Raw genomic sequence first — 57,671 nt, 5'->3', positions numbered from 1 at the left:
ATTTTATGTTCAAAATCACGTTTAGCGGTTGAAGCGATTTTCTTGGCTTCCGCTTTTTTCTTTGCATCTTCTTCATTTAGAGCATGTGAAATGGTTTTAAGAGGCGTTTTTACGTCCTGTACTGATTTCTCAGGTTGAGTTGTTTTAGCATGATCCATCAGCAAAGCATTAAATTGTTCAGGTGGAATATGGTCAGGCATGGTCGAAGAAGGGATGTAAATTGAACGATTTTCGGCGAATGATTGAGAGCCTAGGAGTGTTAGTGTCGAAAATAATAATGTTTTCATGTTATATAATTCAGTATATAAGTAAATGAAAAATCCCCACAAGGTTTGCAGGGATTTAAAAATTAACGTGATGACTTGAAGGTGGACGTAAAACTTTGAGCTTCACGTTTTGCATCTGGGTCACTCGGCATTGGGTATGGTGCAGCAGCTCGAACAGCAGCCTCAATACTGGCTTTCATATCAGGATCACTAGAGTTCACAATCACTGACCGAACTGAACCACTTTCCGTAAGGGTAACGCGAGCAGTCGCCGTTTTACCTGCAGAGTCAGAAGGCGTATCCCACGCACGACGAATTTTATTTTCAAAATCACGTTTAGCAGTTGAGGCAATTTTCTTCGCTTCAGCCTTTTTCTGCGCAGCTTCTTCAGCGGCTTTGCGCGCAGATGATGCTTTGGCTTCCTCAGCTGCACGTTCACGCGCTTCGGCATCGGCTTTAGCCTTTGCATCTGCCTTGGCTTTTGCATCGGCATCTGCTTTACGTTTTGCAGCTTCTGCATTGGCCTTGGCTTTCGCATCAGCATCTGCTTTACGTTTTGCAGCTTCCGCATTGGCCTTAGCTTTGGCATCAGCATCTGCTTTACGTTTTGCAGCTTCCGCATTGGCTTTAGCTTTTGCATCGGCGTCTGCTTTACGTTTTGCAGCTTCTGCATTGGCCTTAGCTTTTGCATCAGCATCTGCTTTACGTTTTGCAGCTTCCGCATTGGCTTTAGCTTTCGCGTCTGCATCTGCTTTACGTTTTGCAGCATCCGCATTGGCCTTGGCTTTTGCATCTGCATTGGCTTTTGCCGTTGCTGCAGCTTTGGCTTTGTCAGCTTCTGCTTTTCTTAAAGCATCGGCACGGATTTTTTCAGCCTTGGCTTTGGCATCAGCATCGGCTTTACGTTTAGCGGCTTCAGCATTGGCTTTGGCTATCGCATCGGATTTGGCTTTAGCTGCATCCGCTTTGGCTTCTTGTTGTGCTTTTAGTTTTGCAGCTTCAGCAGCTTTAGCTTGTTCTTGAGCACGTTTTGCATTGTCCGCAGCTTTTTGTTCAGCAAGCTGCTGTGCTTTTGCCGCAGCGAGTGCCTGTTGAGCAGCAATCTGTGGATCTGCCTTAGGTGGTTCTGCTGGCTTAGGTGGTGCAGCCGTTGGAATCTCGGGTGCCGGTTCAACGCTAGGTTCTGCTGTTTGCGTGATTTGTTCAGCTACATTTTCATGCGCGGTTTCATCAAACTCAGTGACTTCACGTGTTACAGGTTTTAAATCTTCCGGTTTTACCAAAACAGTGGTTATTTTTTTAGGGGGCTCAGGTGGTTTACTCATGCCAAGATAAAGTAAGCCAACCACAGCGACGATATGCACACCTAGTGTGAAACCAATCGCAACGGCTTTTTGTTTAAAAGGCGGCTTGTTGAAATCTTTCATAAATTATTTTAATGGCTCAGTCAGTAAACCTACTTGTGTTAAACCTGCATCTTGAAGGGCAGACATGAGTTTCATGACTTCACCATAAGGACGAGATTCACTGCCGTTAATCAGGACACTCATTTGCTTTTTCTGTTCGCTCGCTTCATTTTGCGAGGCCGTTAAAACAGATTTAAGTTCATCGAGTGTGAGTACATCATCTTGATGATTTTTATCTTCGAGAGTGATCGTGCCATCTGCTTTCAGTGTAACAATCGCTCTACTATCTTCCGCTTGCATAGGCGTGCCATTTGCCTGTGGTAAGTCGACTTTGACACCTGTGGTGATCATAGGTGCAGTGACCATGAAAATCACCAAAAGAACTAACATGACATCAATATATGGTACGACGTTCATGTCACTTTTTAATGGTTTTTTGATGCGCTCAAAGCGTCCAGAACGTTGAATAGCCATTAGTCATTGTCCTGAGTTGAACCTACAGACTGGCGTTGTAATAACGCAACCATTTCTTCGGCAAAAAGAGCACGATCGTTATAAACGGCTTCACCTTTGGCTGTAAAATGGTTAAATGCTAGTACAGCAGGAATTGCCGCAAAAAGACCAATGGCCGTTGCAATCAATGCCTCTGCAATACCAGGAGCAACCGTAGCAAGGGTGACTTGGTCAACATCTGCTAAACCAATAAAAGCGTTCATAATGCCCCAAACGGTACCGAATAAACCAACATAGGGTGCAACCGATCCAATACTCGCAAGCGCGCCTAAACCATTTTCTAAATGTCCTTGGTCACGGCTTAAACCCACACGAAGAATACGTTCTGTACCTTCAATGGATTGTTCTGCGCTGGCATTACGCTTTTTAAGTTTGAAAAACTCGCCTAAACCTTGATAGAAAACATCTTCAAGGCCAACACGTTTCGAGTTGAGTTGAGCATTATTGTATAAAGTGTTGAGTTCGGCGCCAGACCAAAAGATTTTTTGGAAATGTTCATCATCGGCCTGCGCTTTTTTATAACTCATGTGTAACTTGGCAATCAGATACCAACTGAATAACGAAGCTAAGAGCAGCAGGAGCATTACCAGTTGTACGACAGGACTTGCTTGTAAGATGAGGTCTGAAACTTTGAGTGTTGATTCTAGTTGAGTTGCCATAGTTACTACATGTGCCAAATAATTTTTTTAATCTTGTTCCAATTCTTTCAGAATCAGTTCACGTATTTCATCAGGAAGGCGACGGGGTTTCATCTCTGCACTGATACATGCCAATTCTACCTCACCTGATGCCAGCATAATATCACCACGATAAATATTTTGTTGCAACACAAATGACGTAGCCTTACACGAAACTACACTTGCTGTAACAGTAATCAGGTCATCCATTAATATAGGACGTGAATATTTCACATTAATTTTATGAACGACAAAGTTGTAATCTTTTTGATGCCAATAATGGTCTACACCTGAAGCGCGCAGCCATTCTGTGCGGGTACGTTCCATAAAGCGAATATGATTTGCGTGGTAAACAATGCCACCTGCATCTGTATCTTCAATATATACACGAATGTTGAATTCGAATTTATTCGCCATGAGAGTGTTCCGTCTTTATAAAATCTGAAAAATATTGTTCTGCACTTCAGCATAGAATTAGAGCATTTAAAAATGGCGATAATTCAATGATTCGTCAAGTGCTTCAATGACGGGCAGTTTAGCACCGTGAGTCATCAGTCCAATGGCACAAGGTTTCAACTCACGTAAATCTTTAACTTTCGTAGTTGTCATTATTGGTTAAAAAAGAGACTACTTTTAATTTGTTTGTTCATCTAATTTAAATTTTGCATCGACAAAATCCTGTAGATGAGCTGCTAAATATCCCGCAATATGAAAGTGAGTTTCTTCCATTTTCTTTTTCTGTTGCTTTGGGAGTAATGCCTTTAAAGATTCATACATATACGTTAAGCAGCAAAAGCCAAGGCCAATAACTAACATAAGTAAAAGTTTATTAGCTAGATCTATCCAGAAAAACACATAAACGAGTATGACTAAAGCAAAGAATGAGAGGCTGAAATAAAATGTATTAATTTTTGCTGGCTTAAAGTTTTCCTTGACCAAAGCTTGTACGTCGTCGTGATAGTACGTCCCAATAAAAATGAGGGCAGAAGTATAGTTGAAGCTCAGGTTTTTTATATGATATGCAGAAGGCGATTGTTTAATAGTTAAGATATTATCTTCACTTACTTCTATGGTTTCTTTGCTAAGAATGTTTTCACATTCGACAGTGATAAAATAATTGTATTCGGTGTGGAATAAGCTTTCAAAATCACTCATTTGTTTAGGGCTAAATGAACTGATGGGTTGTTCTCTGGGAATGTTTTCAATGGCACTGTCTAATGGAAGGTTTTGAATGTATTCGCTATTAATTTTGTTAATTATTCTATTCTCAAGATTTATCATTTTAGTCTATTGTTTGTAGTGGCTTGAATTTATTTTAAAAATTTAAATAAACATGCAGGGAGCATTTAACTCCCTGAAGTCGTTCAGTGAATTATCGTTTACTTATCTTTCGGCTCTGGTGGTGTCATCCCAAACTGTAAATACGCCATATTGGTGGCAATACGTCCACGTGCAGTACGCATGACATAGCCTTGCTGAATGAGGTAAGGCTCGATCACATCTTCTAGCGTCCCTGAGTCTTCTGCCATAGCAGCAGCTAAAGCTTCTACGCCTGCAGGGCCACCATCAAAACGCTCTAGTAGCATTGATAAATAACGGCGGTCTAGCGTATCTAAACCATCTTTATCGACATTCAGCATGTCCAAAGCACGTTGAGCCATCTCTTGGGTTACTTCACCCGTACCTTTAACTTGCGCATAATCACGGACTCGGCGTAATAAACGGTTTGCAATACGAGGTGTCCCACGAGCACGGCGTGCAACTTCCTGTGCGCCTTCGGCAGTCATGGGTACATCCATCAAGTTTGCAGATCGAGTCACAATATGCGTTAAGTCTTTGACAGAATAAAACTCTAAGCGTTGTACGATACCAAAACGGTCACGTAAAGGAGAGGTCAGTAGGCCTGCACGAGTCGTCGCTGCAACAAGAGTGAAGGGTGGTAAATCCAGTTTGATCGAACGGGCAGCAGGGCCTTCACCAATCATGATGTCGAGTTGGTAATCCTCCATCGCTGGATAGAGAATTTCCTCGATGACCGGTGAAAGACGATGGATCTCATCAATAAATAAAACATCACCTTCTTCGAGGTTGGTTAGCATCGCAGCCAAATCGCCTGCACGCTCAAGGACTGGGCCTGATGTCGATTTTAAGTTGCCGCCCATTTCACGCGCAATAATATTGGCTAGTGTGGTTTTTCCTAAACCCGGTGGGCCAAAAATTAAGGTGTGATCGAGTGCTTCTTCACGGCCACGCGCAGCACCGATAAAGATTTCCATTTGTTCACGGACGACAGGTTGCCCGATGTAGTCATCAAGGGATGTTGGGCGGATGGCGCGGTCGAAGTGGTCTTCGGGTTTTTCTGAACCACTGATAAGACGGTCTTGCATATAATTAAATCAATCTCTGGCTGAACTTTCGAGGCACAGCCTCAAGTTGTGATTTGTGTTTAAGTGCCATTGTGTAGGCATTGCTTTACTTTTGAAAGATCAAAAGTAACAAAAATCTTGTGTTGGATTGAGGATATATCCTTATATCCCAATCCAACATGGCGACATCCATGTCGCCTTCGTGTATCCAATTTAGGTGTATTGGTATGTCTATTTGAATTATTTATTCATCGACTTAAGTGCTGCACGGATAATGTCGCTGGCTTCAGTAAAGTCACCTTTGGCAGCATTCACTAATTTTTGTGCTTCAATTGGTTTGTAACCTAATGATTGCAATGCCGCCTCAGCTTCGGCAACTGCAGAGTTGCCTGTAAATTGAATTTGTTCAACAGTTGAATTGGTTGGTGCAGTGCCTGAAGCCATGGCTTTAAAGCGATCACGAAGCTCAATCATGAGGCGTTCAGCGGTCTTTTTACCCACACCCGGAACTTTGACTAAAGTGTTTACATCTTCATGTTCAACCGTGTGAATCAGCATTTCAACACTTAATGTTGATAAAATGCCCAGTGCCATTTTAGGGCCTACGCCGTTAACTTTTAACAGTGTGCGGAAGATCAGTTTTTCTTGAGCATTGCTAAATCCATACAGCAGTTGTGCATCTTCACGTACAGCCAGATGTGTCCACAAGGTAATTTTTTGACCTTTCTGTAGTTGGCAAAATGTTGAAAGTGGGGTGTCAATTTCATAGCCCACACCATTTACATTGAGTAATACCGTTGGTGCTTCCAATGCCAGCACTTCGCCAATTAAACATCCGATCATGTCATTTATTCACTTTATTTCAGTTTAGTCTGAGCTATTTGCTCAATTTCAATTTGTTGCGAGATTAGCGTGAAGGCCAGCGAATTACTAGCCTTCACATTTTTTCAGCTTTAAAAGAAACCAACTTTATTGCCTTGAAGTTCCTGTGCAAGGTTATAAGCCTGATGGTCTGAAAATTTAGAGATAATATCCAATACTTGCATGATGTTTTCATAATGCAACGGCCCAAAATGTGCCCCCGAACGGTGGAGAATGGACATCAGTCGCTGTTCTTTAAAACTCAAGGTTTTATTTGGCGTAGTTAGAGGAATAAATGCATCTAAAATATTTTGTAGACTTTGATGCGCAATAATCTCTAAGCCGGCTTTTTGTGGATGTTCAAAAATTTTATCGCGAGCTAATTCTTTTGCTCGGTTAATTCCACGCTCAATATCTTCACTGCAATATTGCAATAAACTGCCTTTGAGTTGACCTGACAAAATATCATGATGATGACGGGCAAAGGCAGTCGTGACTTCTTCGACTAGACGTTTCATCACACGACCTCGTAATGCGGCAATTTTTTGTTGCCAAGTGGTATCAGTCATAGCCAATTCGGCAGGTATGCCATAGTCACCGACCAAATCAAGGAAAATGGGCTCAACTTCGTTATAGTTCAACATGTTGAGGATAATGCCATCTTCAAGGTCAATTAAGGCATAACAAATATCATCTGCGGCTTCAAGCAAATAAGTCAAAGGATGACGACAGTAGTGATATTCGCCCAGTTGAATTAAACCCAATTGTTCTGCAATTTGCTGCAAGATTTCTTTTTCTGCTTGATAACAACCAAACTTTGCTCGTTGGCTTGCAGGTTTATTGCCTTGCGATGCAATAGTTTTGGATAGCCACGGGTATTTTAAATATGCACCTAAAGTTGCATAGGTTAAACGCATACCACCATCATTCGGGTGATAGTCAATTTTAGTCAGTAAACGTAAGCCTTGTGCATTACCTTCAAACTGACGCACATCGGCTTCTTCTTCAGGGCTTAAGTCCTGTAAAAAGTTGGTATGCGATGCGTCATCAAACCATTCTCGAATGGCATATTCGCCTGCATGGCCAAAAGGTGGATTACCAATATCGTGTGCCAAGCACGCAGCTTGAATAATTGCACCGACATCGGCAGGTGAAATCCACATCGGGAGTTCATCTTTAATTTTTTCAGCCGCCAGCATCCCCAATGAACGTCCAATACAAGACACTTCTAAAGAGTGCGTCAGGCGAGTATGAATGCCATCGTGTTGGGTTAATGGATGGACTTGGGTCTTGCGATTAAGCTGTCGAAAACTCTGCGAAAATATAATGCGGTCATAGTCTTTATGAAAAGGGCTACGTGCCTGTTCAGAACTGTGTTTATTGCTACCAATACGAACTGTAGAAAGAAGTTCAAGCCAACGCATTTGAGTCATTTATCATTATTCATTTATTACTTGAATTGAATAATGCCAAACTTAGTTGAAAATCACTAGTCTGGGGCGACACAACTTGTCTTAAAAGATGTATGAGTGATTTGCCTTAATGAAATGCAAAACAAAACAGAAATTTAAAAATGGGCTGTTAGTATAGATGGGCAAATTTTACCTTTTATCCCATTTTTTAATTTTCAATGAGAATAATTTAAATGTATAGAAAGCAATTTCTTCCTACTTTGACTGCACTAAGTTTGGGCGTGACATTTTTTTGTCAGGTTGTACAAGTTTCAATACAGAAAAAAATATAACGAAAGTGCAGCCAAACCAAAATGTTGCTGCATCAGAAAATAGCATGATGCATCATTTAGAAACATTTGAAGAAATTGCGGAACAAAATGGTGGCAATCGTGCAGTAGGTACAGCAGGTGGATTGGCTTCTGCACAATATATTCTTGAACAAGCCAAGAAAGCAGGCTTGCACGCGCAAATGTTGCCATTTGAAAATCGAGAAAAGACCGTTGGGCAAAATATTGTGATTGAGATTGAAGGGCAATTCAAAGATACCGCTGTGATTGTCGGCGCGCACTATGATTCGGTGAAAATGGGGCCTGGGATTAATGATAATGCTTCAGGCGTTGCAGTATTGTTAGCATTATTACAAGACTATGCGAAGCAAAAGGTAAAACCTAAACACACACTATATCTTGCCTTTTGGGATTCGGAAGAGGTTGGTATTGCAGGTTCACAAGCTTTTGTGAAATCACTCAGTGAGAAACAGCTTCAAGGCATTCAAGCCTATATCAATGTTGATATGGTGGGAACAAAGAATCCGAATATCATGATTGCCGATGGTGACCATTCATCAATTGGAGAAATGGCGGCACAGTTTAAAGCCAATGGACTTGCACAAAGTGATTATCAGCCAATTTTAGACAGCATGAGTCAATTACCTAAGCACCCGCAGGATGCTGCATTAGAACAAAGTATGCGTCAATATTTTAAAACCAATAATATGCAGATTAAAGATGATGTAACGACTTTAACAGCAAGCGATACTTTGCCATTTTTAGGGAAAGTTCCCGTTACTTCACTAATTTTATTTAATGAGCAAATGAAAGGTGATGAACTCGAATTTGCACCGTGCTACCACAAGGCTTGCGATACGATTGATGGTGTAGATGTAAACTCACTGAACTTAGTCCTTAATGTAATTCAACATCTATTGTCAGATTTGAATAAATAAAATGTTTCAATTTCAAATGTGAATTGATTTTAGTCTTTTATGAATTTCAGGTTTAAATCTCACACATTTAGACCTGAAATTCATTTTCAAATATGGTTTTAAAGCTTGATTAAAAAGTGAGTTGTTGTTGAAAAATAAAACATTTTTCTAGTTTGAATATTATTCTTAGGATGAAATGAAAAAATCAGATAATTTTGTGTTAATCTGTGCGACTAAATTCAATTTTATTATTTAAAAATAAAAGCATTGTTGCCTAAACTTCCCGATATAAGCACTACAATTTCACTTTCACATCTAGCTGATTTAACTAATACACAGTAGAATATGCGCTCTCTCAAGTCACATTGTGGCATGGTCTTTTCGATCATCCCGTGGAGCCAAAATCAGCATGTTTATCGTTGCCGGTGCACCTGCACATTCTTCATTTAAGAAAACTCAACTATTATCACGTTTAACGTCAATTAGTTCTGTTCAATCAATTGAAAGTCAATGGGTTTACCTTTTTGACCAAGCGCTCAACGAGCAACAACAGCAATCCGCTTTACAGCTTCTCAACGATGGTCAATCTTTTGAATTGCGCCAAGCAGCAAGTGACGAAGTCCAAATTTTAGTGACGCCACGTGTTGGAACCATCTCTCCGTGGTCGTCTAAGGCAACAGACATTTTTGCCAACTGTAATACACCGGTTCATCGCCTTGAACGCGGTGTTTTGTTTACTTTGAAGGGCGTAAATGCTGTTTCTGATGAAGTAAAACTAGCATTACATGATCGCATGACAGAAAGCGTTTTCAATGCTATTGAAGATGCTGCGGCACTTTTCTCTGAAACTGAACCAAAGCCTTTAAACTCAATTGATATTTTGGGTCAAGGTAAAGAAGCGTTGGTGAAAGCTAACTCTGAATTTGGTTTTGCGCTTTCTGATGAAGAAATCGATTATTTAACCGATGCATTCACAAAAATGGGTCGCAACCCGCATGACATCGAATTGATGATGTTTGCTCAAGCGAACTCAGAGCATTGCCGTCACAAAATCTTCGGTTCTGAATGGACAATTGATGGTGAAGTTCAACCATTATCATTGTTCCAAATGATTAAAAACACCTATAAAGAATCACCTACAGATGTATTGTCGGCATATAAAGACAACGCTTCTGTAATTGTGGGTTTTGACACACAACGCTTCTATCCAAAGCAAGATGCTGAAACAGGTCACCATGTTTATAAGTATAAGAGCCAAGCTGCTCACATTCTTATGAAAGTGGAAACCCATAACCATCCGACAGCAATTGCACCATTTGCTGGTGCAGCAACAGGTTCGGGCGGTGAAATCCGTGACGAAGGCGCAACAGGTCGTGGTGGTAAGCCAAAAGCTGGTTTAACAGGTTTTACCGTATCTAACTTGAATATTCCAGGCTTTGAACAGCCTTGGGAAGAAAACTACGGCAAACCATCTCGTATGGCATCTCCACTTCAAATTATGATTGAAGGCCCATTGGGCGGTGCAGCCTTTAACAACGAATTTGGTCGTCCTGCTTTAAATGGTTACTTCCGTACATTTGAACAAAATGTAAATGGCGACGTAAAAGGCTTCCATAAGCCAATTATGATTGCCGGCGGTTACGGTAACATCCGTCCTGATCATGTAGAAAAAGATGCAATCCAACCGGGCGATCTTTTAATCGTACTTGGCGGTCCTGCAATGTTGATCGGTCTAGGCGGTGGCGCAGCATCTTCTGTGGACAGCGGTAAGTTAGGTGAAAACCTAGACTTCGCATCTGTACAGCGTGAAAACCCAGAAATGGAACGCCGTTGCCAAGAAGTGATTGATGCTTGCTGGCGCATGGAAGATCATAACCCAATCGTGTCTGTACATGACGTAGGCGCGGGCGGTATCTCAAATGCAATGCCTGAACTTGTGAACGATCACGAGTTAGGTGCGGTACTTGATCTGCGTAAAATTCCATCGCTTGAAAAAGGCATGTCTCCGATGGAGATCTGGTCGAATGAAGCGCAAGAACGTTATGTTTTGGCGATCCGTCCATCATCTTTAGAACTCTTTGAATCACTGTGTGCACGTGAGCGTTGTCCGTTTGCGGTATTGGGTGAAGCGACTGAAGCGCGCCATTTAACCGTTGAAGATCCATTATTCGGCAACAAAGCTGTGGATATGCCAATGCAAGTGATGCTTGGCGGTACACCACGCATGAGCCGTTCATACGAAACCATTGAACGTAAAGGCGATGACTTCACTGCTGAAACAGTAACAGATTTGAAAGATGCGATTTACCGCGTTCTTAAGAATCCAACTGTTGCATCTAAATCGTTCTTGATCACGATTGGTGACCGTTCGATTACAGGTATGGTTGCACGTGATCAGTTCGTCGGTAAGTGGCAAGTGCCTGTAGCGGATGCTGCAGTAACAACAACTAGCCTTGTTGGTTATACAGGTGAAGCGATGGCAATGGGTGAGCGTCCACCAGTTGCGTTGTTGAATCCTGCTGCTTCTGCACGTTTATCTGTAGCAGAATCAATTTCAAACATTATGTCTGCAAAAATCGACCAGATCAGTGACATTAAATTGTCTGCAAACTGGATGGCTGCTGCAGGTCAACAAGGTGAAGACCAAGCGCTATTCGAAGGTGTTAAAGCCATCGGTATGGAAATGTGTCCTGCACTAGGTATTGCAATTCCAGTAGGTAAAGACTCATTGTCTATGCGTACCACTTGGAATGACGAAGGCATCGATAAATCTGTAACTTCTCCAATGTCAGGCGTGATCACTGCATTTGCACCTGTGACTGATGTTCGCAAAACACTTACACCTGAATTGAAAAATATCGAGTCTGTACTGGTACGTATTGATTTGTCTAAAGGTCAATTCCGCCTTGGCGGTTCGATCCTTGCTCAGGTTTATAAAGCAATTGGTTCTGTAACACCTGACGTAGACAGCTTCGATGACTTCAAAGCATTCTTTGCATTGGTTCAAGACTGGAACAACCGTGGTCTAATCAAGGCTTACCATGACATCGGTGATGGCGGTCTATTGGCAACTGTTGCAGAAATGATGTTCGCTTCACGCCTAGGTGTAGCACTTGAAGATCAATCTGTTGAATCATTATTTGCAGAAGAAATTGGTGCAGTATTGCAAATTTCGAAAGCAGATTGGGCAACACTTGAAGCTGAAGTTGCAGCATCTAGCTTAAAAGATGCGATTGCAGTGGTTGGTACAGTGAACAGTACAGATCAATTGTCTGTAAATGGTCTTGTATTTGAGCGTGCAGACTTGCAACAAGCATGGACTGAAGTGTCTTATCAAATCCAACGTCTGCGTGACAACGTAGAAACTGCGGATCAAGAATATGCGTTAATCGCTAACAAATCACATGCAGGTTTAATTGCAAAACCAACATTTGATTTGAACGAGCCTATCGAAGCACCGTACATCAATGAACGCCGTCCAAACATGGTGATTCTGCGTGAACAGGGTGTAAACGGTCATGTAGAAATGGCTGCTGCATTCGATAAAGTCGGCTTCAACACTGTAGACGTACACATGAGCGACTTGCTTGCTGGCCGTATCAGTCTTGATGACTTTGAAGGTTTAGTTGCATGTGGCGGTTTCTCTTACGGTGACGTATTGGGTGCAGGCGGCGGTTGGGCTAAATCTGTATTGTTTAACCCGAAACTTCGTGACCAATTTGAGAAATTCTTCAACCGTGATGAAACTTTCTCTCTAGGTATTTGTAACGGCTGTCAAATGCTGTCTCAGCTTGCACCATTAATTCCGGGTGCAGAAGCTTGGCCTCGTTTCCACCGCAATACTTCAGAGATGTTTGAAGCACGTGCTGTCAACGTACGCGTTGAAAAATCGAACTCTGTATTGTTAGAAGGTATGGAAGGTTCGATTCTTCCTATCGCTGTAGCACATGGTGAAGGCCGTGTAGTTGCTAGCGCGGAAAACATTGCAGCATTGAATGCAGGCGATCAAGTGATCTTGCGTTATGTAGACAGCCAAGGCAACCCAACGCAGCATTACCCAATGAACCCGAATGGTTCGCCAGAAGCGATTTCAGGTGTAACGTCTAAAGACGGTCGTGCAACGATTATGATGCCGCACCCTGAACGTAACTTCCGTGCGATTCAGCATTCTTGGAAACCAGAAGATTGGGATCAAGACGGTGCTTGGTTACGTATGTTCCGTAATGCACGTAAATTTATTGGTTAATCTTAGATAGATGAATAATAGAAAAGAGCCGCCTTCGGGTGGCTTTTTTTATGGTTGAAATTTACCAAAAGATATATTAATTATTGTGAATGCTTGTTTTTACACATATAATCGCTTTCGATTTTTAACCACCTACGGGTGGTTTTTTGTTGGTTTTTAAATTTTATTTCTCCCGCTGAACTTGGTTTAGATTTTGCTTTTATATTTGTGGAATCATGCTAGTGTGTATTTTATGCACAATAACTATGCAAGATAAAAGATAGCAAGATAAAAGAAAGATGGATAACTAAACGAGTTCAGTATCAACACTCATGATGAGGTGATGACATGATTAAAACAGTGGAATATTCGGCAGTGGATAAGTCTGCGTTGCGTAGAAAGGGCTGGAAGCTTTTTGGTGGAGTGGTGTGTTTGCAGTTGGTGTTTTTAGTTTTGGGTTATGTTTTACAGATGTAATATTTGAACAATTGAAACCGCCGTGAGGCGGTTTTTTATGTAAACTAATGCATAATTAAAAAACTGCAAAAATTAATAATGAGCTTTAAACAATTTGTATTATTAAAAGATATAAAAATATTTTTACTTTTAGGCTTTATGTTTCCGTAAACATTGTTAAGTGGGTGCTTTCCTATTTTAAAAACGAAGCATCCGAAAATTAATATAACTGTTATCAATGAGCAAAATGAAAAGTTGGACGATGCAGAAGTATTTTTAAATCTTACAACATGGCAAGGCAAGTCTTTTACTGAATCTACATTAAAAAAAACACAGGACGGAATTGCTACATTTTCTGCAGAGAAAAGTTTGCAATTTATTCATATATTTCCAGCAAAATATAGTTGGTCGATTTGCGTTTATAAAAATGGATATAGTCAAAATAGTTTTGTGCCAAAAAGTTCAAATAATCGAACACAAAATTTAGTATTGTTGTTAGATAAAGCTGAATTAGGTGTAGAAAAAAAACAACATTGTTGGAAAGAAAAATCCTAAAATATTGAATTAATAAAACCACCCGAAGGTGGTTTTTGATTAAATAGCCAATTGGATCTGCTTTAACACCGCCTTCAACGTATTTTCATAATCAAAAGCAGCATTAGTACTGTCTTGGTATCGCCAAGCGACATAACCATCTGGACGAACTAAGACAGCGCCTGATTCATGGATTTCAGATTTCGCATTCCATGTCCCATAAACGTCACGATATTCACGTGATCCAATTTGAATCACATCTAAATAAGGTAGATTCAACGATTCAGCAGCAGATTTCCAACCTTTGCCTGAAAGACCTGTCAGTAGGGTGAAACGACCATGCCCTGTAATATCTAACGTTGATTGCTTATCGCCTTTGGCATCAATAATCCAAGTATGTGGAACTTTAGCCCCCGGACGCGTGGTTGCTTGCAAGTAAAGCTGTTGATCTTTGGCAAAGATCTCAGGTTCAGATTCAGCAATCATGGCATTGGATGTATAGCGCTGATTCAACTCTACACCTTGGGCATTAAACTCAAAGTTTTTAATTTCTAAGGCTTGATATAGCTTTTGACGAATTTCTGCAGCTTGTTCATCTTCCGCAAAAATACGTTGCATCATTTGAGCTTGAGTTGTGATGCCTTGGTCAAAGCCAAATACCTCTTTGAGATGCTTATAGTCAAAGCGAGATTGATTGGCACGCGCCACGATTTGCTTGCCGACAGGCGCACGCTCAGTGGTATAAGATTCAAGTAGAGCTGGAGCAGCCCAACCTTTGATGGCATACGCCAATTTCCAACCGAGGTTAAAGGCATCTTGCATACAGGTATTTGAACCTAAGCCACTTGATGGTGGATGACGATGCACCGCATCACCGCCGCAGAATACACGACCTTTCGAGTATTCAGTTGCCCATGTTTGGTTCACATACCAATAAGACAGTTTTTGAATCTCGACATTTTCAATTTCAGCACCGACAAAGGCATTTAAACGACCACGCAATTGCTCTTCGGTGACTTGTGGTTCACCTTTGGAAATATCAAAGCCCCAACCCATAATCCATTCATTCCACGGTGTAATGGCACGGAGTAAGCCCATGCCCAGATCACCAAAGCTGGCTTCAGGATTGGCAATCCATTGCAAAATGGCAGGGCGGTGTTGCACATATTTGGAAAGATCAGCTTTAAACGTGACATAGACTGTACCTGCGCGAGACATCACCCCTTCAAGTGGTAAATCAAGCTGTTCAAGGACTTTGAATTTTGCCCCATCCATACCGACCAAATATTTGGCACGTAAGCTGAATTCAGTATTTGTAATACGATTTAAAAAGGTTGCTGTTACACCATGCTCATCTTGCACATGGGACAAATATTCAGTATTAAAATTATAAATTGCACCACGTTCAGCCGCATTTTTTACCAACAAAGCTTCCATTTTCGGCTGAATGAGATCGACCAATGGACAAGGACTGCCTTTAATATAATCGCCATGACGTTCATCGCCCGTTCCCCAAGCACTCATGCGGACTATTAGCTAACCAATTAAATTGGGTAAAAAGCTGAACCTGTATGCCGTAATTTGCCAAGGCCAAACCTAAAGTAGAACCTGCAGGCCCTGTGCCAATAATCAGAACATCGGTATCGAATTGCTGTGTCATACAAAACTCCATGTGTATGTGAAGCGCAAACTTGGAATAGTCCGCAGTCTAGGCAAATGGTTTTCCGAGTAGAATGGATATTCATATAAACTATAGATCTATTGGTATTTTGACTGCATGACACAGGTGATGTAGTGAGTGTGTGGAGTGAAGTGAATGGAATTACGACATTTACGTTATTTTGTGACGGTGGCGAAAGAACAGAGTTTCACTAAGGCAGCGGAAAAACTATTTACAGCACAACCATCACTCAGTCAGCAAATTAAAGATTTAGAGCAGGAGGTTGGGGTGCAATTATTTGAACGTTCTGCTCGTAAAGTCTTACTGACCGACGAAGGGCAGGCTTTTCTCAAATATGCCGAGCAAGCAATTCAAAATGCCAAACAAGCTGTAGCTGCAGCTCGCCACGTGGCGCAAGCTAAAAATAACCAAATACATATTGGCTTTTTAAATGTCGCAGAATTGAAAATTATGCCTAGTATTTTGGCGTAATTAAAACAACATATCCCAGATTTAAAAATTCATTTACATAGCTTGACGTGTACAGAGCAAATCCAAAAACTCAAAAATACTGAATTGGATATTAGTTTTACTCGTTATCACTTAAGTCATGACGACTTCACCAATATTCAGGTTTTAAGTGAGCAGATCTATCTAGTCGGTGCAGCGCATCTGCATCCATCAGATCGAATCTTAAAACTTCAAGAGTTAAAAAATCACACCATTATTATGTGTGAACAAAATGCTTCTCCTGTTTTTTACGATACCTTAAATGCCTTGATTCCTTTTGATCAGCAACAACATGATCACATGCTGTGGGTGACCAATGTCATGCAGCATTTAAATTTGATTAATATGGGCATGGGCCTGAGTTTTGTGCCCGAATATTTACTCAAATTTTTAAATGATTCGGTCAAAGTCATTCAAACAGATGTGGAATTACCGAAACTAGGTTTATATGCAACCTATCCGAATGCATCGAATAATGTGGCATTAAAAATGATTTGCAGTGCTTTAAATAATGTGACTGCACAATAGCGTCTGGAATAACCAATGTTAAAACTGATTTATTATGTACCTGAGTCTCACCTAGAGTCGACTAAACTGGCTGTTTTTGAAGCTGGAGCAGGCGGTATCGGAAACTATGAACACTGTGCTTGGCAAGTGTTAGGGACGGGGCAATTTAAACCTGTAAAAGGCGCAAATCCTTTTATTGGTGAGTTGAATCAGCTTGAATCTATCCCTGAATGGCGAGTGGAAACCATCGTGCCTGAAGATAAAGCGAGTGAAGTCGCAAGGGCTTTAAAAGCAAGTCATCCTTATGAAGAGCCAGCATTTGAGTTTATTCAAATGGTGGATGTGAGTTTTTAATTCACAATAAAAGTCCCCTCTCCTTTTAAAGGAGAGGGTTAGGGAGAGGATTTATCAGATTATGCCCCCTCATCCTCTTGCGGAACATGCTCCTCATCCCGAAGAGAGAAGGGACTTACCGATTATTTAAAGTTATGCAGCTAATTGTGGTTGTGACCATTCATTTGAAAGCAATTTATATCTTCTGAATAAACAGCTCACGGTCAAAACGATACTGCGGGAAGAACACACCATCTTTAGCACGTTCACCTGCACCAATCACCATCACTGGGTATTGCTGGGCATTTAATCCTAAAATCTTCTTCACCAAAGGTTCATCAAAACCTTCCATCATACAACTGTCAAAACCATAGGCACGTAAAGCCAAAACTAAGTTTTCACAAGCCAATGCTGTGGTTTTGCTCGCCCAAAGTTTTGCATCTGCTTCATTAAAAGCTGTTACAGGCAATTGTTTATCCAGTGTACGTGCAACTTTGAAAGCAACTTTCTTAAAGTTACCTAGGGCGTTGAAGTAACCAGTTTTATAGTTATAAGGAATAAACTTGTAATACTTCTGTACCGCTGCAGGTGCTTCAGGAAATGGAAATTCCGAAATATTCCGTTTTGCCATTTCATCTACACGGTCGGTACGCGCGACACAGACAATCAATTCAGCAGCAGTTTTTGCAGCTAGTTGCCCTAAGCAAGCTTTCACCAATTGTTTTTTCTTTGCAGGGTTCTGAACGACATAGAATGTCCACGGTTGTAAATTCGATGAATTCGGTGCAAGCAAGGCGAGGTCTAAGCATTCATCTAAAACGTCGTTTGGAATGGCCTTGTCGGTAAACTTACGTACAGAACGACGGCTTTGTACAACTTTTTTAAAATTCTCGATATCGATGCCTTCAGGCGCAGGCTCGTAGTAGCGTTTCTTTTCAGGTTTAGTTTCAGTTTGTGATACTGCAGTCATGTGGAAACATCCAGTTTTTTAATTTAGAAAATAGATTGGGGCTGAGATGAAAAAAACCACCCAAATATGAGTGGTTTTTTAGTTCCATTAAAACATTAATTGAACTGAGAGAAGTCAGGTTTGCGTTTTTGCATAAAGGCGGCAACAGCTTCCATCATTTCTGGAGAGCCTACTCGATCCATGAAAATTTCAGCTTCATGGTCAATCCATGCCACGATTTCATCTACATTATGTTTCATTAATGCTTTTGATTGAACCAAAGATGCTAGTGGAAGTGCAGATAACTGTGCTGCTTTTTTCGCAGCTGTCGCATAAGCATCTTCTTCAATGCTATTGACCAAATTTGCTGAAAGCGCTGTCGCACTGTCAAACTTCTGAGCAGTTAACAGTAATTCCGCCGCTTTATGGTAGCCGGCTTGTTGAACCAATAGCTTGCTCGATGCACCTTCAGGCGATAGACCAAGGCTCACAAACGGAATTTGGAATAGGGCAGTATTGTCGCTGTAGACAAGATCGCAATGAAGCAGAATCGTAACACCAATCCCAATGGCAACGCCGCGAACCGCAGCAATCAGCGGCTTAGAAAATTGAGCAGCAGATTTTAATAAAATGAACGGTGCGCCTTCTGAAGCTGGAGCTTGTCCTTTTTGAGCAGCAGATTTCATAAAATCTTGCATGTCATTGCCCGCACTGAAGTCCGCATCTTGACCACGGAGTACAATTACACGCACTGAAGTATCCTGATCAGCTTCATCTAATGCTTTTGCAATCCACAGATATAATTCTGTATACAGCGCGTTCTTCGCCTGAGGTCGGTTAATGGCTAAGGTCAGTACGCCATTGTCCAAATTCGCATTCAAATGTTCATGGGGTTGTTGAATACAGCTCAGTGTCATCGTACTATCCTTGCGTAAAAGTTTCGTTTTGATTTTATGCTCGACATTATGTCGCATATTTCAGCCTGTGGCACAACTGCTCAGTTCATAAAAAGTTTGATTTGATATGAAATATACATTTGATTATTTGGTTTTCATTGGGCGTTTTCAGCCGTTCCATTTAGCGCATTTGCAAACCATTAAAATAGCTTTGCAACAGAGTCATTATGTGCTTTTGGCGCTTGGTTCGGCGCAAAATGAACGTAATATCAAAAATCCATTTTTAGCGTCAGAACGTGAGCAGATGATCCTGTCAAATTTTTCAGAGCAAGATCAGAAGCGAATCAAGTTTGTGCATGTGATAGATGTATATAACGATGAAAAATGGCAAAAGTTAGTCAAATCTTTGGTGAATGAGGTGGTTGAAACGAATGCAAAAGTCGGTTTGATTGGACATTTTAAAGATGATTCTTCTTATTATTTAAAATTCTTCCCCGAATGGGAAATGGTTGAGCTGGATAGTCTAGAAGGGGCGATCTCTGCGACACCGGTACGCGAGGCGTATTATCGTGGTGAAATTCAGCATTATGCTTTTCCTCAAGGTACCGTCGAATTTTTGCAAAAATTTCAACAGACAGACATTTATAAACAACTTCAACACAAATTTATGACTCAGGATAAAACAAATCTGCTATAAAAAAACGCTAAAATTTCTAGCACTACAATGGAGCAAAAAAATAAACGTTGTAGTGATTTTAGGCTGTGTTTTATTCAGGAGAAAAACATGAATTTGCGTCACGGAACGTTAGCAAAATATATGGGAGCCTTCGCTTTATGCTGCGTATTGCCCCTACATGCTGCTGAATGGACGCTAACCCCTAATAGTCAGGTCACTTTTGGTATTAAATCTGTGGGGCTGTCTATTGTAGAAGGGCGCTTTAATAAGGTTCAGTCGAACCTTAAGTTTGATCCTGAAATTCCACATAAAGGTTCAGCTCATTTGGTGTTAGATGTAGATAGCATCAGTTTTAGTAACCCAAGCTTAAAGGGATTAATCTTGGGAAGTGAATATTTTGATGCTGCTGAATTTAAGCAAGTGAAGTTCGTCAGTAAACAAATCGAACCCGTGGCTTATGCGAAATATATGATTCGAGGGGATCTGACCATTCGTGGTATCACTAAACCTGTGATCTTCGATACTACACTTACCCCTAGTCCGCAAAATCCAAAAGTGTTGGATGTTCAATCTTTAGCAACCATTAAGCGTAGTGATTTTGGTATGCGTAAAGCACTCGGTGGAGTTGGTGAGCAAGTACTGATTCAGCTCAAAGGCCAATGGCGGCTTGAATAACCGCAGTCTTACAGGGTTTAACACATATGATCTTTGGCATGTTGCAGCACAACAGCAGTCAATTTTTGTAATTGAACAGATTGTTGGTTCCAATGATGCCAATACAAAGCTAGATCAATACTGAGTTCTGTTGAAAGCTCTATCAATTTTCCCGCTGCTAATAAGTCTTTACTTTGATAGTCGGGTAACCATCCATAGCCCAAGCCCATCGTAATGGCATCAAAAAATGCCGTTGAAGAGGGAATGAAATGATGTGGATATTGTGAAGGGTTGAGTCCGAAATTCTTCTGAATCGATTGTGTATGTAAGTCATCTTTCTCATTAAAAATCAGTGCAGGCGCAGCCCTTAACGCATTTCGCGTCACACCTTGACCGAACCATCTTTGGATAAAATCAGGGGTTGCTACAAAGCGATAATGCATTTCTCCCAGATATTCTGCGACGCAGCCCTTCATGGCTTCTGATTCTGTTGTGACACAGGCATTGACCAAACCGGCTTCTAATAAATGATGTGTTTGTGACTGATTATCGACCTGAAAATGAATCACGATTTTTTCTTCAATTAAGAGATCTTTGAGTAGCGGAAGCAACCATGTCGCAAGTGAGTCAGCATTGGTCGCAATATTGACTTGATAGAAAGCATTCGCCGTTTGTCCTGTTAGATTTTGCAGAAAATTATGTTCTAGTAATTTGCTGTGTTGTAAATAATGTAATAATGATTGGCCCGCGAGTGTTGGGCGGCAGGGTCGTTCACGTACAATGAGTACATGACCTAATTTCTTTTCTAAGGTTTGCAGCCTGAGCGTGACCGCAGATGCCGTAATGTTTAAACGCAGTGCCGCTTGTTCAAAGCTTCCTGTTTCAGCAACTGCAAGAAAAGCTTCGCTATGTTTGCTTTGTAACATGAGTCACCTATGAGCATTAGAAATTTCACAAACTAAGAAAAACTTAGTTATATTGATATTTATTTATAAATACTTATTTTTAGCAATTAGCTTGGATAATAGCAACATTCATTTAAAGCTTTGAAAGTGTAGTTAAAAATGTTGCACAGTTATATGCAAGGGCTCGCAATTGGATTTAGCCTAATTATCGCGATTGGTGCGCAAAATGCGTTTATTCTCAAGCAGGGGTTAAAAAAGCAGTATGTCTTTTGGCTCTGCGCTATTTGTGCTGCTTCTGATTCGATACTCATCTTACTAGGTGTGCTCGGATTCTCCCAATTGGTTGAAAGTCATCCGGAAATTGTCAATGGAGCTAAATATTTGGGCGCAACTTTTTTAGCAGTTTATGGAGCACAGCATTTTCTGCAAGCCTTCAAAACTTCGAGCAGTTTAGCGCCCAGTGAGAAGAATGAAACCAAACTATTGAAGTTGGTACTAATCTGCTTGGCTTTAACATGGTTAAATCCACATGTATATCTTGATACGGTTGTGCTGATTGGGTCTATTTCCACGAAGTTTGAATCGACCGCAGTATATTTTGCGATTGGGGCAATTACAGCTTCATGGGTATTTTTCTTTGTCCTCGGTTTTGGTGCGCGCTATTTATTACCGCTTTTCCAAAGTGCAAAGGCATGGAAAGTTTTAGACTTTATTATTGGCGTTGTGATGTGGGGAATTGCAGCCTCATTATTGCTCTAGTTAGAAGCTTCTTATTAAGTTTGAGCCCATTCCTAAAGGAGCGGGCTCAAATCATTACTGTTATGCTGCTTGTAGTGCTTTTAAATCTTCTAAGACTTGTTCTGCATGGCCTGCAGCTTTGACTTTGCGATATTCTTTTACCAGCTTGCCATGATGGAAAATAAAGGTTGAACGTTCGATGCCCATAACCTTTTTGCCATACATATTTTTTTCTTTAATCACGTCAAAATGCTGACATAGCACTTCTTCTTTATCACTGATTAAATCAATGCTTAGATTTTGCTTTTCAGTGAAGTTTTGATGGGCTTTAACCGAGTCACGAGAAATGCCGTAGATTGGGGTATTAAGCGCATCAAACTGATCTTTTAAGCATGAAAACCCAATGGCTTGCGTCGTACATCCTGGTGTTGAATCTTTAGGATAGAAGTAGACGATCAGCCAGTCATTGTTGACTTCTGCAAGGTTGACTTCACCTGAGGTGGTTGGGAAGGTTTGATTTGGTAAGCTAATTTCAGTCATGAAGATTTCCTTTTTCATGTCTTATCCCTAAACGGGCTTAAACAAAGTATGTGAAATATGACCATCATACAGAATTTACTTTGAACTTAAAGCAGTAAAAAAGCCTGCAATTGCAGGCTTTTTTGAGACGAAAAATTATTTTTTCGCTTGAGCTGATTTCATTGCTTCTTCAGTTAAGGTTTTTAATTTACCTGTTAACTGAGGACCGAAACATGCTTGAAGGTCTTTATTTTGTTTTTGAACAAAAGCGAGTGTTGCAGGGCTTTTCTTCTGGTTGATTGTGCTTTGGATTTCCCATTTTTGAGCATTGGTTAAACGACCATCTGCTTCAACAGCACAAGTACAGTATTTGCTAACTTCAGCGGCAGTTAGTTTTTTACCTTTGCCAGTTTCTTCTTTACAAACATTAATTAACGAAGATTTTACGTTAGTGCTCTTATATGCTTGTTGAAGCTTGTCGTTGTCAGCGTGTGCAACTGAAGCAAACAATGCAGCCGCAGAGAAAGCAGCAGAAAGAATAATGTTTGATTTTAAATTTTTCATAAACCCTACCTTGTTATTTCGGTATGTAACGTGTCGGATCTTCAACACCTGCGTCAACGAAACCTTGTTTACGAAGACGGCAGCTATCGCATTTACCGCAAGCACGACCTTGGTCATCTGCTTGATAGCAAGACACCGTTTGACTGTAGTCTACGCCATGTTCTATACCTAAGCGAATGATATTTGCTTTGGATAAATGTAACAGAGGTGTTTCAAATTTAAGTGGTTTTCCTTCAACGCCAACTTTAGTTGCAAGGCGAGCCATGTTGGCAAATGCTTCGATAAACTCTGGACGACAGTCTGGATAGCCTGAGTAATCAACTGCATTAATACCAATGACAATCGCTTCTGCACCAAAAACTTCCGCCGCAGCTAAAGCATATGACAAGAAAATCGTGTTACGCGCTGGTACATAAGTTACAGGAATACCGGCTTGTTCATGATCAGGAACTTCAATGCTATGGTCAGTTAACGCAGAGCCGCCTAAGTTACCTAAGTCGATATTAATGACACGATGTTCTACACCAGCCTGCTTAGTTAACTCACGAGCAGCATCTAGTTCTGTCGTAGAACGTTGACCATACATAAAACTTAAGGCGATACACTCATAACGTGCTTGAGCCCAAGCTAAACAAGTGGTTGAGTCTAAGCCGCCAGACAATAAAACTATGGCACGAGGGCGCATATGCATTACTCCAAATAATTCTTTAAAACTTAACGACCAGTTTCATCGTTCCAAAGCAACTTATGTAATTGCAATTGGAAGCAAACAGGGAGATGGTCTTCTAAAATCCATTGTGCTAAATCACGTGCAAGCTGAGGCAAACGAACAGCACCTTTTTCAACGGCAAAGGCCGGAGAGAACCAAATGGTGCTAACTTTTTCATTTAGCTTATAGCGCTCAACTTGCTGTTTTGACCATTCATAGTCTTCACGATTACAAATCACAAATTTGATCTGATCATGCGCTGTTAAATGGTCGAAGTTGCTAAGCAAGTTTCGTGCAACTTCACCCGATGTCGGGGTTTTTAAATCCATAACCTTTGAAACACGTGGGTCAACTTTAGACACATCTAAAGCACCACTGGTTTCTAAAGAGACTTCGCAGCCTAAATCGGCCAGACGAGTCATGAGGGGAAGGGCGTTCGGTTGAGCAAGCGGCTCACCACCCGTCACGCAAATATAAGGAGTTTTAAAATCTAAAGTGGTTTGAATAATTTCTTCTAATGATTGGCGTTCACCGCCTTCAAACGAATAGGTTGTATCACAATAAGTGCAACGTAAAGGACAGCCTGTTAAGCGGATAAAGACCGTAGGCAAACCTGCGGTATTGGCTTCACCTTGCAATGAATAAAAAATCTCCGTAATACGTAAACCCGCAGACGGATCAGAAACAGGAATAGCGGAAGATCGAAGGGTACTCATAACAAAATTAACCAGATATAAAAAAACAAAAAATCTCTACGATCATTGCTAACCGTAGAGACGAGGAGCGATAGAGGCTCCACGGAACACGAATGCTCCGCTGAAATAAAGACTTAGTCTTCGCGTAATAAGTCGTTCAAGCTTGTTTTCGCACGAGTTTTCGCGTCAACTTTTTTCACGATTACTGCAGCGTAGAGGCTGTATTTACCGCATTTAGACGGCAAGCTACCAGAAACCACAACAGAACCAGCAGGAACACGGCCGTAATGGATTTCGCCAGTTTCACGGTCATAAATCTTAGTTGATTGACCAATGAATACGCCCATTGAAATCACAGAACCTTCTTCTACGATCACACCTTCAACGATCTCAGAACGCGCGCCGATAAAGCAATTGTCTTCAATGATTGTTGGGTTCGCTTGAAGTGGTTCAAGAACACCACCAATACCAACGCCACCAGATAAGTGAACATTTTTACCAATTTGAGCACATGAACCAACGGTTGCCCATGTATCAACCATAGTACCTTCGTCAACATATGCACCAATATTGACATATGAAGGCATCAATACAACATTTTTTGCTTGGAAAGAACCTTTACGTGCTACAGCAGGTGGTACTACACGTACACCAGCAGCTTTAAATTGTTCTTCAGTCCAGTCAGAGAACTTAGTATCAACTTTGTCATAGAAGCGTAAGTCACAAGCTTCCATTGGTTTGTTGTCGTTCAATTTGAATGAAAGCAAAACGGCTTTTTTCACCCATTGATGAACAATCCATTCACCATCAATTTTTTCAGCAACACGTAATGTACCGTTATCTAGGCCAGCGATCACTTCTTCTACTGCTGCACGTACTTCAGCAGGACAGTCAGCTGCAGTGAAATTAGCACGGTCTTCAAATGCTTGTTCAATGATTGTTGAAAGCTGAGACATGTTCTTCCATCCAGAAAAAAATTTTCCAAGATTTTACACTATATCGAGTTAAAAATAGATGGTAAATCGGTCTAGGATCGGAATTAATTATTAAGCAAGCACTAAAACCAAGAAATTAAGAGTGATGAATTTAGCATTTTCATAAGGTTTGTATAAAAAATACGCAAAATATACAGAATTGTTCCTTAACATCATTATTATATTTAAAAAAATGAAACAAAAACTCTTTATTAATCAATATTAAAATCTAAATGTATCAAAAGTTAACAAAAAATCAGTAAATTTGCATAAATGTTGAGCTGTGTTTCCTTTTAACATGTGCCATATAAGAAGTCTGTAAAATCTGAATAACAGTTTATTTTGAGGAGAAACACATGAAATCATTACGTTTATTAACAGTAGCTGCTCTACTTACTGCTGCAGGTACTGCAATTGCAGATACCTCTGTAGTTCATGATGGTTATGCATTTGATCAAAACCAACTTATCCCAACTGGCGCTCGTCTAGAAGTGGGTACGACTGGTTATGGTGGTGCGTTACTTTGGACTGCGAACCCATACGTCGGCCTTGCATTAGGTTATAACGGTGGTGATATTTCATGGTCTGATGATTTGTCAATCAATGGCACTAAATATGACATGGATATGGATAACAGCGTTGGCTACTTAAATGCAGAAATTCGTCCATGGGGCGCAAGTACGAGTCCTTGGGCACAAGGCTTATATGTTGCTGCAGGTGTAGGTTATATCGATAATGAATACGGTCTAAATAAACATAATAAAAATGCCGAAGGTACGATTAAAGTTGATGGTACCAGCTACACTGGCATTGGTGGTGTGAAAGGTAACTTATCTTATGATAACGACATTGCGCCTTATGTAGGTTTAGGTTTTGCACCAAAATTAAATAAAAACTTTGGTGTATTTGGTGAAGTAGGTGCTTATTACACTGGCAACCCTACTGTGAAACTTCAAGAGTACGGTAATCTTCAAAACTCTGTAACAGGCTCACCTTCAATCAGCGAATCTGTAGATAATGAGGCACGTAAAATTGCAAACGATGACAAATATGAATGGATGCCAGTAGCTAAAGTAGGTGTGAGCTACCATTGGTAAGTTCTTACTGAAATAAAAAAAACGAGCTTCGGCTCGTTTTTTTTGTTTTTAGAAAGCGTTTAAAATCTGTGACCAAATTTCAGACCATAGATCATGGCATCATTGTCTGAGACACTTGCAAGACCTGAAATATGAGATGTTTCAGTATTCGATGGTTTTGAGAGTTTCATATAATACAGGCCAGTCGCTAGAAAATTGTTCGGGTTAAATTTATACATCATACCTAAACCTAAACCTCGATAGCCATCACTTGGGTTTAAGGTAGACGCCGCATTTCCTGTCCCGTTGTCCCAAATAAACTCTGCAGCAGCGAGCCAACTCGGATTCAATTGATGTGCAATCCCTAACTTTCCTGACCATTGATCTTTCTGATATTCCACCAATTGGATATCAGCTAAATCACGGTATTGTGGATCGAGTGCTGCGTATTGAAGCACGGCATTAAACTGCGGTGGCTGAATGTTGAAATCTTTCCAATTAATCCACCGAACTGTGCCATATACAACATTGTGTGGGCTAATGGCTGTTTGAAAATCAAAATTGACGCTTTGTGGCGTTTGAATTGAGGTATGGGTGTCAAGTACTAATTGAAAAGGACCATTTGAATATAAAGTTGATTCAGAGGTCTTATTTTCATGTTTTATTTTTGAACGATAGGTTAGGCTAGTTTTAATAGCATATTCAGGGATTTGATAACTGAATCCGAGCAGCCAACCAATCGCTTCATCTTGTTTAAAATCGGCATGGTAGCCATTGAGAGCAGCATATTGTTGCCCAGAAATTTTTAAATCACCTTTAAATGTTTGTAGGCTTAAACCGCTATAAATATTCCAATTATTATTGGGTTGATAGCCTACCAGTCCAGTTAGGTTATGCGTTCTAAAGTTAATATCGGCGCTTTCAATATCGATATTTGAGCTATCTGGTAAGCGAGGACTATATTGATAACTGATATCAGTATGAAAAGGTTGCTCATAAATTACTCCCGCAGAAATATTTTCATGTGGTTGAATTTTAAGTGCAAATTTCCCAGAAAATTGTTGATGAGCGAGATTCCCTGTAGAAAAATCAGTGATGCCCAATTCACTAATTAAGCCTTGATTCTGAACTTTGCCGTCAACTTGAGCATCGACATAAGCGAAACTGGCTTCAGTATAATTTCCGGGTTCAAGAAAGGCCGAGATCGATTGATCTGAGTTTTCTATTCCTGCTGCATACATGATCTGTATGGGGCAGACGATACCGACTGCCACTGCGACGAATTGATTTTTCATAAATATGGGTCGGAAGTAATAAGGTTTTAATTTTTATTGTGTTGGATGTATTTTAATCAAAATTAAAAATAAAGCCAAGAAAACTTAGATAAAATATGTGTTTACCAAAAAAAGAGGACAGTAGGTGTCCTCTTTAATTCGTCAATTGGCCTATCATTCTTCTGGGTAAGCGACTTTTTTCAACGCTTTGATGTCAGCATCTGGTGAACATAAAGAAATAAACTCATAGCCATAACCGCGTAGTAAATGTCCTTTGCGAACAGCAATCCAAGTGGTATTAACACCAAAAATATCGGTAGGAATTTGTTTTAAACGGTAATCACGTTCTGGGTCATATGCTACATCGTTGACAATACCCACTCCCATATTAAGTTCAACATAGGTTTTAATAACGTCTGCATCAAGTGCGGACATCACGATATCAACATCAAAGCCTGAATCTTCAAAGGCTTTATCAATTTTTGAACGACCTGTAAAACCACCGTGATAGGTAATAATTGGATAGTTCGACAAATCTTCAATAGTGATATTTGATTTTTGGGTCAGTGGATGCTCTTTAGGCGTGATGATGCTGTGTTGCCAGTTGTAGTAAGGCACGCTTGCCAGGTTATCTTCATTGGTTAATGATTCGGTTGCGATCCCGATATCCGCTTCACCTTGAAGGAGCATTTCTGTAATTTCAACAGGGCTTGCTTGTTGCAAAATTAGATGAACTTTTGGAAATTCTTTTTTAAATTGGTTCACAATCGGCGGCAAGACATAACGTGCTTGCGTATGTGTGGTCGCAATCGTCAATGTCCCTTCATCTACTTTGTTAAAGTCATCTGCCAGACGTTTAATATTGTCAGCATCCACGAGCATGCGTTCAACGATACCCAATAATGACTGGCCTGGTTCGGTTAAACCGAGTAGACGTTTACCTTTACGAATAAACAGCTGTACACCAAGTTCATCTTCTAAATCTTTGATGTGTTTACTCACGCCAGACTGCGAGGTGTAAAGTGCAGCAGATGCTTCTGTTAAATTAAAATTCTGACGTACGGTTTCTCGAATAATTCTTAATTGTTGGAAATTCATAATTTTATTTTACCTTAAAAGCAAGTGGGGCTTGTGAAGGCCCCAACTTATTGTTTTATGCAACTTGGTTTTCAAATAAATGCAAGTTAGTTGCACTTAACCATACCGTTTGATTTGGGCGGAATTGATGTGCTTTCGCTTCATCAGCCGTTAATGAAATTTCGATCAGATTGCCTTGGCGGTCATGCAGTTCAGCAATGACTTTACCTGCAATCCAAAGCTCACGTACAAAAGTCGCTTGGATGGCATTTTCTTGCGGCTGTGCATGAATACGCAGTTCATCCGGACGAGCAAAGGCAATGACATTGCCTTGCGGTGCATTGGCATTTTGTGGCAACAAAATTCGGTCTTCACCAATTTGAAAAAGGCCATTGCTATTTTGACCTTCAAAACGGTTGGCTTGACCTAAAAAGTCAAATACAAACGGTGTTGCAGGTTTTTCATAAACTTCACGCGGCGAGCCAATCTGTTCTACGTTGCCTTTATTCATCACAATGATTTGATCGGCCACTTCAAGCGCTTCTTCTTGGTCATGGGTCACGAAAATAGAGGTGATGTGGAGTTCGTCATGCAAGGTACGTAACCAGCGGCGTAATTCTTTACGAACTTTGGCATCCAATGCACCAAAAGGTTCATCCAGTAATAACACACGCGGTTCAACCGCTAAAGCACGTGCTAGTGCAATACGTTGACGTTGACCACCTGAAAGTTGAGCAGGGTAACGGTCAGCCAAGAAACCAAGCTGAACAAGATCAAGCAAACGAGTAACCCGCTTTTTGATCTCGGCTTCAGATGGGCGTGTTGCACGTGGGCGTACGCGTAAACCAAAAGCAATGTTGTCAAATACGGTCATATGACGGAATAGTGCATAATGTTGGAATACAAAACCAACTTCACGTTCACGGACATGAACTTTAGTGGCATCTTCACCTTCTAGAATGACTTGACCGCTATCGGCAGATTCAAGTCCTGCAATGATACGGAGCAGGGTGGTTTTACCACAGCCTGATGGGCCAAGCAACGCAACAAGCTGGCCATCAGGGAAATCTAAAGAGATATTTTTAAGTGCATGGAATGCACCAAAGTGTTTTTCAATATTTTTTACTTGAATACTCATGAGGTCATTCCTTAAGAAACTTGTGAATCTTCTTTACGCTTGTCTTGTCGTTCCTGACGTAGTTCAACCCATGTTTTTAAAATCAGGGTCACAATCGCCAAGAGCGCTAATAGTGAAGACACAGCAAAAGCAGCACTAAAGGTATATTCGTTATAAAGGATTTCTACGTGTAGCGGTAAGGTGTTGGTTTCGCCACGAATGTGACCTGAAACTACAGAAACAGCACCAAACTCACCCATTGCACGTGCATTACAGAGAATCACGCCGTAGATTAAGCCCCATTTGATATTTGGAAGTGTCACTTTCCAGAAAGTCTGCCAGCCTGAAGCACCCAATACGATAGCTGCTTCTTCTTCCTCTGTCCCTTGAGCTTCCATTAATGGAATCAACTCACGTGCCACAAAAGGAACGGTAATAAACACAGTAGCAAGGACAATGGCTGGAACGGCATATAAAATTTTGATGTCGTTATCCATCAGCCAGCCGCCTAACCAACCTTGAGTACCAAAAATCAATACCAACATTAAGCCAGCAATAACTGGAGAGACTGAAAATGGCATATCAATAATCGTGGTTAAAATAGATTTACCACGGAAATTAAACTTGGCAACACACCATGCCGCAGCTACACCAAACACTACGTTTAGCGGTACGGCAATCACAGCGGTCAGTAAGGTCAGTTTCACCGCAGATAAGGTGTCTGGATGAACCAGTGCTTGGAAGTAAACGCCAACACCTTGTTTAAAGGCTTCAACGAAAACCAAAACCAAGGGCAAAATCAGGCAGCTCGCAAAGAAAATCAATGCAATCACTATCAGTGTATAGCGTACCCATGTCGGTTCACGCGTTGCATCACGCGACTGTAATTTTTCCGCAAGTGCATTACTGTTCGTATTCATCGTGCAGTTCTCCCTGTACGGCGACTCGCCCATGCTTGAACCAAGTTAATTAAGAATAAAATGGCAAAAGAAATCACCAGCATCACAACAGCAATCGTGGTCGCACCTGCATAATCATATTCTTCAAGGCGAGAGATAATCATCAATGGGGCAATTTCAGTCTTGAAGGGTTGGTTACCTGCGATAAAAATCACCGATCCATATTCACCCACACCACGAGCAAATGCCAAAGCAAAACCTGTTAACAGCGCAGGAAATAGAATAGGTAAGATCACTTTGGTCACGATCTGAAAGCGATTTGCGCCCAGTGCCGAAGCTGCTTCTTCAAGTTCAGTTTCTAGATCACTCAGTACAGGCTGTACAGTGCGAACCACAAAAGGAATACCAATAAAGATGAGAGCCAAGGTAATACCGATTGGGGTATATGCGACTTTAATGCCAATAGGTTCAAGGTACTGACCGATCCAACCAGTCGGTGCATATAACGAAGTCAATGCAATACCCGCAACGGCAGTTGGCAATGCAAAAGGTAAATCAACCAATGCATCGACAATACGTTTACCGGGGAAGGTATAACGAACCAAACACCATGCTAAAAGCAAACCAAAAACCACATTAACTAACGCAGCAATAATGGCGGCACTAAAACTCAGTTGTAACGATTTTAAAATACGTTCTGAGCTTAAAATCTCCCATAGTCCGTCCCAACCGATACCTAAAGACTTAATAAATACGGCCGAAAGGGGGATGAGCACAATTAAGGATAAATACGCTAGGGTAAAGCCTAGAGAAAGACCAAATCCTGGCAGCACTCGGGATCGCTGCGACATGATGACTCCTCAAAATGAGAAAAGCTGACTTAAAAGGTCAGCAAAATTGAATAAATGATTTTGCGACAAGCTTAATGCTCAGTATTTAAAAAGCAAATTGAAATAAATACTTGTTTTCATCAGTAAAGCTGATATGTTTCATGTGGTTTTCTGAAATTAAGTAATTGAAAATTTCAGGAAACGGTCCAAAACCTGATGCAACATTAATGTGTCCTACAGCGCCCATATTTACAGGGTAGAGCTTCCAAGCATCTGCAAGTTGTTTTGCATCTTCAAAGCCAAGCCAAGGATCATTTTCACTAATCAACATCGTTGTCGGCACACGAATACTTAGCTGATGAAAAAATGCTTTGTAATCCGTTGTACTGTCGCGTGCAAAGCCGTTTTCTCCAAAGCGAGCTGGATTGGCTGGCGCAACCAAAACTAAATTTTTGATTTTTTTATTGAGTTCAGGATGCAAGGCCAATGCTGCCACTGTGGTCAAACAACCAAAGCTATGCGCCACAATTTGAATTTCACCCTGTAGAGGTCGTACGGTTTGAACAAATTGTTTAATCCAGTCTTTTAGTACAGGGTGATTCCAATCTTTTTGCTGAACACGAGAGCTAGACATGAGCTGACGTTGTAACCAAGATTGCCAATGTGCGTGTTCACTACCGCCTACACCCGGGACAATTACTGTATGTGTCATGTCAAGTTCTCCTGATTCAGTCAATGACTGGTCTTATTTTCCGTTGTTGGTTTTGACGATTTGGTCAAACACGCCGCCATTTTCAAAGTGTGCTTTTTGGACTTTATCCCAACCACCAAATTCTTTATCAATGGTTACGAGTTTAAGTGGCTTAAAGACTGATGCGTATTGTGCAAGCGTTGTAGCGTTACGTGGACGGTAAAAGTTCTGAGCCGCGATTTGCTGACCACGTGGTGAATAAAGGAAGTTTAAATAACCTTTGGCTAAATAAAGATTGCCTTTTTTCTCTGCGTTTTTTTCTAAAACAGCAACAGGGGGCTCAGCTAAAATTGAAAGTGAAGGGGTCACAATTTCAAATTTACCCGGTTGTTCACGAATCGCTAAATGTGCTTCATTTTCCCAAGCCAGCAATACATCACCAATACCACGTTCAGCAAAGGTCGTAGTCGAACCACGTGCGCCTGAATCGAGCACTTTGGTGTTTTTATAAATTTTACGGACAAATTCTTGAGCCGTTGTATCATTACCACCCGCTTGATGTTTTGCCCAAGCCCATGCAGCTAAATAGTTCCAACGTGCACCGCCTGAGGTTTTCGGGTTTGGGGTGATAATACCCACGCCTGGTTTAACTAGATCGCCCCAATCTTTAACTGCTTTTGGGTTGCCTTTACGGACTAAGAATACAATCGTTGAGGTATATGGCGTTGAGTTTTGTGGAAGTTTCTTCTGCCAATCTGCAGGTAAAAGTTTGGCTTTTTCTGCAATCACATCAATATCCGCTGCAAGTGCTAAAGTCACTACATCGGCATCTAAGCCATCAATGACTGCACGCGCTTGTTTGCCTGAACCACCATGAGATTGTTTAAAATTAATTTTTTGACCTGTACGGCTTTCCCAATATTTACTGAAGTCTTTATTCACACTTTCATAGAGTTCACGCGTAGGGTCGTAAGATACGTTTAAGAAGTCTTTTGCAGCTGCACCAAAAGAAATCGTCGAGATGACTGCAGCAAGAACACCCAATTTTAATTTTGCGGAAATACTCATGTGAACCTCAATAATTTTTACTTTGTCTGTAACATGGGTGAAGAATAGCGCCAATCTTTATGCATAAAAAATAATTAAAAACGAATTTTATATGAATAAAAAAGATAACAGGTGTGTATACGAAAAAAAAGCATCGACCTTATGCGAAAGGAAGATGCTTTTCTGTATTTAAAGCATTATTTTGAATTATTGGTCTTCACGATTTGATCAAAGACGCCACCATTTTCAAAATGTTTTTTCTGTACTTTGCTCCAACCGCCAAACTCTTTATCAATAGTCACTAATTTTAAAGGTTTAAAAACATTTTTATATTTTGCCAGTACCGCAGCATTACGTGGACGATAATAGTTCTGTGCTGCAATGGTTTGACCTGCAGGTGAGTACAGATAATTTAAATACGCTTTGGCTAAATTTTCATTGCCATCCTTCTTGGCATTTTTTTCTACTATCGCAACAGGCGGCTCGGCCAAGATAGAAAGTGAAGGGGTCACGATCTCAAACTTACCCGGCTGTTCACGAACTGCCAAATGTGCTTCATTTTCCCAAGCCAATAACACGTCACCAATACCACGTTCAGCGAATGTAGTTGTTGCACCACGTGCGCCTGAGTCGAGGACTTTGGTTTGCTTATAGATTTGGCGGACAAATTCTTGGGCTTTTGTATCATTACCACCTGCTTGATGTTTGGCCCAAGCCCACGCTGCTAAATAGTTCCAACGCGCACCACCCGATGTTTTTGGGTTCGGGGTAATAATGTCGACACCCGGTTTAATTAAATCGCCCCAGTCTTTAATGCCTTTCGGGTTGCCTTTATGCACTAAGAACACAATGGTCGATGTATATGGCGTTGAGTTTTGTGGGAATTTCTTTTGCCAGTCTTTTGCAACTAAACCACGTGCAGCTATTTCATCAATATCTGCAGCCAAAGCCAAAGTGACGACATCTGCATCTAGACCATCAATAACTGCACGAGCCTGTTTGCCTGAGCCACCATGAGATTGTTTAAAGTTAATGTCTTGGCCTGTGGTTTTTTTCCAGTAAACACTAAAGTCTTTATTGAAGTTGTCATACAATTCACGGGTTGGATCATATGACACATTTAAGAAATCTTTGGCAGATGCACTGAATGCTGTGGCAGAAATGAATGCAGCCAAAACCCCAAGTTTTAATTTCGATAGATTCATGTTGTCCTCAATTTTTATACATGTTTTGTTGGATGAGGCAAGAATATCTGTAGTTTTAATGCAGAAAAAATAATTAAAAAAGAATTTAATATGAACAAAAAAGAAATATATGCTGAGCGATTTTTTTTTAAAATAAAGTGATGTAATTGGGATGACGACGTATGCAGTGTTTTAAAAATGCGCAGCAAATAGAACAAGTTGATTTACTTGATCGAGCCTTTCACTATGGCGATGGCTGTTTTAGCACGGCACGTATTCGCCAAGGACAAATAGAACTTTTAGCTTTACATATTGCACGATTAAAACTGAGCAATGAGCGATTAAAGCTAAATGCAGATTTAAACCTTATTGAATACACTCTAAAATTGTTACGTAAACAAGATGTCGTCAATGGCACTTTAAAAATTGTGTTGAGTCGTGGTATTGGTCAGCGTGGCTATAGTTTACCTGAGCACCCAGCAGATGTTTGGGTGTTTTATTACCCCAAAACCGTTGCAGATTTTGAGTACGAAACTGTCGAAAGTGGTGTATTACATCAAGCCATTGGGTTAACCATGCCAAGTTTGGTGGGCTTGAAGTCCTTAAATCGATTAGAACAAGTCATGCTTAAAGCAGAGTTGGATCAAACCCCATGGGGGGAAGCTTTGGTGACGGATGTGCAAGGTACAGTTGTTGAAGGTGTGAGCAGTAATTGTTTTATTCGCACAAATGAAGGATGGATTACGCCTGAACTTCGTTATAATGGCGTGCATGGTGTCATGCGTGCAGAAATTTTAAAACGGATGCAGCAGCATCAGATTCCATGTACTCAACGTCACGTCAATATGGATAAAATTACGCATTTTCAGAGTGTTTTTTTCTGCAATGCTTTAAGTCCCATGAAAATTGCATCAACTCTGAATGGAGTTGAGTTAGATGTTCAAGCTTGTATTGAACTTTTCCGAACACTTCAATTAAGTCAGATTCGTTAATATGTCCACCGTGTCTAAAAAAACAAATAAGAAAAAATCTGCCAAAGCAGGTTTTCCATTTAAAGCATGTTTGGTTGTGCTACTTGGTATCGTTGTACTTGTGGCGATCTTACTGTGGTCGAGTTTGTTTAAAGCCTATCCTGTGCAAGGCAAAAAGCAAATGTTGGCGATTGGTGCAGGGGATACCTATTCAGGATTTATTGACAGACTAGCCAAAGAGAAACAAGTTCATTTTCCTATTATTTTGAAGTTGTACCAAAAGTTCATGATCAATGACACCTTGAAAGCGGGTGTGTATGAAATCCATGAAGGCATGAGTGTGCGAGAAGTTATGGAGTTGATTTCGAACTCTGAAAATGCACAAATGAATCGTATTTTAGTGATTGAGGGGACGACATTTAAGCAACTCATTGATGCTTTAAAAAATGACCCATTGGTAACGCATGACATTAGCAATCTGCCTTATTCAAAGATTTTGCAGGAACTGGGTATTCCTTATTCACACCCAGAAGGTTTATTTGCTCCGAATACTTATTTCTTTGCAAAAGGCGAGTCTGATCGCAAAATTTTGAAGGATTTGTATAACCGACAAATCAAAGCCTTAGATCAGGCTTGGAACAATCGAGCTCAAAATTTACCGTATAAAGATAAATATGAAGCCTTGATCATGGCATCGATTATTGAAAAAGAAACCAGTATTGATAGTGAGCTTGAACAAGTGTCTGGTGTATTTGTGCGTCGTCTCAAACAAGGGATGCGTTTGCAAACAGATCCAACTGTGATTTATGGCATGGGCGATAAATACCAAGGCAATATCACTCGCCAAGATTTACGTACACCTACAGCATATAATACTTATACGATCAATGGCTTACCGCCTACACCGATTGCTTTGCCGAGTCAAAAAGCAATTGAAGCCGCGATGCATCCTGATTCATCTAACAATGTATATTTTGTTGCAACAGGAAATGGCGGCCATAAATTTAGTAGTAATTTGCAAGACCATAACCGCGCGGTACAAGAATATTTATCTGTAATTCGTGCGAAAAACTAAGGAGTGAGCATGTTTATTAGTTTTGAAGGCACGGAAGGTGTGGGTAAAACCACGTTGATTCGTAAACTACATGAGCATTTCCAACACTTAGCAAAAGATGTGGTATTAACCCGTGAGCCGGGTGGTACACCTATGGCAGAGCAAATTCGCTCACTGTTACTTTCGGTGAACCACGAAGAAACCATGAGTAATGATACTGAATTATTGCTGATGTATGCAGCGCGTGCACAGCATTTAGAAGCCGTGATTCTACCGGCACTGTCTGCAGATAAAATCGTTTTATGTGACCGTTTTACAGATTCGAGTTTTGCATATCAGTGTGCAGGTCGTGGTTTGGACCGAGAAAAACTCAAAGTTTTAAATGACGGTTTTGTGGCGCGTATGCCAGATATTACCTTTTGGTTAGATGCACCGATTGAAACGGGGATGTTACGTGCACGTGAACGTGGTGCTTTGGATCGATTTGAGCAAGAGAAAGCAACGTTCTTTGAGAAAGTGCGTTCAGGTTTTGCTGAAATTCATGAAAATGAGCCTGCACGCATGAAGCGCCTCGATGCGACGCAAACACCTGAACAGGTTTTTCAACAGGCATTATTGCATTTGCAACAGATCTAAAATGCCATAGTAATCTTTAGGTATTTGATTTAAAAATCATTCATAGCATAAGTTATGGATGATTTTTTTATGCCGCATCGAAAGCAGGCGATTATTGATTTTTTACAACGTGAATTTGCCCCAAGTTTAAAAAATTGCACGATTAAAGAAGTTGGACAGCAAACCGCGACTTTAATTTGGCATGTCACAGAACAAGATCTAAGACCGGGCAATACGATATCTGGCCCAACCATGATGACTTTGGCTGACTTTGCATTGTATGTGGCCATCTTGGGGGAGATCGGGATTGTGGGACTTGCGGTCACGACCAATATGAATATTAATTTTTTAAGAAAGCCAGAAGCCAATAAAGACTTAATAGGCGAGTGTCGATTGCTGAAAGTGGGCAAAAGTATAATTTATGGTGAGGTGTTGGTGTATTCAGCAGGTGTGGATGAGCCTGTTGCACATATAACAGGAAGCTATTCTATTCCACCGAAGCGATTATAAAGGCTCAATTGCATTTGCTGATTCAAATAAAAAGCCGAATTTACATTCGGCTTTTTATGGTTTTTAGACATTTTAGATGTTTAAGAAACCAGTTCTGTATTCACCAATGGACATTCCACTTGGAAATTGGGTGGAGTTAGGACTGTTTTTCGTAATTCTGCTGCTTGTTCAGGATAGTCCAAAGTGAAATGCAGTCCACGTGATTCTTTACGTTCCATTGCACAGCGTACAATCATTTCTGAAACCAACACTAAGTTACGTAATTCAATCAGATTTTTACTGACTTGGTAGTCTTGGTAATACTCGGTAATTTCACGATTGAGCATTTCAATACGATGGAGCGCACGTTGAAGCCGTTTGGTTGTTCTGACAATACCCACGTAGTTCCACATGGTTTGGCGAAGTTCATCCCAATTCTGCAAAATCACCACGTCTTCGTCAGGGTTGGTCACTTGCGAGTCATCCCATTCTGGGACATGAGGCGCCTGATAGGATCCCTGATGCTGTGCTGTGATATGTGCTGATGCACTCATGCCATAAACGAAACATTCCAGTAAGGAGTTACTCGCCATACGGTTTGCACCATGTAGACCAGTATAAGAGGTTTCCCCAATGGCATATAGGCCTGGAATATCGGTCTGACTGTTTTCATCAACCACAACGCCGCCACAGGTGTAGTGAGCAGCAGGAACCACAGGAATCATTTCTTTGGTGATATCAATGCCAAGTTCCATTAAGCGTGCATACAATGTAGGAAAATGTTCTTTGACAAATTCTGCAGGTTTATGGGTGATATCAAGCCAAACATGACGTATGCCCAGACGTTTGATTTCATAATCAATAGCGCGCGCTACAATATCGCGTGGTGCTAATTCTGCACGCTCATCAAAGCGCAGCATAAAGCGTTCACCGTCAGGAAGACGTAAATAGGCACCTTCGCCACGCATCGCTTCGGTAATTAAAAAGGAGCGAGCTTGAGGATGGTACAAACAGGTTGGATGGAATTGGTTGAATTCCATATTGGCAACACGACAGCCTGCACGATAAGCCATGGCAATACCATCACCCGTCGCAATGTCGGGATTCGATGTATATAAATAAGCTTTCATTGCACCGCCACAGGCAAGGGCAGTAAATGGTGCTAAAAAGGTATGTACTTTTTCGGTTTTTTCATCTAATGCATAAAGGCCTAGAGCACGGCTTTCAGCTTCAGGATTTAACTTTTTTGCGGTAATTAGATCTATCGCGATATAGTTTTCAAAGATCTGAATATTTGATTTTTCTTGGGCGCGTTCTACCAATGTTGTGGAAATTGCACGTCCAGTTGCATCCGCTGCATGAATTATACGGCGCTGAGAGTGGCCACCTTCTCGGGTCAGATGTAGCTGTTCTTGTTCGTCTAAAGTAAATTGCACCCCTTGATTCAGTAGAAAATCGACAGAGGGCTTACCACCTTCAACGGTTTGTTTTACCGCCGCCATTTCACATAAATGTGCACCTGCAATCATGGTGTCATCGATATGTTGTTCAATGGAATCTGTTTTATCGAGGACGGCTGCCACGCCACCTTGGGCAAAATATGTACTGGCATCCGTCAGCGTCGACTTAGCTAAAACAGCAATATTAAAATGATCTGGTAACGAGAGGGCTAAACTTAAACCTGCACCGCCACTTCCCACAATAATCACATCAAATTGATGTGTCGTGTTTAAATTAGACATGTCCATCAGCTAATTTTAAAAATGTCCGATCATCACAACTGTTTTTGCCTAAAAACGCAATGACTATAAATTAACTAAATAATGAAAAATATTCATGGATCTGTAATATTTAAGGAATGTTTAAGATTGTTTATCCTAAATATTCATCAAACATTTTATTACGAAGCCTAGACTTGCATTGTGATAAAAACTAACGTATTTCAAATGATAAGCACAATTGAGTGAATGCTAACAATGAATAAATCGTATTTACAAAAGGGACTTTATGCAGCTGTGTTTACGGTTGCTAGCGTACAAACGCAGGCAGCAGGTCCTGTTGATTTTTCCAATTTGGTTGAACAGGTCAGCCCAGCTGTCGTAAGCGTGAATGTGGTTAAAAAGCTCAGTCAAGAAGAGCTTTTACAGCAGCAAGTCCCAGAAATATTACGACGCTTTTTTGGTAATCAGGTCGTTATCCCGCAGCAAAAAATGCCGCAAGAAAAGACCGGTTATGGAAGCGCATTCTTTATTAGTAAAGATGGTTATCTATTAACTAATCACCATGTGGTAGAAGATGCATCGAAAGTCACCATCGTATTGAATGACCGCCGTGAAATTGATGCCACCGTTGTGGGTAGTGATGAGCGGACTGATGTGGCTTTGCTAAAGGTGAAAGGTTCAAATTTTCCAGAGCTACGCACAGGTAATGTTGACCGTTTACGTGTAGGTGAGCCAGTGTTGGCTATTGGTTCACCATTTGGTTTTGACTATTCAGCTTCGGCAGGGATTGTCAGTGCGAAAATGCGCAATATGATGGGAGAAACCTCGGTTCCATTTATTCAAACCGATGTGGCATTGAACCCCGGAAACTCAGGCGGCCCTTTATTTAACCAGTCTGGTGAAGTGGTTGGGGTGAACTCTCGTATCTTTAGTGGTACGGGTGGTTATATGGGTTTATCGTTCTCGATTCCTATTGATGTGGCGATGGATGTTGCAGACCAATTAAAGAAAAACGGCAAGGTGACACGTGCTTACTTAGGCGTTATGCTGCAAGATATCGATCGGAATCTTGCTGAATCCTATAACCTTTCAAAACCTGAGGGCTCATTGATTACTCAAGTTGCACCGAATTCACCCGCAGCAAAAGCTGGCTTTAAAGCGGGTGATGTCATTTTGAAATTTAATGGTACACCGATTTCACGTACTGGCGAACTACTGAATTATCTCAATCGTACAGGTCCTAATCAAAGTATTCAGCTTGAAGTATTACGTGATGATAAACGCCAAAACATTTCAGCAACCTTGATCACTGCACCAGATGATACGCCTGCAAAAGCTGAAATTGCACCTGTGAAAAAAGGCCCGGTGATTGGGGTGTCAATTCGCAACCTAAACGCAGATGAACTAAAACAACTCAGTCTCAAAGGCGGTGTCTTAATTCAAGATGTACGTGCAGGTGGTATTGCTTCACAAGCACGAATTCAGCCTGGGGATGTGGTGACTCAAGTTAATAATAAAGCCGTAAATAATGCTGAAGATTTTGTGAAAGTTATTTCAGAGTTGAAAAATGGTAGCATTGCACGTGTTTCTTTGATTCGTCAGGGACAGCGTGCGATTGTGGGCATGCGTATTCAGTAATGAGTTACTAAATGAAAACCACTCCAAGCGAGTGGTTTTTTAACTTTAGCGTTTTTGCAATTCACCCTTAGATAAAAATGGGTAGACTGTGGGCCACAATTTAAAATTTGCAGGACGCTATGAGCGATATCTTTGATTTAAAAATTACAGTTCAAGCTGAACATATCGACACATTAAATCATGTGAATAACGTGGTGTACGTCAGTTGGATGCAAGATGTCGCGACAGCACATATTGAAGCTTTGGGTTTAGGCTTAAAAGAATATATTGAATTGAAGCATGCCATGGTCGCTGTTGAGCATCATGTGCAATATCGTAAAGCAGCGCTCGAAGGTGAGGAGATTATTTTACGAACTTGGCTAAATGATATCAATGCATTGTATTCGTTTCGGCAGTATGTATTTTATCGCCCTAAAGACAAAGCGATATTATTTACAGGCAATACACAGTGGGCATGCATTGAAATTGCTACAGGCCGTCCAAAGCGCATGTCGCCAACCTTTACCCAAGCTTATCAACCCATCGTAGATAGCATAAATCCGCTTGATTTTAGTGCTTATGATTTCTGATTTTTAATTGAAACCTCATATTAAAGCGAAGACTAGTTAAGTTCTACACGCAGGATAAGTGCTTAGCATAAAAGCAATGCATTATTTTCGATACTTTGAAAAATCCATCTGCTATAATCCTCGGCAATTTCTATTCGGCTTTTGCTATGCATAAAGAATTGCATGCATAGCGCTTTTATTTTTCCAAGGTAGCCCATGGCGCAAGCTAAAAAATCTGTTGATATAAAAAACATTCGTAACTTCTCGATCATTGCGCATATCGACCATGGTAAGTCGACGCTTGCCGACCGATTTATTCAAACTTGTGGTGGTCTGCAAGATCGTGAAATGCAAGCACAGGTTCTAGATTCTATGGAATTAGAACGTGAGCGTGGTATTACGATTAAAGCTACGTCTGTGACTTTGTATTACACTCATCCTAACGGTGAAGAATACCAGCTTAACTTTATTGACACACCTGGGCACGTTGACTTTTCTTATGAAGTTTCACGTTCACTTGCTGCATGTGAAGGCGCATTATTGGTGGTCGATGCTGCACAAGGTGTAGAAGCCCAGTCTGTTGCTAACTGCTATACAGCAATTGAACAAGGCTTAGAAGTCCTACCTGTTTTAAATAAAATCGATTTGCCGCAAGCAGAGCCAGAGCGTGTTATTCAAGAAATTGAAGACATTATTGGTATCGAAGCGACTGAAGCACCTACATGTTCAGCTAAAACCGGTCTAGGCATTGAAGGGGTGCTTGAAACACTAGTCAATGTCATTCCTGCACCCGAAGGCGATCGTAATGCACCATTACAAGCCTTAATTGTTGACTCTTGGTTCGACAACTATTTGGGCGTGGTTTCTTTAGTTCGTATTAAAGAAGGTCGTGTGCGTAAAGGCGATAAAATGTTGATGAAATCAACTGGTCAAACGCACATCATCACCTCAGTAGGTATTTTTAATCCTAAACATACAGAAACTGACATGCTCGAAGCAGGTGAAGTTGGTTTCGTGATCGCGGGTATTAAAGATATTTTTGGTGCTCCAGTTGGTGATACGATTACCTTGGCAACTACACCAGAAGTTGAAAGCTTACCGGGTTTCAAAAAAGTGAAACCACAGGTCTATGCAGGTTTATTCCCAATCGATTCAAGTGAATTTGAACCGTTCCGTGAGGCGCTGCACAAACTGCAAATTAATGACTCAGCGTTGTTCTTTGAACCTGAAAGTTCAGATGCACTTGGTTTTGGCTTCCGTTGTGGCTTCTTGGGTATGCTGCACATGGAAATTGTACAAGAACGTTTAGAACGTGAGTATGATCTGGACCTGATTTCTTCAGCACCAACCGTAATTTATGAAGCGGTGATGAAAAATGGTCAAACCATTTATATCGACAGTCCTTCTAAAATGCCTGATGGTTCAACAGTTGAAGACTTACGTGAGCCAATTGCTGAATGTCACATTTTAGTACCGCAAGAATACTTGGGTAATGTGATGACTTTATGTGTTGAACGTCGCGGCGTTCAAAAGAATATGAAGTTTATGGCGAACCAAGTGGCCATTACGTTTGAAATCCCAATGGCTGAAGTAGTTATGGATTTCTTTGATAAATTGAAATCATGTTCACGCGGTTTTGCATCGTTAGATTATAACTTTGTGCGTTTTGAGTCTTCATCTCTAGTTAAGGTGGATGTGTTAATCAACGGTGAAAAAGTTGATGCCTTGGCCATGATTTGCCACCGACAAGATGCTCGCCATCGTGGTATTGCACTTGTGGAAAAAATGAAAGATTTAATTCCACGTCAAATGTTCGATGTGGCTATTCAAGCAGCGATTGGTGCACAGATCATTGCACGTTCAACTGTAAAAGCGATGCGTAAAAACGTTTTGGCTAAATGTTATGGTGGTGACGTGTCGCGTAAGAAGAAACTTCTTGCGAAACAAAAAGAAGGTAAGAAACGTATGAAACAAGTGGGCAGCGTCGAAATCCCACAAGAAGCGTTCCTTGCGGTATTGAAAGTAGAAAGATAATAAATAGAGGTTTATGAGCTCATGGATTTTGACTTTAATTTGATCCTTGTTCCTGCCACAGTCATTTTTTTCTTAATTTGGCTGTTGGATAAGTTTGTCTGGAAGCAACGGCAGACTAAAGGTAAAGGGAATGAAAATGTCGTTATCGCATGGGCTTATGACTTTTGGCCGATTCTAGCGATAGTTTTGGTAATGCGTTCATTCTTATATGAGCCATTTAATATTCCATCAGACTCTATGGTTCCAACTTTAGAGACAGGTGATTTTATTGTGGTGAATAAATATCAGTATGGCGTACGATTACCTATTATTAATAAAAAAATTATTGATGTTGGTGAGCCTGAACGTGGAGATGTCATTGTATTCCGTTATCCACCACAACCAACCATTAGCTATATTAAACGTGTGGTTGGTTTACCAGGGGATCATATTATTTATGATCATGGTCAACTGAGTGTGAATGGTCAGAAAGTGGCAAAAGTTCCTGTGGAATTTAGCCGTGAAAAAGATCAACTCGACACACCTACATCGATTTATCATAAAGAAACCATGGGTAAGCATACGTTTACCATGCGTGAGCTTGAAGGTGTCAATGTTGCGCGCCAAGCGCCATTTATCAACTATGTTGAAAATGGTAAATATTCAACAGAAAATGGTTTATATTGGGAAGTTAAGGTTCCTGAAGGTCACTATTTCGCGATGGGGGATAATCGTGATCAAAGTGCGGACAGTCGTTTTTGGGGCTTTGTACCTGAAGAAAACCTCACTGGACGTGCTTTTTACAAGTGGATGCATAAGGAACCTGGTTTAAAACTGCCTTCATTTAGTCGTAATGGCAGTATTGATTAGTCTTACATCAGGAAAATAAAATGAGACATCAACGGGGAACGTCTTATATAGCAATTTTAATTGCTATTATTGGTTTTGCTTTTTTAGCTAAAGCTTTAATTGCGGTTTGGGGACCGTATGTTGACGACCGTCTCGTCAACAATGAAATTGAAGATTTGATGAAGAGCAGTCCTAAAAATATTGCTCCTAGTAAGTTTGAGTCACAAATGTCACAACGCTTAGATATGAATGGTGTGCGTGATTTAAACTTTAAAGATATTGCTCAAGTCACTAATGTAGACGGTCTACAAGTGAAAACAGATTATGAAATAAGAAAACCTTTCTTATTGAATATTGATATTGTGTTGAAGTTCGAGAAAAGTTTTGATCAAAGCTCAGTCCAAGCTAAATGAAGCTCGTTTAGCAAGTCGTATCGGTTATCAGTTTAAACAACCTGAATTGTTACAACTGGCCTTGACCCACCGATCGGTGAGCCATAAATACAATTATGAACGCCTAGAATATCTGGGCGATTCATTATTGGGTATGATAATTGCCAATTATCTGTACCATGCCTACCCGCACGAAAATGAAGGGCGTCTAACGCGTATGCGTGCAACACTGGTTCGTCAGGAAGCGCTAGGTAAAATTGCCAATGACTTAAAACTCAGTCAAGAATTAATCTTGAGTACAGGTGAGTTGAAATCTGGCGGTCATCATCGTGAGTCTATACTTGCAGATACCGTTGAATCGATCATTGGTGCAATCTATGTCGATTGTCAGGATTTAAAAATTCTGGAACCGATTGTTCTTAAATGGTATGTACCATATTTAGATCATATTGAACCGACCGATCAACTAAAAGATCCTAAATCACGTTTGCAAGAGTATTTACAAGCACGTAAAAAACCTCTCCCGGTTTACGAGGTTGTAGATATTCAGGGTGATGCTCCGAACCAACATTTTAAAGTTGAATGTACAGTCGAAGGGCTCCCTGTTAAATACGGTGAAGGTTCAAGCCGTCGCTTTGCTGAACAAGCTGTAGCGGCAGAAATCTTAGAAATTTTGGAGAAAAAGTCTTAATGACTACTCATTCCGATCACGTAGATGCTGATCACGAGTCGCAAGGCGACAGCAACGATTTAATTAGTCAGTTTTTTAGTGCACAAGGAACTGAAATTCCTGCCGATTTTAAAAGTGGTTTTGTGGCGATTGTTGGTCGTCCAAACGTGGGTAAATCAACGTTAATGAACCATATTTTGGGTCAAAAACTTTCAATTACGTCTCGTAAACCACAAACGACTCGTCATAAAATTGTGGGTATTGACTCACGTGAAAAGTCTCAAGCGGTATTTGTTGATACGCCTGGGATGCACAAAAAAGAAGTCCGTGCCATCAATAAAATGATGAACCGTGCGGCGCATTCTGCACTTCGTGATGTGAACTTGGTTCTGTTTGTGATTGATGCAGACAAATGGACACAGAATGATGATTTAGTGTTAGAAAAGCTAAAAAATGCCGATATGCCGGTTATTCTTGTGATCAATAAAATTGATACGCTAGAAAACAAAAACCATGCATTACCATTGATACAAGAACGTGCAAAATTGATGAATTTTGCGGAAATTGTTCCTGTATCAGCGTTACGCGGTGCAAATTTGGATCATTTGCGCAGTACTATTGAGAAATATCTGCCGTTCCAACCACCACTGTATTCACTTGAGCAATTGACCGATCGTTCAGAGCGTTTCCTTGCCTCTGAAATTATCCGTGAAAAAATCATGCGTCAATTGGGTGAAGAGCTGCCTTATGATTTAACGGTTCAAATTGAGTCGTTTAAAACAGAAGAAGCAACAATTAATCCAAAAACAGGTCGTCCTAAAGCGGCGTGTACCTATATTGATGCGACGATTTTTGTCGATCGCTCTGGCCAAAAAGCCATTGTGATTGGTGAGAAAGGTGCCAAACTGAAGAAAATCGGTATGGATGCACGTGTGGATATGGAAAAAATGTTCGAGCAAAAAATCATGCTAACACTTTGGGTGAAAGTTAAAGGTGGTTGGTCTGATGATGAGCGTGCATTGAAAAGCTTGGGTTATAGCGATATTTAATTGCTAGAGATTTAAAACTTTGAGGGAAGAGTAATGATGAAAGTATTGGCCGTAGTTGCATGTGTTTTGTTTCTACAAGGGTGTATTCATAAAATCGTTACTGTTCCTGTCAAAGTGGCTTATAAAACCACAAAAGGCGTGGTTAAAGGTACTGCTGCAGTTGTGGGTGCAGTCATTCCAGATGGGGATGAAGATGAAGACGACAAGAAAAAGAAAGGCAAGGATTAATATTTCAAATCATGCGTAATGAGATACTGCATGGTTATTTAATTCACCATCGTAAATATCGTGAAAAAAGTCATATTGTGCACTTGTTTACTCAGGAGCATGGTCGAATTGATGGTATTCTCAGGCAAACGCCACCTCCCCAGTATCAACCAATTTGCTTGCAAGCATCTGGTAAGTCCGAACTTAAAAACTTTAGTAAACTCGAAATTGTAAATCAACCGATTTTCTTTTTTGGTGATGCTTTTTTTTCAGGGTTTTATCTGAATGAAGTCTTATTGAGATTATGTCCCTTAGAGGTTGAGATGCCTGAGACATTTGCTCAATATGCACACACCTTGGAAAAACTTCAATGCATGTCTGTCCAGGCCCACCCAGATCTATTCTTACGGCAAATCCTTAGACAATTTGAGCATGTGCTGCTTGAAGAGTTGGGTTTTGCGTTGGATTTTTCAACTGATGCAAATCAACAGCAAATTCAGCCTCATGAAAATTATCAATTTCATTTAAACGAAGGTTTTCAACCTGTCATTAAAGCCTCACGCGCAACATTGTCAGGTCAACATATTTTAAGTATGTGTGATTATGAAAAAGGTGGGGAATTTAATCCTGAACAGTTACAATTACTGTCTAAGTTGTACCGACAAATGATTACTTCCTTGCTTGGCGATCGTCCATTAAAAAGTCGTCAATTGTGGATACAGAATTCTCAAACTCAACGTCATTAGGAAAGAATTATGGCAGCTTTGCTTGGTGTAAATATTGACCATGTGGCAACACTACGAAATGCACGTGGGACAACTTATCCAGATCCTGTGAATGCCGCAATTATTTGTGAGCAAGCGGGGGCGGAAGGGATTACGCTGCATTTACGTGAAGATCGTCGCCATATTAAAGATGATGATGTACGTCGTATGCGTTCTGTATTAAAAACCCATATGAACCTTGAAATGGCAGTGACCAATGAAATGGTTGAATTTGCCAAAGAGATTCAGCCGCATCATGTATGCTTTGTTCCTGAAAAGCGTGAAGAAGTCACGACTGAAGGCGGTCTAGATGTGGTTGGGCATTTTGAAGATGTGAAAAACGCGACTCAAGCACTCGCGGCGATTGGTTGCGAAGTTTCATTATTTATTGATGCTGACTTTGCTCAAATTGATGCAGCGATTGCCTGTGGTGCGCCTACGATTGAGTTGCATACAGGTGCATATGCAGATGCTGAAACACCTGAAGCGCAGAAAGCAGAGCTGGAACGTATTATTCGAGGTGCTGAATATGCGGCATCTAAAGGATTGATTGTGAATGCTGGTCATGGCTTAAATCTTGAAAATGTCACTCCGATTGCGCGCATTGCTCAAATTCATGAATTGAATATTGGTCACTCGATTATTGCTGATGCTGTATTTATTGGATTGGCACAGTCTGTAAAACAAATGAAAGCTGCGATTAAATCTGCACGTTAATTTTTAAGTAAAGTATATGTCAAATATTGATTATGATGCCCTAATGAAGCCAGTCATTGGCTTCTTGGGGTGTGAAACACCAAAAGCATGGCTAGATGAAGCTTTAAATAATTTGGATATCCTGATGCAGGATCATGCCAATTGTGAAAAGAAAGCAGCAAGTACAGCAATGAATTTGATGTTTCGTTATAGTTTTTTCTCGGATTTACAAATCAAACTGGCACAGCTAGTACGTGAAGAAATGCTGCACTATGAGCAAGTGCTGGAACTGATGGCAAAACGTGGTCAGGAATGGACTGCAATCAGTGCTGGTCGGTATGCAGGTGGTCTACGTAAAGAAGTGCGGACTTACGAGCCAGAAGCGTTAATTGATATCTTGGTGATTGGCGCATTTGTTGAAGCACGGTCATGTGAGCGTTTCTATGCGCTTGCACCACATGTGGATGAAGAGTTGGGGCGGTACTACCGCTATTTGCTAAAGTCTGAATCACGCCATTATGAGGACTATTTAGCATTGGCCATGGATGTGGCGACGACCAATAAGCTAAAGAACCCGAAAGAAGATATTCAGATGCGTATTGAGCATATTCGTGAAGTTGAAAAAAATCTGATTAGCAGCCCAGATGATTTATTCCGCTTTCATAGTGGTGTGCCAGTCAAAGCAGCTTGATAAAATAATCCTCCAGAATGGGGGATTTTTTATGCACTTAAAATAAATGATAATAAGAATTATTTACAATTATCTTGGGTGAATCTAAAATGAAACGATCTCTATGAATCAAACAATTTAAGCTCACTTATTTAATATGAAATTACAATTCACTTTATTCTGTATCGCTTTGTGTGCGGTTGGTCAGGCTGAAGCGCATTATCCTTATGTGGCGCCATTAAACTATCAAATATTTAATAATCATAGTGCCATTCTTTCTGGTTTTTATGACAATCCGTTTGTTTCTGAAATAGCTATTAAAAACTTGGTGGTGTTTCAAAAAGTATGCTGAAAAAAAGCAGGTTGGATTTTGATAAAATAGAGAAATGCGAATAACTCTAGAAATCAAGTGTCCAGCCTGCCTAAGTGACAGTATAAAGAAAAATGGCACAAAAGTAGATGGTAAGCAAAATTACCAATGTAAAATATGCAGACGTCAATTTATTGGTGATCATGCTCTCAGTTATCAAGGCTGTCACTCAGGTATCAAAACCAAAATATTACACCTCATGGTGCGAGGCAGTGGTGTCAGGGATATAGCAGAAATTGAAAGAGTAAGTATCGGTAAAGTTCTACGGACACTTAGCCAATCAAAATATCAACTTCGAGCACAGCAAAGTCATTATGAAACCCTTGAAGTAGATGAGTTTTGGACTTTTGTTGGTCATAAGCAAAATAAACAATGGCTAATTTATGCCTATCATCGAGAAACAGGTGAAATTGTTGCTTATGTATGGGGTAACCGAGATTTAGCCACTGCAAAACGACTTAAATTAAAATTGAAGCAGTTAGGTGTAAGCTATACATGTATATCAAGTGACCATTGGGATAGCTTTGTTACGACCTTTAAAGAATGCAAACAGTTGATTGGTAAATTTTTCACTGTGGGTATAGAAGGCAATAATTGTCGATTACGGCATCGGATCAGGCGAGGCTTTAGGAGAAGCTGCAACTTCTCCAAAAAGCTTGAAAATCATTACAAAGCCTTTGATTTAGCGTTCTTTTATATCAATAATGGATTCGTTTAATGCCAGCATACTTTTTGAAACACCACCAAAAACTTTAATTTCCATGTGCATACACCGTCAGGTGATAAGCTACATTTAACGGAAACTGATTGGGCAAAAACGCAAACAGTCAGCAGCTATAGTTTAGAAAATAAGCAAGATGGCACGTATCGTATTCGCGGTGAAAAGCAGGGAAGTACAGCGCGTTTTGCTTATGATCAAAAGCAATGGAAAGCGTTAATCAATGGTGTGCGTGATCCTCAAAAAACTGCGAATGCAAATGTCATTTATACAGCCGAGTTGACTAAAAAGTCGCAAATCAAAAGTATTCAAACGCAGGAAATCATTGAAACTTTTGTATCACGCCGTGCAACCTCTACACATGTGGTGAATCATTTACATGATGGCTTTGATGTGCAATTTAAAACCCATCCAAATGCTATAAAGCATAATGAGCCTGTGCAACTGAAAGTGCTAGATCAGAAAAAAGCGGTTGCGGGTTTACAGGTTGAAATTTTGCAGCAAACCACGGATTACAGCCGTGAAGGAAAAGTTTATAAAACGCTTAAAACTGATCAAGATGGAAATTTGAATTTTAACCTATCAGATCGTGGTCAGTATTTGCTGAAAATGGATTATCAACAGCCTTTTGAAATGAAGGAACACGCATTAAAACGATATAAATATACTTTGAGTTTTAATGTGATTTAAAGAGAAAAAGCTCTGCGATTTGCGGAGCTTTTTTATGAAAATGATTTAGCTATCTTTAGGTTCAAGATAAAACATCGATAAACCTATCAATAAAATTAAACTGGTTTGAGTGAAAAAGTGTTTATTAAAACCACCATAATATTGCTGCGAATAGCCTGCAATCAGTAAACAACCCGTTAAATAAAGCAATCGATAATATCGGCTCTCAAAACAATAACAGACACTTGCAAAACATAAAATCAGGCAGCCAATCACCATATAATGGATATCCCAAATGATGGTGTTGATTGCAAATAAAAGTGCTGAAAGTGCGCCGATAGATAAATTACGCAGGCTTTCAAACCCTTGAAAAATGTGCATCAAAGCTAATATGAAGAATGGCAATAGAGCAAGTGCATATTTTATTCTTATACTGTTTTGCGTCATGAGCATAAAATTTTGCTGTTTCTCAACAATGGGGCTAGTACTGATGCTTAGCCTAAGCCATTGCAGGGTTAAGTGTTCAGGGATGTTGGCTTTAACTAAAAATTTGAGAGTGGCTTGTGGTGGAATAATATAATTTTCTTGGAATTCATGGCCATAAAACATCCATGACTTATTGGTCTCTAGTGTGTGATATTGCGTATTTTTTTGAGTTGAGATGTTAAAAAGTTGTCCAGTTGCATTTAACCCAGCTTTCATACATGGTGTTTCTTTCTCGTGAACAATACATAACGGAAGTACTGAAATTTCAAGATCTTTTCGTGTTTGTTGCTGACCTGCAAAATCAATATGAACATACAGTTGATCAGATTGGTTTTGCAGTGTAATCGGTGTGCTTGACCAATATTGTCCTTCTGTCATCTCGTTCAATACAGATTCAGATATTTCCGGAATAGTATTGTGATTTTGAATCTGCTGAGGTGGAATCAACCATTGTAGGCTGCTGTCAAGAAGGGTGTTGGTTTCACTATTATATAAATTGGGTGGCGTTTTGAAATGTTGTTCAATTTCACTTTCGGGTGTGCAGCTCACCAAATAAATTGCAAATGGGCTGATAATAATTAAAAGAAAAATGAATGCAGTGAGGTAGTGTCTTAAGGCAGTTTTATTTGATTCAGCATCAACTTGAATGAACATTTTTTATTTTAATGACAATGATTTATAGATTATATGTAAATCATAGGCATTAAAAAAGCCCATTTAAATAAATGGGCTTTAGAATTTGGCTCTCCAACCTGGGCTCGAACCAGGGACCTGCGGATTAACAGTCCGTCGCTCTACCGACTGAGCTATTGGAGAATCTGAATGCGATTATAAGCAGATTTTGAGGAGGGTCAAGCTAAAAATACGAATATGAGGAGAAATGCGTGATAGATGTTTTTTATTTGAACAAAAAGAAGGATTTTTTAGAAAAAATGAATCTTAGGCTTGCAAAGAAAAAATTCAATTGATAGTCTGAATGCAACAACAGAGCGTTTAAACATATGTTTAAACAGTGTGGATTTAAACCCAACTTGCCAGCACTAAAATGGCTAAACAGGAGAAAGCGAATGAATACGCTGACTATTTCTCAGATTTTTTCAAATTTTTCTTTTTATCAAGAAAACTATCTTTCCATTATTAGTAATCAAGAGCAATATCAAACACCTGTGGAAGGTGCGTACGTTGACGTTTGGCCTTTGGGTCGACGTGACTTGGCATTGGGTGATTTATTACAACTGTGGTTTAGTGAAAAATGGTTGATCAACACGCCATGTCATTTACGTTTTGAACATCAAGATGATGGCCGTCGTGTGCCTTTGCAACGCAAGCAAGATTTGTATTTATACCAATTGGCCGGTAATGCGTTATCAGGCTCAAATCGTTCTAAAGTATGGTCTATTTCAGAACAACAAGAACTTCGTGTTGAGTTAGATAGTGCTTTAAAATATTACTGCTTTCAAAAGGGCAGTAATCGCATTGATCTAAGCGAAGGCCAATTAATTCGCGCCTTACATTCAGCAATTTAAGTTTGAACCATCATCTGCTCGCATTGAATTGCGAGTAGAAAAATAAAATATTAAGGACGTATAATCATGCATGTCGCTGTTGCATGAGCATATATCTTTCCATTGTTATCCATAATTCTGCCTTCTGAAATTGCTAAATTTTTGCTGATATTAATTAAATGGCCTATTGCTGTTAAATCTTGATTTTTAGGGATAGGTCGACAAATTTTTATATTGAGATCAATGGTGCCATAGCCTATACCAGCTTCTAATGCCGAGTGTACGACACACCCTGTAACTGTATCTAAGACTGTTGCTGCAAAGCCACCATGCACACCACTAAGTGGATTTAAATGGCGCTGATCGGCTTTTACAACAAACTCTACATTACCTTGCTCAATCTTTTTGGGTTGCATTGGAATAATTTCACTAATGCTTGCAGGTGGAATTTGGCCTTGCATTATTGCCTTTAAAATTTCCGAGTCCAGTCATTTCTTTGATGTTCATTGGTATATCTCTGGATAGGTTAGTTTTGTGGTTGTTTTGGGTTCTAAATTGGAAGTTATTTAAATAACATAGCTGAAAACGTAAAAAGAATGCAAACCAAAGATTTGAATATGAAGGTTAGTTTTAGGTTTTAACGTTTGGCTTTTTAATATTTAAGTCGATTTGAAGGAAGTCAAATGGGCTGGATGAGCTTTGTTATTTAGTTTGAACCGCGAAAAAAATTGATCAAAAGCGTGTTGAAGTGAAGCGTATTTATTTATTCTTTTGATGAGTATAAAAAACCCGCGATATGCGCGGGTTTTTTAAATCTAGCTTTTTAAAAGCAGATTATTTTTCAGCAGCAATTGAAGCAATCGCAGCGTCTACGCCTTCGATTGAGTCAGCAGCTTTCTTGATACGTGCAAGCGCATCTACAAGAACTTCGTCTGCAGTTGCATAAGAAATACGCATATAACCACCTAGACCGAACGCATCACCAGGAACTACTGCAACACCAGTTTCTTCCAATAACCATGCAGAGAATTCTGTGCAAGATTTTAAACCTTTTGCACGAATCAATGGACGGATGTTTGCGTATGCATAGAATGCACCATCAGCAGGAAGGCAAGTAATACCGTTGATGTCGTTCAAGCCTTTCACAACTAGGTCGTGACGGCGTTTGAATGCTTCAATCATTGGCTCAAGAACGTCTTGAGGACCATTCAATGCAGCTTCAGCAGCAACTTGTGAAATAGAAGTTGGATTTGAAGTTGATTGAGATTGGATTTTTTTCATCGCACCAATAAGTTTAGCAGGGCCCGCTGCGTAGCCAATACGCCAGCCAGTCATTGCATAAGCTTTAGATACACCGTTAAGAACGATTACGCGATCGTAAAGGTCTGGTGCAACTGTTGCGATGTTGTAGAATTCGTCGTCCCAACGGATTGGTTCGTACATATCATCAGAAGCAACTAAAACTTCAGGGTATTTACGTAGAACGTCAGCTAAAGCAAGTAATTCTTCTTTAGTGTAGATCATACCTGTTGGGTTAGAAGGGCTGTTTAGAACCACTAAACGAGTTTTGTCAGTGATTGCAGCTTCTAATTGAGCAGGCGTAATTTTGAAACGTTGGTCTTCACCACATTTCACGATTACAGGAGTACCTTCAGCAATGATCACCATGTCTGGGTAGCTTACCCAGTAAGGAGCAGGGATAATTACTTCGTCACCTTTGTTTAACAAAGCAAGTGCCAAGTTAAAGAAAGATTGTTTACCACCACAAGAAACCAAGATTTGGTTTGCAGCGTAATCAAGGTTATTGTCGCGTTTTAATTTAGCAATAATTGCTTTTTTAAGACCTGGAGTACCGTCAACAGCTGTATATTTAGTGAAGCCATTGTTGATAGCAGCAATTGCAGCATCTTTGATGTGTTGTGGGGTATCGAAATCCGGTTCACCTGCGCCTAAACCAATTACGTTTTTACCAGCAGCTTTCAATTCAGCAGCTTTGTTAGTAACAGCAAGTGTAGGGGACGGTTTGATGCTATTTACACGATCAGACAGACGTACGTCCACGGCAGTATTCCTTCTTATAGGGATTAAAAAATAAAAAGCACACTATCTTAGCTTAAATGCACAGTAATGGGGAGTGGCAAAATCAACAATGTGCAAAAAAGTGTGATATTCTATCCTAACCATATAATTGAGAAAATTTACATTGAGTTACTTAAATTTTTAATCAAATTTTATGGCAAATTCTTAAAGTCACGGATAAAAAAAAGGCATAAAAAAGGCCACAATATCTGTGACCATTTTTAATAAAATTTTGTGCTTCAAATACTTTGCTTATTGAACAAAACGCGATAGATCTTCTTCGGGGCGAGCAGTTAGCACTTCTACACCATTTTTTGTTACAAGTAGCGTGTGTTCGTACTGTGCAGACAAGCTATGATCTTTAGTAACGACAGTCCATTTATCACCAAGAAGTTTGGTTTTCCAGTCGCCACCGTTCACCATTGGTTCGATGGTAAAGGTCATGCCTTCTTCTAAGATCATGCCTGTATTGGGTTGACCGTAGTGTAAAACTTGTGGTTCGTCATGGAAAACAGTACCAATACCATGACCACAATATTCACGTACAACGCCAAAACGTTCTGATTCAACATATTGTTGAATGGCATTACCAATATCACCCATGGTTGCGCCTGGTTTTACCACCGCCATACCACGGTACATGGCTTCTTGAGCAACTTTACATAAACGGTTCGCTAAAATAGATGTTTCACCGCCTACGATATACATCATGTTGGTATCACCGTGGTAACCATCTTTAATCACAGTGACATCGATGTTTAAGATGTCACCTTTTTTTAACTTTTTGCTTTCAGATGGAATACCGTGACACACCACATGGTTCACTGAAGTACAGATCACGTGCTGGAACGCTGGACGACCCGGCGCAGCACCATAACCTAAACAAGCAGGAATAGCTTCTTGTTTGTTGACAATATAGTCATGACAAATCGTATCAAGTTCTAGGGTAGTCACACCTGGAACAATATGCGGTTTGATCATATCCAAAACTTCTGCCGCCAGTCGACCCGCGACGCGCATTTTTTCAATTTCGTCAGGCGTTTTAATTAATCGACGTGGAGCTTCGTAAGTACTGTTCATGATCTCTAAAAACTTTTGGAAATTTGTATGTGACTATGGTATAAATAGCCGCCCATTTTATCAAATGCTTTTTCGTGAATATCTTTCACGAGCTTTGTGCGATGGGGCAATAAAATCCGCACATATATCGACACATTTCTCTGGGTGCCTTTTTAGGTGGAGAATGCGGGTATATGGAGGCCTAACCCAAACTTTAAGGTAAAGAAAATGGCAGATTACAACGTAAGCATGCGCGACCTTCTTCAAGCAGGCGCACACTTCGGTCACCAAACACGTTTTTGGAATCCAAAAATGCGCGAATACATCTTCGGCGCGCGCAACAAAATTCACATCATCAACCTTGAGCACACTGTTCCTGCGTTAAATGATGCTTTGAACTTTGCTAACAACTTGGCTAGCAAAAAGAACAAAGTTTTGTTCGTTGGTACAAAACGTGCAGCTTCTGCAATCATCCGTGAACAAGCTCAACGTGCAGGTCAACCATATGTTGATCACCGCTGGTTGGGTGGTATGTTGACTAACTGGAAAACTCTTCGCCAGTCAATCAACCGTCTAAAAGACCTTCAAACTCAATCTACTGACGGTACTTTCGCTAAACTTACTAAACGTGAAGCTTTAGAACGTACTCGTGAGATGGAAAAACTTGAACGCGCTCTTGGCGGCGTTAAAAACATGGGTGGTTTACCTGACGCATTATTCGTAATCGATGTTGATCACGAAGCAATTGCAATTAAAGAAGCTAAAAACCTTGGTATTCCTGTTATCGGTATCGTTGATACAAACTCTAACCCAGACAACGTAGACTACGTTATCCCTGGTAACGACGATGCGATCCGTGCAGTTACTCTTTACGCTTCTGCTATGGCTGATGCGATTCTTGCTGGTAAAGAATATGCTCAATCACAAGCAAATGCACAAGCTAAAGGCGAAGAAGCTCCTGCTTCTGAGGCTTAATGCGTTTGACGTAAGCTTGTCATTTTTGCGACACGTGATGGTGGCAAAGTAAGCGTCATGTATGCAGACGGCCCAAGAGACAGCTCTGGGCCGTTTCTGTTCTAAAAAGAATTCATTTTCTACCGTATTTAGGAGATTAACATGACTGCAGTTACAGCAAGCATGGTTAAAGAATTGCGCGATCGTACTGGTCTTGCAATGATGGAATGTAAAAAAGCATTAACAGAAGCGGGCGGTGACATCGAATTAGCGATCGACAACCTTCGTAAATCTGGTCAAGCTAAAGCTGCTAAAAAAGCGGGTAACATTGCTGCTGACGGCGCGATCACTATCGCTCAAGAAGGCAACAAAGCAATCCTTGTAGAAGTTAACTGTCAAACTGACTTCGTTGCTAAAGACGAAAACTTTGCTGGTTTCTCTGCTAAAGTTGCTGCTGCTGCGCTTGCTGCTGGTGTAACTGACGTTGCTCAAATTGCTGAATTGAAACTTGAAGATGGTGCTACTGTAGAAGAAGCTCGTATCGCGCTTGTTCAAAAAATCGGTGAAAACATCCAAGTGCGTCGTGCTCAAATCGTTGAAGGCGACAACCTTGCAGTTTACAAACACGGTTTAAAAATCGGTGTTGTAGTTGCATACGCTGGTGATGCTGATACTGGTAAAGGTTTGGCTATGCACATCGCTGCATTCAACCCAGTTGCTGTAAACGAAGCTGGCGTTTCTGCTGAACTTATCGCTAAAGAAAAAGAAATTGCTGAAGCCAAAGCAATTGAATCTGGTAAACCAGCAAACATCGTTGAAAAAATGGTAACTGGTTCAGTTCAGAAATACTTGAACGAAGTTGTTCTTGAGAACCAAATGTACGTTATCGACAACGATAAGAAAGTTGCAGAAGTTCTTAAAGCAACTGGTACTACTGTTGCTAACTTCGTACGTTTCGAAGTTGGTGAAGGTATTGAGAAAAAAGCTGAACTTTCTTTCGCTGAAGAAGTTGCTGCTGCTCAAGCTGCTGCAAAATAAT

At 40.4% G+C, this 57,671-nt stretch carries 59 protein-coding genes, 1 tRNA gene and 4 pseudogenes (1 of these 64 cut by a window edge); 31 read left to right on the top strand and 33 right to left on the bottom strand.

Going from position 1 to position 57,671, the window contains the following annotated elements; genetic code table 11:
* From FTU79_RS00940 to FTU79_RS00900, 10 genes and pseudogenes are all read right to left on the bottom strand, one after another.
* Positions 1–74: pseudogene (locus FTU79_RS00940) on the bottom strand (cell envelope integrity protein TolA); its annotated part reaches 232 nt to the left of the window's first position; the annotation flags it as partial.
* A gap of 275 nt (positions 75–349) precedes the next feature.
* Complete coding sequence (gene tolA, locus FTU79_RS00935; RefSeq protein ID WP_180048724.1) at positions 350–1,693, bottom strand: cell envelope integrity protein TolA; 1,344 nt, start codon at positions 1,691–1,693, stop codon at positions 350–352.
* Positions 1,694–1,696: 3 nt separating this feature from the next.
* Positions 1,697–2,146, bottom strand: a complete 450-nt coding sequence (tolR, locus tag FTU79_RS00930; protein WP_180021912.1) for a protein TolR — start codon at positions 2,144–2,146, stop codon at positions 1,697–1,699.
* On the bottom strand, positions 2,146–2,844 hold the full coding sequence (gene tolQ / locus FTU79_RS00925) for a protein TolQ (RefSeq protein ID WP_078192037.1): 699 nt from the start codon (positions 2,842–2,844) through the stop codon (positions 2,146–2,148). The genes tolR and tolQ overlap by 1 nt, the downstream gene beginning before the upstream one ends.
* A gap of 27 nt (positions 2,845–2,871) precedes the next feature.
* The gene (ybgC, locus tag FTU79_RS00920; RefSeq protein WP_078190367.1) at positions 2,872–3,279 is read right to left on the bottom strand and encodes a tol-pal system-associated acyl-CoA thioesterase; all 408 of its coding nucleotides are present in this window, start codon (positions 3,277–3,279) and stop codon (positions 2,872–2,874) included.
* Positions 3,280–3,345: 66 nt separating this feature from the next.
* Positions 3,346–3,471 (bottom strand): hypothetical protein, encoded by a 126-nt coding sequence (locus tag FTU79_RS16460; protein WP_257223222.1) that lies wholly within the window; start codon positions 3,469–3,471, stop codon positions 3,346–3,348.
* A gap of 24 nt (positions 3,472–3,495) precedes the next feature.
* On the bottom strand, positions 3,496–4,143 hold the full coding sequence (locus FTU79_RS00915; RefSeq protein WP_180048723.1) for a hypothetical protein: 648 nt from the start codon (positions 4,141–4,143) through the stop codon (positions 3,496–3,498).
* Positions 4,144–4,241: 98 nt separating this feature from the next.
* Positions 4,242–5,249 (bottom strand): Holliday junction branch migration DNA helicase RuvB, encoded by a 1,008-nt coding sequence (ruvB, locus tag FTU79_RS00910; protein ID WP_168378058.1) that lies wholly within the window; start codon positions 5,247–5,249, stop codon positions 4,242–4,244.
* 219 nt (positions 5,250–5,468) lie between these two features.
* Entirely contained in the window at positions 5,469–6,071 is a 603-nt protein-coding gene (gene ruvA, locus FTU79_RS00905) for a Holliday junction branch migration protein RuvA (protein ID WP_168378057.1), read from the bottom strand.
* A gap of 110 nt (positions 6,072–6,181) precedes the next feature.
* The gene (locus tag FTU79_RS00900) at positions 6,182–7,522 is read right to left on the bottom strand and encodes a deoxyguanosinetriphosphate triphosphohydrolase (protein WP_180007613.1); all 1,341 of its coding nucleotides are present in this window, start codon (positions 7,520–7,522) and stop codon (positions 6,182–6,184) included.
* A 355-nt stretch (positions 7,523–7,877) separates the two neighbouring features.
* On the opposite strand from FTU79_RS00900, the gene FTU79_RS00895 reads away from it, so the two are divergent.
* The 4 genes from FTU79_RS00895 to FTU79_RS00885 all read left to right on the top strand — a co-directional run bounded on the left by FTU79_RS00895 (position 7,878) and on the right by FTU79_RS00885 (position 13,983).
* Complete coding sequence (locus tag FTU79_RS00895; protein ID WP_180048722.1) at positions 7,878–8,768, top strand: M20/M25/M40 family metallo-hydrolase; 891 nt, start codon at positions 7,878–7,880, stop codon at positions 8,766–8,768.
* Positions 8,769–9,156: 388 nt separating this feature from the next.
* A complete protein-coding gene (gene purL / locus FTU79_RS00890) occupies positions 9,157–12,993 on the top strand; it encodes a phosphoribosylformylglycinamidine synthase (RefSeq protein ID WP_180048721.1) in 3,837 nt (1,278 codons plus the stop codon).
* 327 nt (positions 12,994–13,320) lie between these two features.
* Positions 13,321–13,449, top strand: a complete 129-nt coding sequence (locus tag FTU79_RS16455; protein WP_257224022.1) for a KGW motif small protein — start codon at positions 13,321–13,323, stop codon at positions 13,447–13,449.
* Positions 13,450–13,683: 234 nt separating this feature from the next.
* Entirely contained in the window at positions 13,684–13,983 is a 300-nt protein-coding gene (locus FTU79_RS00885; protein ID WP_180048720.1) for a hypothetical protein, read from the top strand.
* Between the two features lie 39 nt (positions 13,984–14,022).
* Here FTU79_RS00885 and FTU79_RS00880 read toward each other — a convergent pair.
* Positions 14,023–15,622, bottom strand: a pseudogene (locus tag FTU79_RS00880) (FAD-dependent monooxygenase).
* A gap of 156 nt (positions 15,623–15,778) precedes the next feature.
* Here FTU79_RS00880 and FTU79_RS00875 point away from each other — a divergent pair.
* Together FTU79_RS00875 and FTU79_RS00870 are read left to right on the top strand one after the other, a co-directional pair.
* Positions 15,779–16,660 (top strand): annotated as a pseudogene (locus FTU79_RS00875) (LysR family transcriptional regulator).
* 15 nt (positions 16,661–16,675) lie between these two features.
* Entirely contained in the window at positions 16,676–16,993 is a 318-nt protein-coding gene (locus FTU79_RS00870) for a YqfO family protein (RefSeq protein ID WP_180007618.1), read from the top strand.
* A gap of 175 nt (positions 16,994–17,168) precedes the next feature.
* Here the strand turns inward: FTU79_RS00870 and FTU79_RS00865 are convergent, their stop codons facing one another.
* Both FTU79_RS00865 and FTU79_RS00860 read right to left on the bottom strand, forming a co-directional pair.
* Positions 17,169–17,942: a nitroreductase family protein gene (locus FTU79_RS00865; protein WP_180009959.1), complete on the bottom strand. Its 774-nt coding sequence runs from the start codon at positions 17,940–17,942 to the stop codon at positions 17,169–17,171.
* Positions 17,943–18,037: 95 nt separating this feature from the next.
* Positions 18,038–18,838: an enoyl-CoA hydratase-related protein gene (locus FTU79_RS00860; RefSeq protein ID WP_078190356.1), complete on the bottom strand. Its 801-nt coding sequence runs from the start codon at positions 18,836–18,838 to the stop codon at positions 18,038–18,040.
* Positions 18,839–18,944: 106 nt separating this feature from the next.
* Between FTU79_RS00860 and FTU79_RS00855 the strand changes: the two genes are divergently transcribed.
* Positions 18,945–19,514, top strand: coding sequence for a nicotinate-nicotinamide nucleotide adenylyltransferase (locus FTU79_RS00855; protein WP_180048719.1), 570 nt, complete (start codon positions 18,945–18,947; stop codon positions 19,512–19,514).
* A gap of 87 nt (positions 19,515–19,601) precedes the next feature.
* Positions 19,602–20,168 (top strand): YceI family protein, encoded by a 567-nt coding sequence (locus tag FTU79_RS00850; RefSeq protein ID WP_180007620.1) that lies wholly within the window; start codon positions 19,602–19,604, stop codon positions 20,166–20,168.
* Positions 20,169–20,185: 17 nt separating this feature from the next.
* Here the strand turns inward: FTU79_RS00850 and FTU79_RS00845 are convergent, their stop codons facing one another.
* Positions 20,186–21,073: a LysR family transcriptional regulator ArgP gene (locus tag FTU79_RS00845; RefSeq protein ID WP_180007621.1), complete on the bottom strand. Its 888-nt coding sequence runs from the start codon at positions 21,071–21,073 to the stop codon at positions 20,186–20,188.
* 138 nt (positions 21,074–21,211) lie between these two features.
* Here FTU79_RS00845 and FTU79_RS00840 point away from each other — a divergent pair, with 138 nt between their 5' ends.
* A complete protein-coding gene (locus tag FTU79_RS00840) occupies positions 21,212–21,811 on the top strand; it encodes a LysE/ArgO family amino acid transporter (RefSeq protein WP_180007622.1) in 600 nt (199 codons plus the stop codon).
* A gap of 60 nt (positions 21,812–21,871) precedes the next feature.
* Here FTU79_RS00840 and FTU79_RS00835 read toward each other — a convergent pair whose 3' ends face one another.
* From FTU79_RS00835 to dapD, 5 genes are all read right to left on the bottom strand, one after another.
* Positions 21,872–22,330 carry a peroxiredoxin gene (locus FTU79_RS00835; RefSeq protein ID WP_180007697.1) on the bottom strand — a complete coding sequence of 153 codons (459 nt, stop codon included), beginning with the start codon at positions 22,328–22,330 and terminating at the stop codon, positions 21,872–21,874.
* 135 nt (positions 22,331–22,465) lie between these two features.
* Positions 22,466–22,873: a hypothetical protein gene (locus FTU79_RS00830; protein ID WP_078190350.1), complete on the bottom strand. Its 408-nt coding sequence runs from the start codon at positions 22,871–22,873 to the stop codon at positions 22,466–22,468.
* A gap of 13 nt (positions 22,874–22,886) precedes the next feature.
* The gene (gene queC / locus FTU79_RS00825; protein WP_078190349.1) at positions 22,887–23,558 is read right to left on the bottom strand and encodes a 7-cyano-7-deazaguanine synthase QueC; all 672 of its coding nucleotides are present in this window, start codon (positions 23,556–23,558) and stop codon (positions 22,887–22,889) included.
* Between the two features lie 29 nt (positions 23,559–23,587).
* On the bottom strand, positions 23,588–24,298 hold the full coding sequence (gene queE, locus FTU79_RS00820; protein WP_180048718.1) for a 7-carboxy-7-deazaguanine synthase QueE: 711 nt from the start codon (positions 24,296–24,298) through the stop codon (positions 23,588–23,590).
* 113 nt (positions 24,299–24,411) lie between these two features.
* A complete protein-coding gene (dapD, locus tag FTU79_RS00815) occupies positions 24,412–25,233 on the bottom strand; it encodes a 2,3,4,5-tetrahydropyridine-2,6-dicarboxylate N-succinyltransferase (RefSeq protein WP_111883963.1) in 822 nt (273 codons plus the stop codon).
* A gap of 374 nt (positions 25,234–25,607) precedes the next feature.
* Here dapD and carO point away from each other — a divergent pair, with 374 nt between their 5' ends.
* Positions 25,608–26,348 carry an ornithine uptake porin CarO gene (gene carO, locus FTU79_RS00810; protein WP_180048717.1) on the top strand — a complete coding sequence of 247 codons (741 nt, stop codon included), beginning with the start codon at positions 25,608–25,610 and terminating at the stop codon, positions 26,346–26,348.
* Positions 26,349–26,407: 59 nt separating this feature from the next.
* On the opposite strand, the gene FTU79_RS00805 is transcribed toward carO, so the two are convergent.
* From FTU79_RS00805 to FTU79_RS00770, 8 genes are all read right to left on the bottom strand, one after another.
* Positions 26,408–27,622, bottom strand: a complete 1,215-nt coding sequence (locus FTU79_RS00805) for an OmpP1/FadL family transporter (protein WP_171525846.1) — start codon at positions 27,620–27,622, stop codon at positions 26,408–26,410.
* A 153-nt stretch (positions 27,623–27,775) separates the two neighbouring features.
* On the bottom strand, positions 27,776–28,699 hold the full coding sequence (locus FTU79_RS00800; RefSeq protein ID WP_180022494.1) for a CysB family HTH-type transcriptional regulator: 924 nt from the start codon (positions 28,697–28,699) through the stop codon (positions 27,776–27,778).
* A gap of 55 nt (positions 28,700–28,754) precedes the next feature.
* Positions 28,755–29,816, bottom strand: coding sequence for a sulfate/molybdate ABC transporter ATP-binding protein (locus FTU79_RS00795; protein ID WP_180048716.1), 1,062 nt, complete (start codon positions 29,814–29,816; stop codon positions 28,755–28,757).
* Positions 29,817–29,827: 11 nt separating this feature from the next.
* Entirely contained in the window at positions 29,828–30,715 is an 888-nt protein-coding gene (gene cysW, locus FTU79_RS00790) for a sulfate ABC transporter permease subunit CysW (protein WP_168378041.1), read from the bottom strand.
* A complete protein-coding gene (gene cysT, locus FTU79_RS00785) occupies positions 30,712–31,545 on the bottom strand; it encodes a sulfate ABC transporter permease subunit CysT (protein WP_078190342.1) in 834 nt (277 codons plus the stop codon). Before cysT ends, cysW begins: the two co-directional genes overlap by 4 nt.
* 85 nt (positions 31,546–31,630) lie before the next feature.
* A complete protein-coding gene (locus FTU79_RS00780) occupies positions 31,631–32,236 on the bottom strand; it encodes an alpha/beta hydrolase (protein WP_078190341.1) in 606 nt (201 codons plus the stop codon).
* Positions 32,237–32,269: 33 nt separating this feature from the next.
* Positions 32,270–33,283, bottom strand: a complete 1,014-nt coding sequence (locus tag FTU79_RS00775) for a sulfate ABC transporter substrate-binding protein (protein ID WP_180048715.1) — start codon at positions 33,281–33,283, stop codon at positions 32,270–32,272.
* A gap of 176 nt (positions 33,284–33,459) precedes the next feature.
* Positions 33,460–34,467: a sulfate ABC transporter substrate-binding protein gene (locus FTU79_RS00770; protein WP_180048714.1), complete on the bottom strand. Its 1,008-nt coding sequence runs from the start codon at positions 34,465–34,467 to the stop codon at positions 33,460–33,462.
* 161 nt (positions 34,468–34,628) lie between these two features.
* Between FTU79_RS00770 and pabC the strand changes: the two genes are divergently transcribed.
* The 4 genes from pabC to FTU79_RS00750 all read left to right on the top strand — a co-directional run bounded on the left by pabC (position 34,629) and on the right by FTU79_RS00750 (position 37,596).
* A complete protein-coding gene (gene pabC / locus FTU79_RS00765) occupies positions 34,629–35,438 on the top strand; it encodes an aminodeoxychorismate lyase (RefSeq protein WP_180048713.1) in 810 nt (269 codons plus the stop codon).
* A gap of 1 nt (position 35,439) precedes the next feature.
* Positions 35,440–36,492 carry an endolytic transglycosylase MltG gene (gene mltG / locus FTU79_RS00760; RefSeq protein ID WP_180048712.1) on the top strand — a complete coding sequence of 351 codons (1,053 nt, stop codon included), beginning with the start codon at positions 35,440–35,442 and terminating at the stop codon, positions 36,490–36,492.
* A 9-nt stretch (positions 36,493–36,501) separates the two neighbouring features.
* Complete coding sequence (gene tmk, locus FTU79_RS00755) at positions 36,502–37,107, top strand: dTMP kinase (protein WP_180048711.1); 606 nt, start codon at positions 36,502–36,504, stop codon at positions 37,105–37,107.
* Between the two features lie 69 nt (positions 37,108–37,176).
* Positions 37,177–37,596 carry a PaaI family thioesterase gene (locus tag FTU79_RS00750; protein ID WP_180048710.1) on the top strand — a complete coding sequence of 140 codons (420 nt, stop codon included), beginning with the start codon at positions 37,177–37,179 and terminating at the stop codon, positions 37,594–37,596.
* Between the two features lie 80 nt (positions 37,597–37,676).
* Here the strand turns inward: FTU79_RS00750 and nadB are convergent, their stop codons facing one another.
* A complete protein-coding gene (gene nadB, locus FTU79_RS00745; protein WP_180007635.1) occupies positions 37,677–39,323 on the bottom strand; it encodes an L-aspartate oxidase in 1,647 nt (548 codons plus the stop codon).
* Between the two features lie 228 nt (positions 39,324–39,551).
* On the opposite strand from nadB, the gene FTU79_RS00740 reads away from it, so the two are divergent.
* The 14 genes from FTU79_RS00740 to FTU79_RS00675 all read left to right on the top strand — a co-directional run bounded on the left by FTU79_RS00740 (position 39,552) and on the right by FTU79_RS00675 (position 50,570).
* On the top strand, positions 39,552–40,934 hold the full coding sequence (locus tag FTU79_RS00740; RefSeq protein ID WP_180048709.1) for a Do family serine endopeptidase: 1,383 nt from the start codon (positions 39,552–39,554) through the stop codon (positions 40,932–40,934).
* Between the two features lie 119 nt (positions 40,935–41,053).
* Positions 41,054–41,503: a thioesterase family protein gene (locus tag FTU79_RS00735; RefSeq protein ID WP_180048708.1), complete on the top strand. Its 450-nt coding sequence runs from the start codon at positions 41,054–41,056 to the stop codon at positions 41,501–41,503.
* 195 nt (positions 41,504–41,698) lie between these two features.
* Positions 41,699–43,516: a translation elongation factor 4 gene (gene lepA, locus FTU79_RS00730; protein WP_111883977.1), complete on the top strand. Its 1,818-nt coding sequence runs from the start codon at positions 41,699–41,701 to the stop codon at positions 43,514–43,516.
* A 21-nt stretch (positions 43,517–43,537) separates the two neighbouring features.
* Positions 43,538–44,365, top strand: coding sequence for a signal peptidase I (gene lepB / locus FTU79_RS00725; RefSeq protein ID WP_168378032.1), 828 nt, complete (start codon positions 43,538–43,540; stop codon positions 44,363–44,365).
* 20 nt (positions 44,366–44,385) lie between these two features.
* Entirely contained in the window at positions 44,386–44,757 is a 372-nt protein-coding gene (locus tag FTU79_RS00720) for a DUF4845 domain-containing protein (protein ID WP_180007637.1), read from the top strand.
* Positions 44,729–45,427: a ribonuclease III gene (gene rnc, locus FTU79_RS00715; RefSeq protein WP_111883979.1), complete on the top strand. Its 699-nt coding sequence runs from the start codon at positions 44,729–44,731 to the stop codon at positions 45,425–45,427. The genes FTU79_RS00720 and rnc overlap by 29 nt, the downstream gene beginning before the upstream one ends.
* The gene (gene era / locus FTU79_RS00710; protein ID WP_180007638.1) at positions 45,427–46,455 is read left to right on the top strand and encodes a GTPase Era; all 1,029 of its coding nucleotides are present in this window, start codon (positions 45,427–45,429) and stop codon (positions 46,453–46,455) included. The genes rnc and era overlap by 1 nt, the downstream gene beginning before the upstream one ends.
* Positions 46,456–46,488: 33 nt before the next feature.
* Complete coding sequence (locus tag FTU79_RS00705; protein ID WP_180007639.1) at positions 46,489–46,683, top strand: NF038104 family lipoprotein; 195 nt, start codon at positions 46,489–46,491, stop codon at positions 46,681–46,683.
* An 8-nt stretch (positions 46,684–46,691) separates the two neighbouring features.
* Positions 46,692–47,408: a DNA repair protein RecO gene (recO, locus tag FTU79_RS00700; RefSeq protein ID WP_180007698.1), complete on the top strand. Its 717-nt coding sequence runs from the start codon at positions 46,692–46,694 to the stop codon at positions 47,406–47,408.
* Between the two features lie 9 nt (positions 47,409–47,417).
* On the top strand, positions 47,418–48,143 hold the full coding sequence (pdxJ, locus tag FTU79_RS00695) for a pyridoxine 5'-phosphate synthase (RefSeq protein ID WP_180007640.1): 726 nt from the start codon (positions 47,418–47,420) through the stop codon (positions 48,141–48,143).
* Between the two features lie 16 nt (positions 48,144–48,159).
* Positions 48,160–48,813, top strand: coding sequence for a tRNA-(ms[2]io[6]A)-hydroxylase (locus tag FTU79_RS00690; protein ID WP_078191997.1), 654 nt, complete (start codon positions 48,160–48,162; stop codon positions 48,811–48,813).
* 136 nt (positions 48,814–48,949) lie between these two features.
* Positions 48,950–49,144, top strand: coding sequence for a hypothetical protein (locus tag FTU79_RS16450; RefSeq protein ID WP_257224219.1), 195 nt, complete (start codon positions 48,950–48,952; stop codon positions 49,142–49,144).
* Between the two features lie 34 nt (positions 49,145–49,178).
* The gene (locus tag FTU79_RS00680; RefSeq protein ID WP_154320143.1) at positions 49,179–49,880 is read left to right on the top strand and encodes an IS1 family transposase; all 702 of its coding nucleotides are present in this window, start codon (positions 49,179–49,181) and stop codon (positions 49,878–49,880) included.
* Positions 49,881–49,925: 45 nt separating this feature from the next.
* Positions 49,926–50,570 (top strand): DUF4198 domain-containing protein, encoded by a 645-nt coding sequence (locus tag FTU79_RS00675; RefSeq protein WP_180048707.1) that lies wholly within the window; start codon positions 49,926–49,928, stop codon positions 50,568–50,570.
* A gap of 45 nt (positions 50,571–50,615) precedes the next feature.
* Here FTU79_RS00675 and FTU79_RS00670 read toward each other — a convergent pair whose 3' ends face one another.
* Both FTU79_RS00670 and FTU79_RS00665 read right to left on the bottom strand, forming a co-directional pair.
* Positions 50,616–51,689 carry a hypothetical protein gene (locus tag FTU79_RS00670; RefSeq protein WP_180048706.1) on the bottom strand — a complete coding sequence of 358 codons (1,074 nt, stop codon included), beginning with the start codon at positions 51,687–51,689 and terminating at the stop codon, positions 50,616–50,618.
* Between the two features lie 86 nt (positions 51,690–51,775).
* Positions 51,776–51,851 (bottom strand) — tRNA-Asn (locus tag FTU79_RS00665).
* A gap of 251 nt (positions 51,852–52,102) precedes the next feature.
* On the opposite strand from FTU79_RS00665, the gene FTU79_RS00660 reads away from it, so the two are divergent.
* On the top strand, positions 52,103–52,561 hold the full coding sequence (locus FTU79_RS00660; RefSeq protein ID WP_180007643.1) for a hypothetical protein: 459 nt from the start codon (positions 52,103–52,105) through the stop codon (positions 52,559–52,561).
* A gap of 50 nt (positions 52,562–52,611) precedes the next feature.
* Here the strand turns inward: FTU79_RS00660 and FTU79_RS00655 are convergent.
* From FTU79_RS00655 to map, 3 genes and pseudogenes are all read right to left on the bottom strand, one after another.
* Positions 52,612–53,047 (bottom strand): annotated as a pseudogene (locus tag FTU79_RS00655) (PaaI family thioesterase).
* Positions 53,048–53,374: 327 nt separating this feature from the next.
* Positions 53,375–54,601, bottom strand: a complete 1,227-nt coding sequence (locus FTU79_RS00650) for a pyridoxal phosphate-dependent aminotransferase (protein ID WP_111883988.1) — start codon at positions 54,599–54,601, stop codon at positions 53,375–53,377.
* 270 nt (positions 54,602–54,871) lie between these two features.
* Positions 54,872–55,699: a type I methionyl aminopeptidase gene (map, locus tag FTU79_RS00645; RefSeq protein ID WP_168378021.1), complete on the bottom strand. Its 828-nt coding sequence runs from the start codon at positions 55,697–55,699 to the stop codon at positions 54,872–54,874.
* Positions 55,700–55,906: 207 nt separating this feature from the next.
* On the opposite strand from map, the gene rpsB reads away from it, so the two are divergent.
* Entirely contained in the window at positions 55,907–56,653 is a 747-nt protein-coding gene (rpsB, locus tag FTU79_RS00640) for a 30S ribosomal protein S2 (protein WP_078190314.1), read from the top strand.
* Positions 56,654–56,794: 141 nt separating this feature from the next.
* The gene (tsf, locus tag FTU79_RS00635; protein WP_180007644.1) at positions 56,795–57,670 is read left to right on the top strand and encodes a translation elongation factor Ts; all 876 of its coding nucleotides are present in this window, start codon (positions 56,795–56,797) and stop codon (positions 57,668–57,670) included.
* Position 57,671 lies beyond the last annotated feature (1 nt).

Source organism: Acinetobacter sp. YH12144 (assembly GCF_013418345.1).
GTDB classification, from domain to species: domain Bacteria; phylum Pseudomonadota; class Gammaproteobacteria; order Pseudomonadales; family Moraxellaceae; genus Acinetobacter; species Acinetobacter amyesii.
This window is presented reverse-complemented; position numbering and strand designations above follow the sequence as displayed.

Bases quoted from the DNA above. Each gene is read 5' to 3' on its own strand.
- tolA (WP_180048724.1), bottom strand. From the start codon at position 1,693: ATGAAAGATTTCAACAAGCCGCCTTTTAAACAAAAAGCCGTTGCGATT.
- tolR (WP_180021912.1), bottom strand. From the start codon at position 2,146: ATGGCTATTCAACGTTCTGGACGCTTTGAGCGCATCAAAAAACCATTA.
- tolQ (WP_078192037.1), bottom strand. From the start codon at position 2,844: ATGGCAACTCAACTAGAATCAACACTCAAAGTTTCAGACCTCATCTTA.
- ybgC (WP_078190367.1), bottom strand. From the start codon at position 3,279: ATGGCGAATAAATTCGAATTCAACATTCGTGTATATATTGAAGATACA.
- FTU79_RS16460 (WP_257223222.1), bottom strand. From the start codon at position 3,471: ATGACAACTACGAAAGTTAAAGATTTACGTGAGTTGAAACCTTGTGCC.
- FTU79_RS00915 (WP_180048723.1), bottom strand. From the start codon at position 4,143: ATGATAAATCTTGAGAATAGAATAATTAACAAAATTAATAGCGAATAC.
- ruvB (WP_168378058.1), bottom strand. From the start codon at position 5,249: ATGCAAGACCGTCTTATCAGTGGTTCAGAAAAACCCGAAGACCACTTC.
- ruvA (WP_168378057.1), bottom strand. From the start codon at position 6,071: ATGATCGGATGTTTAATTGGCGAAGTGCTGGCATTGGAAGCACCAACG.
- FTU79_RS00900 (WP_180007613.1), bottom strand. From the start codon at position 7,522: ATGACTCAAATGCGTTGGCTTGAACTTCTTTCTACAGTTCGTATTGGT.
- FTU79_RS00895 (WP_180048722.1), top strand. From the start codon at position 7,878: ATGATGCATCATTTAGAAACATTTGAAGAAATTGCGGAACAAAATGGT.
- purL (WP_180048721.1), top strand. From the start codon at position 9,157: ATGTTTATCGTTGCCGGTGCACCTGCACATTCTTCATTTAAGAAAACT.
- FTU79_RS16455 (WP_257224022.1), top strand. From the start codon at position 13,321: ATGATTAAAACAGTGGAATATTCGGCAGTGGATAAGTCTGCGTTGCGT.
- FTU79_RS00870 (WP_180007618.1), top strand. From the start codon at position 16,676: ATGTTAAAACTGATTTATTATGTACCTGAGTCTCACCTAGAGTCGACT.
- FTU79_RS00865 (WP_180009959.1), bottom strand. From the start codon at position 17,942: ATGACTGCAGTATCACAAACTGAAACTAAACCTGAAAAGAAACGCTAC.
- FTU79_RS00860 (WP_078190356.1), bottom strand. From the start codon at position 18,838: ATGACACTGAGCTGTATTCAACAACCCCATGAACATTTGAATGCGAAT.
- FTU79_RS00855 (WP_180048719.1), top strand. From the start codon at position 18,945: ATGAAATATACATTTGATTATTTGGTTTTCATTGGGCGTTTTCAGCCG.
- FTU79_RS00850 (WP_180007620.1), top strand. From the start codon at position 19,602: ATGAATTTGCGTCACGGAACGTTAGCAAAATATATGGGAGCCTTCGCT.
- FTU79_RS00845 (WP_180007621.1), bottom strand. From the start codon at position 21,073: ATGTTACAAAGCAAACATAGCGAAGCTTTTCTTGCAGTTGCTGAAACA.
- FTU79_RS00840 (WP_180007622.1), top strand. From the start codon at position 21,212: ATGTTGCACAGTTATATGCAAGGGCTCGCAATTGGATTTAGCCTAATT.
- FTU79_RS00835 (WP_180007697.1), bottom strand. From the start codon at position 22,330: ATGACTGAAATTAGCTTACCAAATCAAACCTTCCCAACCACCTCAGGT.
- FTU79_RS00830 (WP_078190350.1), bottom strand. From the start codon at position 22,873: ATGAAAAATTTAAAATCAAACATTATTCTTTCTGCTGCTTTCTCTGCG.
- queC (WP_078190349.1), bottom strand. From the start codon at position 23,558: ATGCGCCCTCGTGCCATAGTTTTATTGTCTGGCGGCTTAGACTCAACC.
- queE (WP_180048718.1), bottom strand. From the start codon at position 24,298: ATGAGTACCCTTCGATCTTCCGCTATTCCTGTTTCTGATCCGTCTGCG.
- dapD (WP_111883963.1), bottom strand. From the start codon at position 25,233: ATGTCTCAGCTTTCAACAATCATTGAACAAGCATTTGAAGACCGTGCT.
- carO (WP_180048717.1), top strand. From the start codon at position 25,608: ATGAAATCATTACGTTTATTAACAGTAGCTGCTCTACTTACTGCTGCA.
- FTU79_RS00805 (WP_171525846.1), bottom strand. From the start codon at position 27,622: ATGAAAAATCAATTCGTCGCAGTGGCAGTCGGTATCGTCTGCCCCATA.
- FTU79_RS00800 (WP_180022494.1), bottom strand. From the start codon at position 28,699: ATGAATTTCCAACAATTAAGAATTATTCGAGAAACCGTACGTCAGAAT.
- FTU79_RS00795 (WP_180048716.1), bottom strand. From the start codon at position 29,816: ATGAGTATTCAAGTAAAAAATATTGAAAAACACTTTGGTGCATTCCAT.
- cysW (WP_168378041.1), bottom strand. From the start codon at position 30,715: ATGAATACGAACAGTAATGCACTTGCGGAAAAATTACAGTCGCGTGAT.
- cysT (WP_078190342.1), bottom strand. From the start codon at position 31,545: ATGTCGCAGCGATCCCGAGTGCTGCCAGGATTTGGTCTTTCTCTAGGC.
- FTU79_RS00780 (WP_078190341.1), bottom strand. From the start codon at position 32,236: ATGACACATACAGTAATTGTCCCGGGTGTAGGCGGTAGTGAACACGCA.
- FTU79_RS00775 (WP_180048715.1), bottom strand. From the start codon at position 33,283: ATGAGTATTTCCGCAAAATTAAAATTGGGTGTTCTTGCTGCAGTCATC.
- FTU79_RS00770 (WP_180048714.1), bottom strand. From the start codon at position 34,467: ATGAATCTATCGAAATTAAAACTTGGGGTTTTGGCTGCATTCATTTCT.
- pabC (WP_180048713.1), top strand. From the start codon at position 34,629: ATGCAGTGTTTTAAAAATGCGCAGCAAATAGAACAAGTTGATTTACTT.
- mltG (WP_180048712.1), top strand. From the start codon at position 35,440: ATGTCCACCGTGTCTAAAAAAACAAATAAGAAAAAATCTGCCAAAGCA.
- tmk (WP_180048711.1), top strand. From the start codon at position 36,502: ATGTTTATTAGTTTTGAAGGCACGGAAGGTGTGGGTAAAACCACGTTG.
- FTU79_RS00750 (WP_180048710.1), top strand. From the start codon at position 37,177: ATGCCGCATCGAAAGCAGGCGATTATTGATTTTTTACAACGTGAATTT.
- nadB (WP_180007635.1), bottom strand. From the start codon at position 39,323: ATGGACATGTCTAATTTAAACACGACACATCAATTTGATGTGATTATT.
- FTU79_RS00740 (WP_180048709.1), top strand. From the start codon at position 39,552: ATGAATAAATCGTATTTACAAAAGGGACTTTATGCAGCTGTGTTTACG.
- FTU79_RS00735 (WP_180048708.1), top strand. From the start codon at position 41,054: ATGAGCGATATCTTTGATTTAAAAATTACAGTTCAAGCTGAACATATC.
- lepA (WP_111883977.1), top strand. From the start codon at position 41,699: ATGGCGCAAGCTAAAAAATCTGTTGATATAAAAAACATTCGTAACTTC.
- lepB (WP_168378032.1), top strand. From the start codon at position 43,538: ATGGATTTTGACTTTAATTTGATCCTTGTTCCTGCCACAGTCATTTTT.
- FTU79_RS00720 (WP_180007637.1), top strand. From the start codon at position 44,386: ATGAGACATCAACGGGGAACGTCTTATATAGCAATTTTAATTGCTATT.
- era (WP_180007638.1), top strand. From the start codon at position 45,427: ATGACTACTCATTCCGATCACGTAGATGCTGATCACGAGTCGCAAGGC.
- FTU79_RS00705 (WP_180007639.1), top strand. From the start codon at position 46,489: ATGATGAAAGTATTGGCCGTAGTTGCATGTGTTTTGTTTCTACAAGGG.
- pdxJ (WP_180007640.1), top strand. From the start codon at position 47,418: ATGGCAGCTTTGCTTGGTGTAAATATTGACCATGTGGCAACACTACGA.
- FTU79_RS00690 (WP_078191997.1), top strand. From the start codon at position 48,160: ATGTCAAATATTGATTATGATGCCCTAATGAAGCCAGTCATTGGCTTC.
- FTU79_RS16450 (WP_257224219.1), top strand. From the start codon at position 48,950: ATGAAATTACAATTCACTTTATTCTGTATCGCTTTGTGTGCGGTTGGT.
- FTU79_RS00680 (WP_154320143.1), top strand. From the start codon at position 49,179: ATGCGAATAACTCTAGAAATCAAGTGTCCAGCCTGCCTAAGTGACAGT.
- FTU79_RS00670 (WP_180048706.1), bottom strand. From the start codon at position 51,689: ATGTTCATTCAAGTTGATGCTGAATCAAATAAAACTGCCTTAAGACAC.
- FTU79_RS00660 (WP_180007643.1), top strand. From the start codon at position 52,103: ATGAATACGCTGACTATTTCTCAGATTTTTTCAAATTTTTCTTTTTAT.
- map (WP_168378021.1), bottom strand. From the start codon at position 55,699: ATGAACAGTACTTACGAAGCTCCACGTCGATTAATTAAAACGCCTGAC.
- rpsB (WP_078190314.1), top strand. From the start codon at position 55,907: ATGGCAGATTACAACGTAAGCATGCGCGACCTTCTTCAAGCAGGCGCA.
- tsf (WP_180007644.1), top strand. From the start codon at position 56,795: ATGACTGCAGTTACAGCAAGCATGGTTAAAGAATTGCGCGATCGTACT.